Genomic DNA, 57,671 nt, shown 5'->3' on the forward strand with positions numbered 1-57,671 from the left:
CGATCGGCGTTTTGCCGTCGGCCTGATCCTGGGTCAAAGGCGGGCTGAACACGAAGACCCCGCCCCAGCTCAGGCGGATCACGTCACCCGGGGCGATGTTCGGGTAGGGTTCAATCCTGATGTCGACGCCCGCGGCCACGTTGTCCTGATCGATGCCGCCCTCGAGAATGTCGCGGGGAATGTGCATGATCAGTTTGGAGTGGCCTGGCGTGTCGTTGTCATCCTTGCCACCGGGGCGGGTGAGCTTGACGAACACCTTCATCACTTCGGAGGGCTCGGCCGTCTGGCCCAGACGGGTCACGGTGTAGGAGACATCGAAGTTGCCGGCAAGGATGTGCCGCGGCTCCACGAACATCCGCAACTCCTTGTCGACCTCTGAAGCGGCCACGGTCTTTTGCAGCACCTGATTGGCGGGGCCCCAAAAAATCACCAGGCGGTCGCCTCGCCCCATGACCCCCCAGGGGCCGGCCGTGCATTGCAGGCCATGGCGCGGGAAATTGTCCAGCACCGCCGCGATGTTCAGGCCCCAGACATCGGGACTGGTGGAGATCGGGTCCTTGGTGCGCCCGGGAATGCCCAGCTCGCGCAAAAGGTTGATGTGGTCGTCGGGGGAGCGGGACGAGGCCATGGAAGAGACTCCAGTCGAGGGATGGGGGACGGAGTGATTTAAAGCCTGACGGGGTGGGGCTGCCTACTGTCAGATCTGACAGGTCGGGAGGGGTTTCTGATGAGTGGTAGGTGTTTCGCCGGGGCTGATTTGCAGTGGTCAACTAATTCCGGACACCTCAATAGGTGGTTTCGATGCCATTGCCCGTTCGTAAACGGTCGGTGGCAGATATCCCGTTTTTTATGCTCTGAAGGCCCACCTATAGGCTTTCGTGATGGCCTACAACTTCGCTAGGCATCTGAAGGCCTTGCGATGGCGTACTCCCTTCAAGGTGATCTGCGAGGCCTGGACTCAAAATCCAGACCGTTTCACAATTAATCCGCACCATCTCATTCCGGGACCAAACAGCTAGCCACCGCTGCCGCTTCCTTGGTCATTGTCGACCTTGACCTGTGGCCCGACGCCATCTCCCGTACGGAATGTCGGCAACGCAACCGAGTTCACGAATTTAACGCCATCCCAGCTGGGCAAGGGTGTGGGCATCAACTGGATCTGGCCCGGGTGCTCGGAGTCCCAACGCAGCAGCATCGCCGTGTCCTCATGCTGGGTGTTGTGGCAGTGCTCCATGTAGGTACCGGCAAACTCACGGATGCGTAAGGCCATTTCGACATTGTCGAGGCTCTCGGGATGGCGGCCTACATTGTAGATATCCTTGCGCGCGCCTTTTTCCCATTCGGGTGGTGGTTTGCCACCTCGAGTGAGAATGATCCCTTCCTCGAAGTGCACATGCACCGGGTGACTCCAGCCATTGCCGCCGTTCTGGATCTTCCAGATTTCCAGCGTGCCTTCACCCTTGAACCCCGCCGGCGTAGGGCCGGTGGCCAGTTGTGGCGCGGCTGAAATCCGGCGCGGGTCCATGCCGAAGCCTTCGCCGCCATCGGTCTTGATCGTCCAGGGCTTGAAATCCGTGCCGTTGGAGCGGCCGAAGATAAAGGTGCGGTGCCGCGCCTGGGCAAGCCGGGCGATATCGGCAGGGTCATCACGGTTCAAGGGCAGGGGGATCATGAACTTGCCCTCGGGCTTGCCAGGCTTGGCAGGCTCGAAGTCGACCGGGTTCATGCTGACATCCTGGCCGGTGTAAGGCTGGACGTTCAATTGCAGGAACAGGCCCACGCCCGGGTCACCGTTGACCCACTGTGGCCCGTGGCTGGTTTGCCTGACAACGGGCAGGTATTTCCCGGAGAGTACATCGGCCAATGGAATGTCGCGATTAGGGCGCTTGCCGTCTTCATGCTCCTCGATATTGACGAAGAAAATCTTGTCGCCCGGGCTGATGCCGTTTTTCGCGAAGTCGACGACGATGTCATAGCGTTCGGAAATGCCCTGTATCGGCAGAATGGCATTGTGGTTCTGTGTGTCGCCGTCGCCATCGAGGTCCAGGCTGCCATCGAACGGCACCGCGTGCTCCATGATATTGCCGTCGTTGGCAATCATGTGGAACGGCACCCGGTTGTATGAAACTCCGGAGCCGTTCGGGCCGGGAAACTCACCACCATTGCCACTGACCTGACGCACCACCGCCAGCTTGAAGTAGCGAGAAACCGATCCGTTGAGAATGCGCAAACGGTAGCGGCGGGCACGTACGTCCAGGAAGGGCTTGTACTCCCAGTTGGTCAGCACCTGGTCACCGAGAAAACCGTCGGTGTTGAAGGGGTTGAACCACAACTGGCCGGCCTGGTCCCAGGCCTTGTCGGCGATCGTCAGGTTGACGTCATAGTCGCGATTACCCCAGCTCAGCGCCGAACCGCTGGGCAAGCGCAGGTTGACCCCGTCGTCGACCGACTCGTTGCCGCGGTCCACGGCGCTGTAGTAGTTCATCATCGTCGCATTGCCCTTGTAGACATTCTGCGCGGTGAAATCGAGCATGTGGTCGTGGAACCAGTGGCTGCTCATGGTTTCGCGCCAGTCGCCACGGATCTTGATGGTGCCTTGCTCGCAAGTCTTGAAGCCGGGGTTGGCGTCGTTGACGAACAGGGTTTCACCGGGGTCGCAGGGGAACGCCGCACGCGGATCCTGAGCGCTGGTATTGATGCTGTCGTAACCGGCCAACTGGATCGGCCAGCGATAGTCGTAGTACTGCCCCGGGAAGAAGAACGCGTTGGCAAAACCGTCGCTTTCGGCCGGGGAGTGGCCGTTATGTTCGTGGGTGGAGAGGGTGTGCAGGCCAAAGCCCCGGTTGGCGGACGGGTCAATGGGCAATGCATCGTAATGACGCATCAGCATCGCCTGGCCATAGCGTACCAGGAGCAGTTTGGGCGGAAAGGTGCCGTCGAAGGTCCACAACGAATTATGGTCCTGGACAGGGAAGTTGGCGTGAAACTGCACTTGAATGCCCTTGGTCGTGCCCTCGTTGTTCGGGTTGCCGTTGGTGTTGTGGTAGAGCCCGCCTGGCGCAAATTCCCCCACGGCGTAGTTATGCCGTTGCATACGATCACGCAAGCCGCTGTTGACGTGCGCGCCGGCTTGCACAGTCTTGAAAGCGTCGCGCGGGAAAAACTCATTGAAACGCTGGTGCGACCAGCCTTTGCCCGGTGGCCGGCCTTCTGCGGGGGAATCGACCCGGCGGTTGAGGAAAAGCTCGATCTGCGCCTTCCAGGGGTTGCGGTCCAGTACATTGGAGAACTCTGTCGGGAAGGGCGTCAATGCCGGCTCTCTGAGAAAGGCATCCAGCGCCGCCGGCGACGGGCCGCTACGCGCTACGTTCAATGGATCTTGCGCCGGCGCGGGGCCCAGCGTCGGAACCGGAAACGGAACGGGTGATGGCGGGTCGGTCGCATCCAGTTTGTTCGAGCCGAACTCCTCGAACAGTTCAAGCTTCTGGGTGAACGGTTGAACCCCGAACACCGGGCTGGCGTTGCCGTTGGTAGGGATATTGAAACCGGGTTGCAGATCGGGTGGCAGCACATTGTCGACCAAGGGGGTTCGGCGGTTACCGACTACTCCATTGGGCAAATCGAAAGCGCCGACGTTTGCGGGAGGCAACTTGAGCAAGTCCCTCAATGCGGCATTTGGGTCGGCGGGCTGATTGGTGAACGCCGATGGGTCGGTAGGAGGCGGTGGATCGGTGTTGTCGAGGGGGGCTGCCCGGGTCTGGGACAAGCCCAGCCCAAACACGATCACGGCAGCAGAGATACTCAACGCCAGTCTGGTTTTGGACAATGGACCAGGTTTCGGCCTTCCGGCATCCAGTTTCATCGCAAACACCTCTGGCGGGTTCCTCGAAGCGTGGCAATACATGGATAACGAGCCACAGCTTCCAGCCCGGCTGGCGAAATGCTTGATGTCGGGCCGGGATGGGAACGATGCATATTCCCCGCCGAAAGTGACAGGAGGTGAATGATGGCTCTACGCCGTGTCCCCTTATCCGTCGGCTTCAGGCTGGCGGATGAGCAGCCAGGATGAATACCCCGATGACGGGGAATATCCCCCAATACCGGGTGCAATTGTGCGGGGTGTTTGGGCCAGGAGACTTGGCCACTTTCTGAATGTTTCGATGACCGATTGCCGTCATTGAACCCGACTTCATCGGTGCTCTCTGCTGGCGGAAGTGACTGCGGGCCCAGGCTGTTCAGTCGTGCAGGCCTGTCGTTTCATCCAGGTGGTCAATGTGCCGGAAACGCTCCACCAGGAAATCGATCAGGCTGCGCACACGGGCTGACAGGTGTAACTGTTGCGGGTACACCGCATATACATCGGCGCGGGTCGGGGTCTGCTCTTCCAGCACTAATCGCAAGCGGCCGCTGCGCACGTATCGGGCAATGTCCCATTCGGCGCGCAACAGAATGCCGTAGCCTTCAAGCGCCCAATTCAGGGCCACTTCGCCGTCATTGCAGCCCAATGCGCCACGGACCTTGATGTTTTGCGTGCGCCCCCCGTTGGTGAAACTCCACACACCGTAGGGCGTTTCGTTTTGCCTGAGAAAAATGCAGTTGTGTTGCTGCAGGTCCGACAGGCGTTGCGGCACACCATGCTTTTCCAGGTACAGCGGCGAAGCGCATAGAAGACGGCGATTGGACGCGATCTTGCGGGCGTGGAAGGCGGCGTCCGGGAGGGTGCCGAAGCGTATGCCCAGGTCGAACCCATGGGTCGTCAGGTCCAGGGGGTGATCGCTGATTTCCAGCTGCACCTCCACCTCCGGGTACTGGGCGAAGAATGCACCCAGGGCCGGGCCGATGTATCGGCGACCGAAACCCAGCGACGCGTTGACCCGAATCAGGCCTTTGGGGGTGGCCCGACTGCTGTGGATCAACCGCTCGACCTCATCGATCTGCGTCAGGATGCGGGCGGCGTGGGAAAACAGCAGTTCACCTTCCGAAGTCAGGCTCATGGAGCGCGTGGTGCGATTGACCAGGCGGATGCCCAGTCGAGCCTCCAGCGCAGTGAGACGCTTGCTGACCGCCGGCGGCGTGATACCCAGTTCCCGTGCAGTCGCGGCAAGACTGCCTTTATTGGCCAAGAGGTAGAAAAACGACAAATCCAGGGTCTGGCTCATTCGTAACTCTAAGTTAATTATGTAGTGATTATGAGTAACTCACACCTATTTGTTCACTACATATACTCCGCTCACACCCTGATTGAACAGCCCGTTCGACAGGCACAACAAGAAACTTACGAGAGTGGAGTTGAACATGAGCACATACAAGATTGCAGCGGTTCCAGGTGATGGCATCGGTGTCGAAGTGATCGCCGCTGGCGTCGAGGTGCTGCAAGCCCTGTCGAAAAAGTCCGGCTTCCAGCTGGATTTCAAACATTTCGACTGGAACTCGGATAACTACCTGAAAAACGGCTACTACATTCCCGAAGGTGGCCTGGAAGAACTGAAAACCTTCGATGCCATCTTCTTCGGTGCAGTGGGCGCGCTCAACGTACCGGACCACATTTCACTCTGGGGGTTGCGCCTGCCGATTTGCCAGGGCTTCGACCAATACGCCAACGTACGTCCTGCCCGGGTACTGCCGGGGGTGAAGAGCCCGCTGCACAACGGCGATCAAATCGACTGGGTGGTGGTGCGGGAAAACTCCGAAGGTGAGTACTCCGGCAACGGTGGTCGGGTACACCGTGGCCTGCCGGAGGAGGTCGCCACCGAAGTCTCGGTATTCACCCGTGCCGGCGTCGAGCGCATTCACCGTTTCGCTTTCGAACTGGCGCGCAGTCGTCCGCGCAAGCACCTGACCATGGTCACCAAGTCCAACGCCCAGCGTCATGGCATGGTGCTGTGGGACGAGATTTTCTACGAAGTGGCCAAGGATTTCCCGGACGTCAGGATCGACAAGGAACTGGTCGATGCGGTGACCACGCGCATGGTGCTCAAACCGTCGACGCTGGATGTGATCGTCGCCACCAACCTGCACGCCGACATCCTGTCTGACCTGGCCGCGGCACTGTCCGGCAGCCTGGGCATCGCACCGACCGCCAACCTCAACCCGTCACGTCAATTCCCATCGATGTTCGAACCGATCCACGGCTCGGCGTTCGACATCACCGGCAAAGGTGTAGCCAACCCGATCGCGACGTTCTGGACGGCCGCGATGATGCTCGAGCATCTCGGTGAAAACGCCAGTGCCAAGCAGTTGATGTCCGCGATCGAAGCGGTGACCGAAAGTGGTTTGCATACCCCGGACCTTGGCGGCAACGCCACCACCCGCCAGATCACGGATGCGGTCATCGCATTGATCAACCGCTGATTTTTCCAGCGCTTGCAGGCAGTACTGCGGCACAACGCCGAGGAGCAGGTCAGTTGATCTGACTCCTTGGCATTTCCTGACAACAATAAAAAATCAGGGCCCTGTCATGAAAAGAATATTCGGCAAACTCTATGTGCAAGTGCTGATCGCCGTGATCCTCGGCGCCATCGTCGGCGTGTTCGTTCCCGAAACCGGCGCTGCGCTCAAACCTTTGGGCGATGCCTTCATCAAATTGATCAAGATGCTCCTCGCTCCGGTGATCTTCCTGACCGTGGTCACAGGGATTGCCCGCATGGAAAACATGAAAGAACTGGGGCGTGTGGGCTTTCGGGCCTTGCTCTATTTCGAAGTGGTCTCGACCCTGGCGCTGGTGGTCGGCCTGGTGGTGGTCGATGTGTTCAAGCCCGGTGCCGGCATGAATATCGATGTCGCCACCCTCGACACCTCCAGCCTGGCCACCTACACCTCGGCGGTGAAACATGCATCGTTCATGGACTTCGTCATGAACATCATCCCTGACACCATCGTGGATGCGTTCGCCAAGGGCAATGTGCTGCAGATCCTGCTGTTTTCCATTCTGCTGGGCATCGCCCTGGCGCATGTAGGGCCACGGGGCAAGGCATTCGTCGATACGCTCGATAGCCTGATGCAGGGTATGTTCCGCATCGTCAACATGGTCATGCGCCTGGCACCGATCGGCGCATTTGGTGCCATCGCCTTCACGATCGGCAAGTATGGCTTCGGCTCGCTGTTCTCTCTGGGCAAGTTGATGGCTTGCGTCTATCTCACCTGTGCCGTGTTCGTGATCTTCGTGCTCGGCCCGATATGCCGCTACAGCGGTTTCAGCCTGTGGAAGTTCTTGAAGTTCATCAAGGAAGAATTGTTCACCGTGCTGGGTACCAGCTCTTCGGAGTCGGTGCTGCCACAGATGATTTCGAAAATGGAGAAGGTCGGGGTGTCCAAACCCGTCGCCGGGATGATCATTCCCTCCGGCCTGACCTTCAACCCGGACGGGCAAGCGATCTACTACACCATTGCCGCGATATTCATTGCCCAGGCGACCAACACGCCGTTGACCCTGACCGATCAACTGATCGTGCTGGCGGTGCTGATGTTCACCTCAAAAGGCTCGGCAGGTGTCACCGGTTCCGGGTTCATCATTCTGGCCGCTACCTTGTCTTCCCTGGGCACCATACCGGTGGCGGGCATGGTGTTGTTGCTGGGTGTCGACCGGTTCATGTCGGAAGCGCGGGCAATCACCAACACTATCGGCAATGGTGTGGGCACCATGGCGATTGCCAAATGGGTCGGGGCGCTGGACACCGTCAAGATGCACAAGGCACTCAATGGTGAGATCGAGGAGCAAAAGCCCGAGGAGGTGCGGGCGGAGGCTGTTCATACCCATTCATCGATAGCGAGCAGTCCCTTGCTGCCCAGCCTTGACAAAGCCTCGCGAGCGTAAGTATCCGGGGACCCTTGGCAGGCGGACTGAACCTCGATACGAGATTCAGTCCGTTGCCCTGTAAACGTCTTAACCTTGAAGTGCTTCCATCAGCACTTGTACCAACTGCCCACCTTCTGGAGTCGCCCAGCTTCCAGCCAGTTCGGCAATCAACTGGTTGGTGGTGGTCAATGTCACGCCGCCCTTGTCCATTCGGCGCAGGGCGATGTCATCGGCCATGACGCTGGGTGAACCTCCGCCATCAGCGACTACCTGAACTTCAAAGCCGTCACGTACCAGGCTAAGGGCCGGGTAAACGGTGCAGACGTCATTGGTGACACCGGCAATGATCAGTTTTTTGCGGCCGGTAGCCTTGACGGCGGCGGCGAAGTTTTCATCGTCCATGGCATTGACGATACCCAGGCGTTTGACTCGCGAAGCGAACGCCACAGGCAGGATCTGCTCCAGTTCACTGAGCAGCGGGCCTTGTGCGTATTCCTCCATGCTGGAGGTCAGCACCACCGGCAGTTTCAGGATACTGGCCGCTTTGGCGAGCATCAGGGCATTGCGTTTCAACTCTTGGAACGCAATGGATTTGACCCAGCCCATGGTCCCCACCTGGTGATCGATCAACAGCAGGGCGGCGTTGTCTGCACTGAATTTTTCGTAGTTCATGATGACTCTCCTGACTGCAAGTTAGGTGATGTGGTTATGATTGATCAATTCGAAATCGGGATAAATCATCGAAAAGCGAAATGACTAATCCATTAACGGGATAATGCCTTGGAATATCTCAACGATATGGCGCTGTTTGTCGAGGTGGTAAAGGCGCGCAGTTTCAGTCGCGCGGCAGAAACCCTGGGGATCCCCAATTCGACCCTGTCCCGGCGCATAAGCGAGCTGGAGAAAGGCATCGGCTTGCGGCTGTTGCACCGCACCACACGCAAGATCGAACCGACCGAGGCTGGCCAGTTGTACTTTGAGCGCTGCAAACGGATCGTCGATGAAGCCCGTTTGGCGCACGAGCAGTTGGGGGAGATGCTGGCCCGGCCCAGCGGTTTGCTCCGGGCTTCGTTGCCGGTGGACTTCGCTACGGTCTACCTGGCGCCGTTGATCGCGGAGTTTGCCCGGCTCTATCCCGGTATCAGCTTTGAGTTCGATCTGAGCCCGCGCCAGGTGGACCTGATCAGTGATCCGGTGGATGTGGTGATCCGGATGGGAGAACCGCCAAATTCAAACCTGATTGCCCGCAAGCTCGCCAGTTTGCGGCGCGGCCTGTATGCCTCGCCCAAGTATCTGGAGATGTTCGGTGCCCCGGAGCAGCCTTCGGATTTGAGCCGCCACGAGTGCCTGCGCTTGCGCGGTCCGGGTGCGGACCGCTGGACGTTGTCCGGCGACACAGGGAGCGTGGAGGTCGATGTGGGCGGGCGTTTCGAACTCAACAGCGTCGGTATGCTCAGACGCCTGGCAGCACTGGACCTGGGTATCGTCTTATTGCCCGAGGGCATTGCTGAGCAAGACCTGATCAACGGCGTACTGCACAAGGTCTTGCCTGAGTGGCACGTCTCGCCCGTCTCAGTGTATGCGTTGACCGAAACGCGTCTGTTACCGGCGAAAACCCAGCGGTTCATCGAATTTTTACGCGATCAACTTGAAGGCGCATAACCAGTCTCCTGGCGGTTTACGGGTGCCCGGGATGAACCAGTTGCATCCGACCTGAGTCTGATATCCGAACGCCTGGAGCCCGGGACATACAACTGATGACCGGCGGCTTCCCGGGTTCCCTGCTATTAATCAATGTGTATTCGAATGCTTATTCTTGCGGGAGCGCCTCATGAGTCCATTCATTCGCATCGGCATTGTCGACGATCACCCGTTGCTGCGTGAGGGCGTTGCCAATACATTGAGAAAACGAACGGATCTTCAAGTCGTGGAGCAGGGCGCCAATGCGCAGGATGCCAGGGATATTGCCCAGAGGGAGCGCCCGGACGTGATGCTGATGGACGTCAATATGCCGGGGGATGTTTTCGCCGCGGTGCGATTCATTTCCACGGAACTGTCGGATGTGAAGGTGCTGATGCTGACGGTTTCGGAATCCGAAGATGACGCCCTTCTGGCACTGGATGCCGGCGCGCGCGGGTATGTGTTGAAAGGTGTCAGCGGACCGGACCTGATCCTGGCGATCAGGTCGGTTGCCAAGGGTGAGACCTTTATCACCCCCGAGCTTGCCAACAAACTGCTGAGTAACAGCCAGAAGCACGAAGCGCAAACGCCCAACTTTGATCTGACCCATCGCGAGGAGGAGGTCATTCGAGAGGTTTCAAAGGGTCTGACCAACAGGGAAGTCGCGACAAGACTGGCGATCAGCGAAAAAACCGTCAAGCACCACATGGGCTGCGTGATGCACAAACTGCACGCCCGAAATCGCGTCGAAGCGGTCACGGCTCTGCGGCGTTACTGGGAGCGTGAAGCTGTCGGGCGCCTTCACAACGACGAAGGGAAAACACCGATGGATGCCCGCAGCGGCCCTGACTAGAGTTTGAACCGTGCATTGACCGACGTACCCGAGGCACTGGAGTCGATGCTGAACAACCCGCCCAGGGATTCAACGCGATAACGCAAACCGGCGAGCCCCAATCGGGTTCTGCCGGATGTCTCGAGCAGCATGGCGTCCGCCGTCATGCCCGGACCACCGTCCCCGACGCTGATGTCCAATACCTCATCAATGTATTGCGCCCGGATGACCTGACTTTCGCCGTTGGCATGACGGTAAGCGTTGTTGAGGGTTTCTTGCACAAAACGGTACAAACAGAGTTTGAGCGGCAGTGGCGCGGCCTCCGGTAGCCGCCCCATGGTTAAAGTGACCCGGGTGCCAGTGCGTTGCTCGTGCCGTTGCGCCACCAGTTGCAACTCTTCCACCAGGCTCAATTCGTTGATTTCCGGAAGGGCCAGGCCTCGTGATAAATCGCGGACCTCATTCAATGCGTCGGTGGCCGCGCCACGAATGGTTTCCAGCGACTCCTGATCGACCGCGGAGCAGTTTTCGGCCAGGTCGTCGAGGCGGATCAGGATCAAGGTCAACAACTGCGCCGGCCCATCGTGCAGGTCTGCGCCAATGCGCCGCAAGGTGAGTTCGTTGACCCGGGAAAACTCCTGGGTAGCCGTCGCCATCTTGTGCTGGAGTTCGGCATTGCTGATGTGCAAGCGGGTTTGCTCCTGCAGCCGCAAGCGCAGCGCTACTTGCTGTTGCTGGATAATCTTGTCACTGCGTCGCACGATGAAGAAGAGCAGCGTCAGCATTGCCAGTGTCGCGGTGCCCACATCCGCCCATACCTGCTGCCGGACGCGACTGATCTCGCGCTTGAGGCTATCGGCCTTTTCATAGAATTCGCCCACCGCGATGATATCTCCGGTGTGTGAATCCCGCAGGGGCGCGTAGATCTCATAGAGCGGTACGTTGAGCTTGCGTTCGAACTCGTTCTCATCCTCGTCCAGGTCTTTAAGGTCGGTGACCACACTGCCCTTGAGTGCCTCGGTGATTTCATCGAGTGGGAATTTTCGGTCGGTGATAGCTCTGTTCGTGCCGTAGATCACCGTGCCATCCGGTCGCCAGATCTTGATCGAGACAATGTGCTGTTTGAGCGAATGACTTTGCGCGAGGCGGTCCAGGGACTGGACACTTGCAGCCGAGAGGGCGTTGTCCCGGCTCATTTCCTGCACATAGGGCTCAAGAAACGTATCCATGTACTGAGCGGCAGCTTCTGCTGCGCTATGCACAGCGGCATTTTCTATCCGCTCGCTCACCAGATTGCCGACGAAGACCATGGTCAGCCCCAGGATCACTGCGGCGACAATGACAAACTGGGTCGAGCGACTGAGTTCGCGCGCCTGGCCCCCGATGCGTGTGCGCCAGATGCCATTGCCAGTCACTTCGCAAACCGGGGCCGGTTCGCCCAAGGCCTCGGTTTGCGGTGCGGTAAACGTCTGGTTTTCTGATTCGACTCTGGCATCTTTTTCCATCGGCCTGGTTCCTTGATCATCTTGATATGTCAGTTGGAAACCCTGCAACTCAACGGATATCTGGAGACTCGCTGTGGACGCTACGCCCATGACTGACATTAGTTCACTGTATGGCGATCCGACAGTTTCACGGGCGTACCAGGCCCCACCGATGATCAGCCGGAGCATCGCCGGTTCAAGCCGGCCGCACCGCCAGGATTTGCTAGACCAACCACGCCAGCGCCGGCTCATGTTGGCGTTGCGCCAGATACACCGGTTCGAGGTGGAACGAACCGACGTCGAACGGCAATTTTTGATGGCGACACTGTGCGGCGGTAACCGAGAGGATTCGGTTACCGCCGCAATGCGTACACCCACCTATATTCAGGCTTGCGCGGCGCTGACCTTGCCAGTGATCGTGGCATTCTTGCGGACCGCTTGATACAGCAGGCTGGACACCATGAACCCGACAATGGCCAATACGCTCATCAACGAGAACACGTAGTTGTAGCCCTGTTGACCCGGGAAGTGGTCAAGGATTGCGCCATAGATGACGTAGGCGAACATGCCGGGCGCATAGCCGATCAGGCAACCGATCCCAAAGGCTGAACCGGTGATGTGCTGGGGAATGCCGACTTCACCCATGGGTGCCCAGAACACGCCGCGCATGGAAAAGACAATCAGCGCGAAGGAAAGGGTGGCCGCCATGCCGGCGTAGATGAAATCCGGGCTTTTCGGGATGAGCATGATGACGCCCATCAGCGGCAACAACGCCAGGAATGCCCACTTCAGATAGCGGCTGGAACTCTTGAACTGTTTGTCGGCAATGAAGCCGCCGGCAGGGCCGCCCAGGATCTTGAGGAAGTACTGGTTGATGATGCCGTAGGCGCCTACCAGGGCCACGGGCAGTTCGTACATTTCCTTGAGGTAGGGAATGAAATAGGTCAGGCCGCAGTACACGATGTAGACCATGAACACGTTGAGGCTGACCAGCCAGATGCCCGGCACCTTGATGGCCTCGAGCAGGTTGGACAACCCGTTCTTGGGCTTGACGGTCGACTGGGTTTTGCCGCTCTTGAGCAGCAGCCAGGTCAGGGTGCCGGCAAGAATGTCGATGACCGAGTAGAAGAGGATCGCCGATTTCAGACCGTTTTCACCGGAGCCCATGGCGACGAAGACACCCAGCGCAGAGAAGGCGACCAGGGTATCGATGACGCCACGCCCGCCTTCGAGCAGGCCGAACAGGCGACCCTGTTCTTTATCGTCGCCCAGGTTGCGGATGGCTTTGAGCAGCGAAGGCCAAAAGAGGCAGTCGGCACACACGGCCAGCAGGCAGAACACAACCAGCAGGTTGCTGAAGGGTGGAAAGGTCGCCAGGTAGAGCCCCAGGCCCCCGGTGCCGATCAGGCCGAGGGGGATCAGCTTGCGCGTATCGTACCGGTCGGCGAGCATGCCGCCGACCACGAACAGCGCGGTGGCGATGATGGCGTTGGCGCTCAGCAGCACGCCGATTTCAGTGTGGGACAGCCCCATGAATTCTTGCATGGGGATGTAAAAGGCGTCTTTGAGATTCGCCAGCTTGTAGATGGTGCCGCCACCGAGGATGAGAATCAGGAATCTGAGCCATTTGGCCTTGTCTTGGGATGTCATTATTGTTCTCCAGGCGTAATTGGGTAGGCAGTGCCGCTCGGCACGCCAGGTTCAGGCGTTAGCGCAATGGGCCAGGGTCAACTCGGCCAGGGTTCGGAACTCGGCCAGCAGACCTCGTACGTAGGCGACCTGGTTGTTTGCCCAACGGTGCTCATCGGCCAGCATTCGCTCCAGCGAGAAGCCTTCGGGCAGCGCGGTTTCACTCATTTCCCGGTACGCAATGAACGGGTCGGCGGCTTCGTCGAGCTGGCGGAACGCCGGGGCGACGTAGTGGTTTTCCTGCTCGAGAATGAAGGCGATCACCTGCGGGGTTGATTCGCCGAGCATCAGCAATTCGAACAACATGCGTGCGCTGGGCAGGTCGTCTTCGTCACTGCCTTGCAGCACGCCGTAATGCCCGAAGCCGTTTTGCTCAGGCACGATGCGCACACCCTTGAGGTGGGTCTGGCGTATGTGCGGGGCCAGGGCGCGCAGTGCCGCCAGGGGCTGTTCGCAGGCGTTGATCATGTTGCCGAAGTCGAACAGGGCGTGCAGGCGAGGGTGGTTCAGGCGGCCCAGCAGTTGAGCGATCTCGCCGCTCTTGAGTTCTTCATGCTGCTCGAAGTCGAAGAACAGGTCGTGCTCGTCTGCCTGTTGCGCGAGGTAGTGCAGGTCCGACTCGATCACGTCCATGACCCGGGACAGCGCCCCTTCGTAGCGTGAGTAGACACGGATGTTGCGGGTGCCCAGCGCCTTGGCGATGGCGATCACTTGATCGACATCCTTTTTCAGGGTGCTGCTGATTTCCAGATGCACATCGAGCCCGAGGGCATTGGCCTTGGCAGCGAACGCCTGAAGCTGCGCAGCGTTCATTTGGCTCAGGCTGTTTTCCTCACCGTCGAGCAGGTGCAGGCTCAGGCCCTGCAGTTCGTGGCGATAGGCGAAGTCCAGCAGGTCGCCAGGGGTGACACGGCCGTGGGTCAGGTTGGTCAGCAAGGGATAGGCATGGGCAAACAGGCGCAGTTGCGCCAGTCGGTCGAGCAACTGGCGGGCCAGTGCCTCGGTCAGTAGGGGGGGAGCCTCGGCCTCGACAGCCTTATGGCTGAGCAAGGCGTTGAATCGTTCCTGGATCTTATTGTTCATTCGAGTCGTTCCTGGTTCAGACACCGGGTCTACCGGCGCAGCCTTTATCGCGCCAGTCAGGAACTCTCGATAGATCCATTATCAGTTAAATCATAAGACCACTTGCCCTGGGTCAAGCGGCCGGCTGCAGGTAGCCCATTTTATCCAGGGCCTGGGCCAGCGCTTCGACGCGCGCTTCGGCCTGGTCCTCAGGGGTGCTGGCGAAGCCGATGAGCAGCGCCGGCGGCAAGACATGTTCGACGCAGTAGTCGCTCAGGGGATAGGTATGAATGCCATGCTCGCCAAGTTCCCTGGCCAGGGCGTCGTCGTCGAGATGCGCGGGTAACCAGGCGATCAGGTGCATGCCGGCTTCCACCGGCGTGATCCTGAAGAAAGTCCCCAGCCGTTTCTGCAGGTGTTCGACCAGTGCCTGCTGGCGAGCCTGATACAGGGCGCGCATTCGACGAATATGGCCGAGAAAGTGGCCTTCGCGCATGAAGTCCGCCGTGACGGCCTGGAGCAGGGTGGGCGGGCTGCGATCCATGACCGCCCGCAGGGTGCAGAAGGGTTCGATCAGGGCGTTCGGCAGTATCACGTAACCCAGTCGTAGCGAGGGGAAGAGCACTTTACTGAAGGTTCCGGCGTAGATAACCCGGGCCCATTGGTCCATGGCATAGAGTGCCGGCAGGGGACGGCCGTTGTAGCGGAATTCGCTGTCGCAGTCGTCCTCGATGATCCAGCTTTGATTCTGGGCGGCCCAGTCGATGAGTTCCTGGCGCCGCCCATAACTCATGGTGACGCCCAGGGGATGCTGGCGAGAGGGTGTGGTAAACACCAGGCGGGCGTCAGGACACAGGACCAGGCCTTGCCGGACATCGATCCCCTGTTCGTCGATACGCAACGGCACGACCTGACCACCCTGGGCCTGGAGCGCAATTCGTGCCGCGATATGCCCCGGATCCTCCATCCAGAAGCTGTCCTGCGGATTGAGCAACAGCATGCCCAGCAGGTTGAAGGCTTGCTGGGCGCCGGACACGATGACCACCTGATCGGCACTGCAATCAATGCCACGGGCATCGAAGACGTACTCGGCAATCGCCTCGCGCAGGGCCAGCAAACCTTGCAGTTCGCCATAGCCGAGCATGGCCTTGGTCGGCTTGTGCAGATGACGATTCAACAGCCGTTTCCAGACCGATTGCGGGAACGCATCGTAGGCGCTGTGGCTGGGCAGGAACGAGGTCGGGCTGCCGGTCGCCCAGTCGGCATAGGAAACACCGCGGAAATGATCGCTGCGCAACGACAGCATGGACTGGCTCAGGTCGGACAGGCGAGGAGGCTGGCGCTTGTGCTCATCATCCTCGATACCACGGCTTTCCCATTCATGGCCGACGTAAGTCCCGGCCCCGGTCCGCGACGTGAGAAAACCTTCGGCTATCAGTTGGTCGAACGCATTGAGAATGCTGATTCGCGATAGCTGCAGCTCCTTGCTCAGGGTTCGGGTGGATGGCAGGCGCACGCCACCCTGAATCCTGCCGCTGAGAATCTGTTTGCGAATCTGCAAGTAGAGTTGGCGGTACAAGGGGATGGAGCTGGTACGGTCCAGTTCGATACCTGACAACAGCAAACCTGCGGAGGATTTCATTTTTGGTTCGTCTGGATGAAGTGTGGTTTGGCCTGAATTGCCATCAGGCACCCGGGGGCGAAAGGGTATCGAGGGGTGCTGGATAAGTCATCCACCACAGCGTCACAATAATATGGCTGCTGAGTACGGCATTGCACTAACCGGTCTTGTCATGGTCCATACACCCCGCATGACCTTCGGCGGTCGAACCGACCGGCCCCGCATCGATAACTTGATCAAGGACAGCGAAAGCATGATCGCCGCCAAATAATCAGCAAGCCCTCCACCCGGTTCCGTGAATCGGGCCTCGCCGTACGTTTATCCCTCAATCCCGCTCGAAGATTTAACCCATGTACCTACGCAAAATTGCAGTTGGGCTGTCGGCCCTTGTTTTGCTCTCGCCTGGGGCGCAAGCCCGCAGTCTGCTGGATCTGCTCAAGCCGCCCACCGCGCAACATGAACAAACTTCCCGTTCGGGCTCGATCGGCCAGAACGCGGCCCTGGACCTCTATTCAAACAAACAGAAACAGGCATCGTTTGACGGCTGCGCAGAACTGTTCCCGGCAGCGAAACCGATCAACACGGCCACAGTGCCTGCTTCCATGAAACCCATGGCACTGTGTTCCGACAACTTCGCGGTGCTGTACTCGCAAACCAGCAAGACCCCGCTGGTGGTTGTCGAACGCCTGAATGCGGCCCAGTTGCAGGATGCCAAAGGGGAGGAGCGCACCAACCAGTTCTACCCGGACCCACGCATTCCCAAGAGTGGGCGCGCCGAGTTGAGCGACTACCGCAGCCAGCACCCGGCTGTGGACCGTGGCCATCAATCCCCGGCAGCCGATGCACCGAATCCCAATGCGATGGCCCAATCCTTTGCGCTGTCGAACATGGTCCCGCAGGACCCGACCAACAACCGCAAGATCTGGAGCAAGGTCGAGTCTGACGTCCGCAAGTTTGCCAAGCGCGCCGATGGCAACGTGTTTGTCTTTACCGGCCCGCTCTTTGACCCGGGGCACTCGACCATCGGCGACAACCAGGTCTGGGTACCGACCCGTCTGTTCAAGTTGGTGTACGACGCATCGTCTCAACGTGCCTGGGCCTACGTGCTGCCTAACGCGCAAACCCGTATCGAGAAGCCGATGGACTATGAGACGTTCGTGAAGAGTACCGGGCTCAAGCTGCTCGGGAATCTGCCTGTGACAGGTTCCGCCGGGCGCACCTGATGGCTTGATGAACGGCACCCCAAAGGTTGGAGGCAAGCGATGGGGTGTTGCATTCACCGATAAAATATCGGCAAGGGGTAACAGATTATAAAAATGGACTATACCCAATAGGGCAATCGCTCCGGACCCGGGACATGAAGCCCTTAAGGTGCTCGTCCCTGGAACTTCAACGTCAAGCAGACCGAGAGATTCTGGATATGAACGCTTTGAAAATCGCTGCCAGCGATGCGGTCCGGGAGTGTTTTGATAATCCCCGTGAAATCGTCCGGTTCGACCAGACGGACTTTACCGATGTCGCTGTCGCCGTGCTCTGCGTTGATGACTTGGCCGCTGGGGTGCTGGATGCCATCAAGCGCACCGGCTTCGACATTCCGATCTTCCTGGTGGCCTCTCAGGGCCGCAGCAATCGCTCCCTGGCGATCTACAAGCAACTGCAGGATGTCATCTTGCAGGTCAATGGAGTCTTCGACTTATCCAGCAATAATGCCGAATACCACGGCAACCAACTGGAGACCGCCGCCAAGGCTTACGAAGCAAGCCTGCTGCCGCCGTTCTTCGACTCGCTCAAACACTACACCGAGGCGGCCAACGCCACCTTTGCCTGCCCCGGCCACCAGGGCGGCCAGTTCTTTCGCAAGCACCCGGCGGGGCGGCAGTTCTTCGACTTCTTCGGCGAGACGCTGTTTCGCGCCGACATGTGCAACGCCGACGTCAAGCTCGGTGACCTGCTGATCCACGAAGGCCCGGCGCTGCTGGCGCAGAAGCACGCCGCGCAAGTGTTCAATGCGGACAAGACCTACTTCGTGCTCAACGGCACCTCGGCCTCGAACAAGGTGGTGACCAACGCCCTGTTGACCCCCGGTGACCTGGTGCTGTTCGACCGCAACAACCACAAGTCCAATCACCAGGGTGCGCTGCTGCAGGCCGGTGCCACGCCGGTGTACCTGGAAACCGCGCGCAACCCTTACGGCTTCATCGGCGGCATCGACGCCCACTGTTTCGAAGAGGACTACCTGCGCGAACTGATCGCCGAGGTCGCCCCGGACAAGGCGCAACTGCCGCGGCCGTTCCGCCTGGCGATCATTCAGCTGGGCACCTACGACGGCACCATCTACAACGCCCGGCAAGTGGTCGACCGCATCGGCAAGCTGTGTGACTACATCCTGTTCGACTCGGCGTGGGTCGGCTACGAGCAGTTCATCCCGATGATGAAGGACTGCTCGCCACTGTTGCTCGACCTCGACGAGAACGCCCCGGGCATCTTCGTCACCCAGTCGGTGCACAAGCAGCAGGCCGGTTTTTCCCAGGCCTCCCAGGTGCACAAGAAGGACCGCCACATCAAAGGCCAGGCGCGCTATTGCAACCATCACCGGCTCAACAACGCGTTCATGGCCCAGGCCTCCACCAGCCCGTTCTACCCGCTGTTCGCCTCGCTGGATGTCAACGCGCGCATCCATTCCGGGCGCAGCGGCCTGCGCCTGTGGGAAGACTGCGTGAAGTTCGGCATCGAGGCGCGCAAGCTGATCCTCGAAGCCTGCACCATGGTCCGCCCGTTCGTGCCGCACAGCATTGAAGGGCGCGCCTGGGAAGACTATCCGACGGAAGAAATCGCCAACGACATCCGCTTCTTCGAGTTCCATCCCAAGGACCGCTGGCATGCCTTTGCCGGCTACGCCGAGAAGCAGTACTTCATCGACCCGTGCAAGTTGCTGTTCACCACGCCGGGCATCGACCCGGTGGACGGCAGCTACACCGACTTCGGCATTCACGCCGGCATCCTGGCCAACTTCCTGCGCGAGAACGGCATCGTCCCGGAAAAATGCGACCTCAACTCGATCCTGTTCCTGCTCACCCCGGCCGAAGACTGGGCGAAGATGACCCACCTGGCGGCGCAGATCGCCCGCTTCGAACGCTTCATCAGCGATGACGCGCCGATGAGCCGGGTGCTGCCGGCCATCTACGCGCAGCATCAGGAACGCTATCGCAACTACACCATTCGCCAGCTCTGCCAGGAAATGCACGACCTGTATCGCCATCACAATGTGCAGCAGTTGCAGAAGGACATGTTCCGCAAGGAACACTTCCCGAAAAAGGCCATGAACCCGCAGCAAGCGCAGATCGAGTACATCCGCGGCAACGTCGAACTGGTGGCGCTGGCGGATGCCGACGGGCGCATTGCCGCCGAGGGCGCGCTGCCTTATCCGCCGGGCGTCTTGTGCGTGGTGCCGGGGGAAATCTGGGGCGGCGCGGTGCTCAAGTACTTCCTGGCCCTGGAAGAAGGCATCAACCGTTTGCCCGGTTTCACGCCGGAGTTGCAGGGGGTGTACCTCAAGCAGGAAGGCGGTCGTACCCGGGCGTACGGGTACGTGATCAAGGTCTGATGCTGCACGGGTCAGAAGCGTCCAACCTGCAAGGTTCATGTGGTCAAGCAGTAAGCGTTAGCCCCTGTCCGGCTGCGTGCTGTACGTCGCCAGACCCAGGTTCAAAACTCTGCAAAAGGCAAGGAGTTTGCGATGGCTGATTCAAGCAAGAAAATGGGCCTGATGGGGCTCACGACGCTGGTAACGGTCAACATGATGGGCTCTGGCATCATCATGTTGCCCACCAACATGGCTCAACTGGGTGCCGTCTCGCTGCTGTCATGGATCTTCACCGCGATCGGTTCGATGGCCATCGCCTACTGCTTTGCCCAGTGCGGGGTCTTCTGCTCTCGCTCCGGCGGCTTGTCCGCCTATACCGAAGAGGCCCATTCAAAGTCGGGCTTTTTCCTCTGCTCGTACCTGTACTTCCTGTCCCTGGCCATCGCCAACGTGGCCGTGGCCATTTCGGCGGTGGGCTACATGACCGCCTTCGTGCCCTGGCTGGGTACCGGTGCCATCCCATTGTGCGTCGGCACGATCGGGCTGATCTGGCTGACCACCTTCGCCAACTTCGGTGGCCCTGGCATCACCGGCAAGATCGGTGCGTTCACGGTGTGGGGCGTGATCATTCCGGTAGCGGGCCTGAGCATCATCGGCTGGTTCTGGTTCAAGCCCGATGTGCTGGCCGCAGCCTGGAACCCCAACAGCCTGCCAATTTCCGAAGCCATCAGCAAAGCCATACCCCTGACCCTGTGGGCCTTCCTGGGCATGGAGTCGGCGGCCCAGGCCACCGACGCCGTGGAGAACCCCAAACGCAACGTGCCGTTGGCCTGCCTGTTCGGTACTCTGGGTGCAGCTGTGGTCTATGTGCTGTCGACCACCGTCATCCAGGGCATCATTCCCAACGCTGAGTTGGCCAAGTCCTCGGCCCCCTTCGCGCTGGTCTACGCCACGATATTCAGCCCGATGGTCGGCAATATCGTCATGGCCCTGGCAGTCATGGCCTGTGTCGGCTCGCTGCTGGGCTGGCAATTTACCCTGGCACAAACGGCGAAGATGACGGCTGACCAGAACCTGTTCCTCAAGCTGTTCAGCAAGGTCAACTCCATGAATGCGCCCGTCGTCGGCATGATCGTCTGCGGCGTGCTGCAGACCCTCATGGCCCTGTCGACCATCTCGCCCGATGCCGCTGCCCAGTTCAGCAAGCTGGTCAGCCTCGCGGCGGTCACCAACCTCATCCCCTATATCACTGCGCTGACGGGCCTGCTGGTAATCATGCACAAGGCCGGGGTCTCGTCAGCGATCCACACGCGTAACGTGGTGGTCTTGCTGATTGCAGTCACGTACTCCTTGTACGCCCTGTATGCCTGCGGCAAGGATGCAGTGATGGGCGGCACCCTGGTGCTCGCTTTCGGCTACCTGCTCTATGGATTCCTCGCCAAGCGCTTCACCGAAGCGCCAGCGGCCAACCAGGCCAGGGCCGCAAACCCTTAGGCGTGGCCAACAGGACTGCACAGACATCTGCATACGGGGAAACCGGACATGAACGTACCATTTGCCACAACCACCAGACTGCTGCTTGCCTTCGCACTCTCGACGCTGCCGCTAGTGGCGGGCGCCAACACCCTTGAACGCGTGCGCAGCAGCCACACCTTTACCCTGGGCTACTTGCCAGACCTGGCGCCCTTCAGCAAGCAGGAAGGCGACAAGGCCAGCGGTTATGCCATCGACCTGTGCCTGAAAATCGCCGACAAGCTCAAGAGCGAACTGGGTCTGCCCGACCTGCAAGTGCACTACCTGCCGGTCACGGTTGCGGACCAGATCAGTGCCGTCAGCCAGGGCAAGGTGGATATCCTCTGCACGCCGACTGCGCCTACCCTGGAACGGCGCAAGATGATCAGCTACTCCATACCGGTCTACACCGCCGGGCTCTCGGTCGTGGTACGCAACGATGCTCGCGAATCACTGCTCAATGTGCTCAATGGCAAGGTCGCCAATACCGGCCCGACCTGGCGTGCCAGCATTAACAACGGTCTGGCCAACCAAACCTACGCGACCCTGGAGGGGGGTGTGACCGAAGACTGGATTCGCGAGCAGATGCGCCTGCTCAACGTGATCGCTACGCTGGTGACCGTGGCCAGCAACGACGAGGGCGTCAAACTGGTCGCCGAGGGCAAGGCCGATGCCTTCTTCTCCGAACGCATGCTGCTGCGCAACGAAGTCGCCAAGGAGGGCGCGGCCAAGAACCTGATGCTCCTGGACCGAATCTTCGAGTACTCGCCAGTGGCGATGATCGTCGATCGCAACGACGAAGACTTTCGCTTGCTGGTCGATATGGCCCTGAGTGAAGCCTATTACTCGGGCTTCATAGAAAAGGCCTACGACCAGTACCTGGGCGGAACCAACGCTACCGTGAAAAAACTGTTCAGGGTCTATGCATTGCCCTGATGCCATCGTGAATCAAAGGCCGCCTGCGGGCGGCCTTTTTCATATGCCTGTTCGGCCGAGCTGCAGCCGTCAACTCCGAGCGTCAGATATTGAACTGTAGCCGCCCGAGGCTTGGCATCCGGACGGAGCGCTTCTGTCGACCACCCATTCAATTGAGACGATCGTTCCGGGTTGTGTATCGGAATGATATGTATTTACTTACAAAAGATAATCGTTATTATTCGCGCGATAATTCATCCAAAGGTGTCCATGGTGGCTCGATCGCGCATTTACCCAGCCTCTCTGTCGTTGCTGGGCGTTCTGGTTGTACCTGATCTACAGGCAGAAACGGAGTCTGCTCTAACCCTACCGGCAACCGCTGTGAACAGTGAGTACAACGAGCTGAGCTACATGCCGACCGAGAGCAGGAGCGCACTGAAGATCGATGCGCCGCTGCGTGATATCCCGCAAACCGTCAACGTGGTTCCCCAGAGCGTCATCAAGGATCAGGGGGCGCGGTCGATGGAGGACGTACTCAAGAACGTCCCCGGTATCGGTCTGTCCAATGGTGACGGTCAGCGCGATCAGGTCACCATCCGTGGTTTCAGTGCCATTGGCGACATGTATGTCGATGGCATTCGCGACGATGCGCTGTACTTCCGGGATCTTTCCAATGTCGAGCGGGTGGAAGTGATCAAGGGGCCGGCTGCGGTGCTCTATGGCCGAGGTTCTTCGGGGGGGCTGATCAACAGCATCAGCAAGGCACCCAACTTCGCACCCAGGCAGGAGGTCGGCGTCAGTGTCGACAGCGAGGGCGAAAAACGCACTCAGTTCGATGCCGGTTGGGCCGATCAGCAGCACGGCGATAAAGCCTTTCGTGTGACTGGCGCGCTGGAGAACAGTGATACCTTCCGGGATGATGGCTACACCGACCGCAAGGCCATCGCACCTTCGGCCTACTTCAAGCTCTCGGATGATCTGGATCTGAACCTGGGCGCTACCTATCTGTATGACAAGCGTCTGATCGACTTCGGCATCCCGGCATTCGGCGACCGTCCGGTCGATGTGGACCGCGAAAAGCGCTTCGGTGCCGCCGACCCGGATGATGACTACACCCGCAGCGAGGTGTTCTCGTTCACGGCGGGTGTCGACTACCGGATCAACGACGCTTTCAGCCTGAGCAATACCAGTCGTTACTACCACTACGATCTGGATCGCAACAACACGCTTGCTGACTCCAGCCCGACACGTTTCGTCACTGCTCCCGATGGTGAACTGCTGGTGAAACTCAATCGCGGCAACGTACAGCGCAAGGAAGACGGCTGGTTCAACCAGACCGAACTCAAGCAGCGCGCCGTGCTCGCCGGGATGAACCATAACCTGCTTTATGGTGTTGAGCTGGGGCGTCAGGTGAAGGACCAGTCCGTTTTCAACCAATCCAACGTGGCCAGGGTGCCGGTGTACCGCGATGCCTTGGTCGATGTGCCGTTCCAGGCCAACCGGCAAACTGCCAAGGGCACCAATACCCAGGACACCGCCGGATTCTACGTGCAGGACCTGATCGAGCTGGCGCCGCAGTGGAAGGCTCTGCTGGGTGTGCGTTATGACGTGTTCGACCAGGAATACGCCGATGACCTGACGCACAGCGAGCTGTCCCGCACCGATACGACCTGGAGCCCGCGAGTCGGCCTGGTCTACCAGCCTGATCAAGTGCAGTCCTATTACGTGTCGGTGAGCCGTTCCTACCAACCCTCCGCCGAGATGTTCGCCCTGAGTACGACGAACCAGGATCTTGAGCCAGAGGAGACCACCAACTTCGAGATCGGTGGCAAGTGGGACCTGCTCGACAATCGCCTGGCGTTGACGGCGGCGCTGTTCCGCCTGGAACGCACCAATATGAAAACCAGCGATCCGGCGAACCCGACCAAACTGGTGCTTGCGGGGGAGCAGCGCACCGATGGCCTTGAGCTGACCGCCAGCGGGCAGTTGAGTGACAAATGGCAGGTCTATGCCGGTTACGCCTTTCTGGATGCCGAGATCACCAAGTCCAACAGCTTTACCAACGGTGTCGCCAACGAAGGCCAGGTACCCACCTTGACGCCGCGCCACAGCGCCAACCTGTGGCTGGTGCGTTCGCTGACGCAAACCTGGCGTGTGGGCATGGGGGCCAACTATGTCGATGACCGCTATACCGCGCTGGATAACAATGTGGTCATGCCGGCTTACACAACCGTGGATGCCGCGCTGCTGTACAACGAGCCGAAATGGGACATGGCCCTGCGGCTGCGTAACGTTTTCGACAAGGACTATTACGCTTCGGCGCATGGTTCAGTGGATCTGATCACACCCGGTGCTCCACGGACGCTGGAGCTGAGCACCAACTATCGCTTCTGAGTCCAGACCTTTAGAACAGACGCCCGGCATTGTCGGGCGTCTGTTTGGGGGGGATTGCCCCAGAAGGGATAGTCAGTTTCTCAGGAGGGGCGCTTTCAAAAAGCGCTGTTCATGATCAGGATCCGGCAACAGGCAGGTGTCGTATTTCCCGAAAAGCCGGTAACGATTAATCGCAATGCGGTCGTATGCCCAATCTCGAAGCTTGCGTGGGAAGATGCGCAACAGGTTCACAGGGCGCCAGGGTGCGGGCAACCGGGCGATGATTTCGAAAAAAGCTTGCGAACGCTCCCAGTAGTGTCGGTCGCGGATCACCGCCATGGTGTGGAATTGATCCAGGGGCAAACCTGCCCATGCGAGCAGAGCCTGCCCCTCGGGTGACTGAACCGCCGCCAACCGCAGGCGTCGCTGGCGGTCGTGGCGGATCAAGAACCTCACCCAGCCATTGCATAGCTTGCAGACACCGTCGAACAAGACCACCGTCTCTCCTGGTTGGAGCAGCGGCGCGGGTGAGGGGCGGGTTAGCGAGACTGGCATTGGGGAGCGCTACACCGATCAGCTGTTGGTGTGATCAGTCGCCTTGGCCTTGGCCTTGCTTTGAGCGACAGCGGCTTCAGCCTTCTGCTTCTGTGCAACCTGGAAGGCTTCCATCGAGACTTTCCGGGCCGACTCCATGCGTGCGAAGGTCTTGTCACCGCCACCTGTGGCCATCGCCAGGGAAGAGGCGGTCAGAGCGGCGATTACGAAGAGAGCTTTCATGGATTTCATTTGGGTATCCTCAAGTGACATTTTGTAAACAGCTAAAAGCGGGATTCATTTACTGAAGCTGAACGTCCTTGTTCACGCTGGCCTCACCAGCCAGCCAGGGCAGCGTTGCCCATTGTCCAGGTGCCTTGCTCCCTGCGCGCTTGGGTTTCTCTGCTTTTTGCCCAGGCAGTGAGCAGTACCATCGCCCCGAATCCACCGACGATCAGTACCGGATAGGCTGCCAGCAACTCCACCAGCGAATACTTCCAGGCCAGCGGACGACCCACACCCAGCATGGCGGCATAGAACCACGACACGGCAGAGAGGGCGCCGGAGAACAGCGCGAGCATGCGCAGGCTGAAGGAAAGGTTGAGTAATGAACCGGTTTTTTTCAGCGCCGGCAAGACAGCGCTATGCAACAGGAAGCCGTTGAAGGTCAACAGCACAACGATGCCGATTTTGGCCTGCAATTTTGGATTGAGGAAATATTCCATTCCCTTGCCGGCATAATCGATTCCGACAATACCAATGCCCGTAATCCAAAGCGCTACAAGTGCAAGCGATACGGTTTTTTGAAGGCTTTCCATGTGCGCGTCATCGTGGTGACCTGACGCATCCCCCTTCAGGAGTTGCTTGACCATTGCAATGTCACTGGTCAAGACCAGCCCGATTGCCACACAGCAGGCGATAAGATGAAAATATACAACGCCTAAACGCACATATTCCACGGTGGACGAAGAGAACATACTAAGTTCCATGGTTACCTCTTGGTTTCAATAGTGAATCAATAGTGCACTCGGCACGGCTTAATTAGAGTTTGCCGTTGCTGACTGCCACTTAGATCCAGCCATTGTTATCAATTAATCTTGCGACATTACGTCATCAAGATAATAGTGAATTTCGCGAATGAACTTTTAGTCATTCGAACATGTCCATTTTCAGGTAACAAAAAACCTCAATCGCACTGAGCGCAGAGAAGGTTTAACTTCCACTTCTGGGGGGGGAGCAAACGAGGCCCGGAACTCTGTCGGTGAGTTGATCAGGCAATGCTGGTTGGGTCGGCGGGGCTTCCACCCCATTCGAGGAAACGGATCTTGTGAACCTCACCCTCGCTGTCTTCGTAGACCAGGGTCACCGGTACCACGCCGGTCTTGTCGGATGTATCGGTGCGCTGCAGTACCCGTTTCACATCGATGTCCATTCCGTAGTGGTATTCGACGGCTGAGACATGCGCGCCGGGCTCTTGCAGGCTGTTCTGATCGAAGACACTGGGTGCGAGACTGGAAATCACTGCACTGACAATTGTGGCCATACTCATAAGGCTGTACCTCTGCTGAAGTTCGCTTGACGGGGACCTAATGTGACACGTTGAGAAGGTGAAGTTCACTTCACCGCGACGAACGCGCCCGCCTGAAAAGCCTGTAGTGGCTGCAAACTCCCGGCAATTCCCCGCGCTTGACGGCTCTCGACCATTCGTCCTTTAACCCTCGTATTTGTTGGGTAAAGTCCATTTTTTGCGAGAGGTCATGACATGTCATGACGGATTTTTACGCAAGGTGAACCCGTGTTTTCAATTCAATCGGCTGAGTCCTGGCGAACGCGAACGCCTGCATTACCCAAGTCCATCTGGTACTGGAAAAACAACAGCTGGCCGAACAGGTTCTGGCGCAACCCGCCCCCAATTGATCGGGGGAGAAATGTCGGGTATTGGTATTCGCCATTTGAGAATGTCCGTGGATTTATGCTGACCTTTTTAGACTTTCCTTACAGGCGGTGATGCCTGCATCGTGCTAGCCACGCAAGGTGTGTCGAGTACCCGCCGAAGAGGCGCGGGCTACTCGTTGCGCACGCTCTCATGTTCGTATGTACCAGGGACGCTGTATGCGCAGCACCAACCGGTCGATCTGCGGCACCAGCAGGTTGGCGGCTAGCACGGCGAAGCACAGACCATCGGCATAAAGCCCGAATTCGCGAATCAATTCAGTCAACGCGCCAATGGCCGCGCCGAAGAGGATGCGACCGGCGCGTGTATCGGGACTGGTGACCGGATCGGTGGCGATGAAGAAGGCAGTGAAGAGATAGCCGCCGAGACTGAGGCTGTACAGGCTTTCCTGTAGGCTATGGCCGGCTGCCATGCACAACAATGCTGTACTCGCGAGCATCGCCAGCGGAATCTCGATTCGGATCACCCGCAGGGCTGCCAGTAGCAAACCGCCGGCGATGTAGCCGTACCCTGACAGATTGGGGGTGATCAGTGTGAACTGGTTCTTGGCCAACTGAGTGGCGCCGGCGAACGCATCGAGGTCAAGGCGTGGCGCCAGCTGCAACTGTTGTAGAAGAACCGCCTTGGCGTCCAGGGTGAGAGTCCAGGGGGCATAGTTCGAAGGGGCAGGGTACAACTGCTGGTAGAAGCAGATAGCGATGATCCCCAGGCCAACCATGGCGGGGTTGAGGCGGTTGCGACCCAGGCCTCCACTGCCGTGTTTACACAGTGCGAGCGCGGCAAAGCTGGCCAGGGCGATCATCCACAGCGGCACCAGCAGCGGCAATGCCCGAGCCAGTATCAGGCCTAGCACCAGCCAGCTCAGGTCGCTCAAACCTTCGCGAACATTACGTCCGCGCAGGCGCAGCAGGCCGGCTTCGAAGCCCAGGGCGAGCAGTACGCACCAGAAGGTCTGCAGCCAGACCACGATGCCAAATTGCCAGGCGTACAGGGCGGTGCCCGGCAGGAGACACAGGCTGACCAGCAGCATTATTGTGCGCAGTTGTCGGTGCGCGGTAGAACGGAGTATGAGGCTCATGCACGTAGCTCCGTCTTGCTCTGGCGGAAACGTTCGCGCAGCGGCAGATTGCTCGGGCAGGTGCTGCTGCAGCTGCCGCATTCGATACAGGCATCCAATCGCAGTTCCTGCAGGCTGGCCTTGTCAAGGCGTTCGGCAGCAGCGTAGAGATCCAGCGGTCTGAGCGACATCGGGCAGACATCCACGCAGCGCGTACAGCGAATGCAACTGCCTGCGGGCTGAGGTGCCGGCAAGTAGCGCTCGGCGCCGAATATCAGGCAACTACTGGTCTTGCTGATGACGGCAGTGGGGTCCGGTAACGGCTGTCCCATCATCGGCCCGCCGACCTGGGTCAACTGGCCTTCGGGGGCCGCGCCAGCAACTGCGCGCAGTGCGCTGACCGGGTAACCCACCGGCACCAGGACATTCCCGGGGCGCTCGCAGTCCCCGGTCAGCGTCAGCACGCGCCTTACCAGTGGTTCGCCGTGGAAGACGGCCCGGCCCAGTGCGTAGAGCGTCGCGACATTCAGCGCCAGTACGCCGATATCGGCGGGCAGGGTCCCGGGCGCCAGATTGCGGCCACTAAGGGCCTTGATCATCAACGGCTGCCCTCCTGCCGGGTAACGCGCTGGAAGCGGACATATCTCGACCCGGGTGCGCGCCTGGCGAGCGGCGGCGCGTAACGCAGTAATCGCCTCAGGTTTGTTGGTTTCGATACCGAAGCGCGTCAGTGTTGTTCCCATCAGGGTGGCGACATAGTCGGCGTACTCGATCAGCGCCTCGGCACGTTCGCGCATGAGACGGTCATCGCAGGTAAGGAAGGGCTCGCATTCGGCACCGTTGATCAGCAGAAGATCGGGCTGCCGGGCGCCGGCCAGCTTGAGGGCCGTCGGGAAACCCGCCCCGCCAAGACCGACTATGCCCATCTGCAATGCTCGTTCGACCAGCGCCTCGGGCGTTTGCGGTAGCCCCGGCACTGGCCGTTCGATCCACTCATCCAGACCATCTGCGTTCAAAATGACGGCCATGATCGGCCCGGCCGAGTCGGCCGCGAAGGCGAGATCAATGCGTTCCACGATGCCGGAGGTGCTGGCATGCACCCAAGGGGTGTTGTCATCGCCAATACCGATCACCTCGCCCTTGCGAACATGCTGTCCCGGCTGCACGCAAGGCTGGACGGACCGGCGACCGCGCTCAAGCGGAATCGCCAGCTGTATGTTTGCAATCGGGACCGAGGCAACCGGTGTGGCGTTGGATAATTCTTTGTAGCCCCTGAGCTCGATCCCTCCGTGCCAACTACGCTGTGAGGGAGAGGCGAAGGCCAGCAGGTTGCGCCAGAAGGGTTTCTGTTGCGTCTGACGCTGAGCGCGAACGCGGCTCTGTATGCGCTCGACGCTCTGCAACGAATGGTTAGACATTTTCTGTCCTCCAATTTTTGGGCAAAAAACACCCCTGTGCGCTAATGCACATAATGGTTTTTTTGCTTCCAGGACGTTGAGCGAAAAGGGAGGGGGACAATTGATCACCCCGCAACTCAGAGTGTCGAGTGGAGGTTTTGTTCGCTTTTTGACCAGCCTTGCTGATGAGCGGTAGGTCATCCCACGCGGGAGCGTGGGAACGATGTCAGGCCGTGATCGGGGCGGGTAGCGCCTAAGTGCGGGGCGTGCCGGGCGCTATTTCCGGTAATGCAGCTTTAATCTCTTGTAAGCAGTGGTGCCCGCAGTTTGGGTAGAAAAGCGCGCCGCGGCCTGGATCTGAGAGGTGTTGATTGATGCGCGCAAGCCTGCTGGTGATGCTGTTGACGCTGCTGTATGGCTGTGGCGAACGGGTCGAGCGCGTTTCCGGACCGACCATGGGGAGCACTTATTCGATCCAGTACGTACCCGCCGCGCAGACGCCCGACTCGCAGCGAGTAAAGGCCGAAGTCGAGACGATACTCGGGGCGCTCGACCAGCAGTTTTCCAACTGGCGCGGCGACTCCGTGGTTTCTCGCTTCAACGATCTGCCGGCCGGCGCCTGTCTGGCGTTGCCGGAAGATATGCATCGTTTGCTGGCGTACGGTGAGTTTCTGTTCCGCGAGAGTGGCGGGGCTTTCGACCTGACGGTGCAGCCATTGATGAACCTCTGGGGCTTCGGTCCGCAGTCTCGGGGGGAGCACCTGCCGGATGCTGGCGCGCTGGCACGGGAGCGGGCACGGGTAGGGCATCAGCACCTGCGCCTGGATGGCGAAAAGCTTTGCAAGGATGTGGCAGCGCAACTGGATTTCGACAGCATGGTCGCCGGCTATGCGGTGGATCGGGTCGGCGATAGGCTTTCGGCCCTGGGTATCCAGGCCTATCTGGTCGAGATCACCGGCGAACTCAAGGCGGTCGGCCGCAAGCCGGATGGCTCGCCCTGGCGCATCGCCCTGGAGGTGCCGAGCGGCGCAAGCGAGCAGCAAGTGGAGCGCGCCATTGCACTGGATGGCTACAGCGTTTCCACCTCCGGCGATTATCGCAATTATTTCGAGGAGGGTGGCCAGCGCTATTCGCACACCTTCGATCCACGTGTCGGCAGGCCGGTCAAGCACGCACTGGCGGCAGTGACGGTGGTCGACCCTTCGGGGCTGCATGCCGATGGCTTGTCTACGCTGTTGATGGTGCTCGGCCCGGAGGAAGGCTATGCCTTCGCCGAGCGACATGACCTCGCGGCCTATTTCATCATGCGCCAGGGGCAGGGTTTCGTTGCCCGGGCGACGCCGCGATTCGAGTCATTGTTTCCCGGGCAGGGCAAGACGAAGCAGTAGTTGAATGCGACTGTCCGCTTCTGGCCGATTGTGTTGAAAAAGTCGATATTGATATCCTCATCCGTTCTATTGGACTGGTTCTGGATAGATGCTCATGTTGACTGGCTTGAACCATTTTACGTTGGCGGTTGTGAACCTCTCTCGCAGTATCGAGTTTTATGTGGCTCTACCCGGCTTTAGATTGGCTGCCCGCTGGGAGACGGGGGCTTATCTTTCCCTCGGTGATCTCTGGCTTTGTCTGTCTTACGATGAGAGTCGTGCGGCGGAAAAACAGCCTGATTACACCCACTATGCGTTTTCGGTGGGGCAGGATGATTTTGAAGAAGTCACCGCTTACTTGCGGCTTCGTAACGTTATTGAATGGAAATCCAATTCGAGCGAAGGTAACTCGTTTTATTTTTCGGATCCCGATGGGCATCGGCTGGAAGTGCATGTAGGCAGCCTGGCTTCAAGGCTCGAGCAATGCCGGCGCCAGCCGTATGCAGGTATGGAGTTCTTTGACTGACCGTTTTCGTCCTCTGCGCAGCATTGATCAATGGTTGCGATAGCGTTCGGTCAAGGACTGCACGAGGGTGACGTAGGATTGCGTCTCGGCGTAGGGAGGCACCCCGTTGTACTCGACCACGGACGCTTCGCCGGCGTTGTAACCTGCCAACGCCAACACCTGGTTGCCGTTGAAGCGCTTGAGCAGCCAGGCCAGGTAGCGCACGCCGCCACGAATGTTCTGTCGTGCGTCGAACGGATCGTCCACGGCGAAGCGCTCGGCGGTGGCGGGCATCAACTGCATCAGCCCCTGGGCGCCGGCTTCGGAAATGGCGTTGGGGCGAAACGCCGATTCGGCATGTATCACTGCGCGGACCAGCGCCCGGTCGACACCATAATGACCCGAAGCGGCTTCGATCTCCCGCCGATAGGATTGGGTGTCCAGGCGCAGTGAGGTGACCTTGAAATCCTTCGGCGCCATGCACAGATAGCAGCCCTTGATGTAATAGAGCTCAAGGACATCGACCCGTGCGGAAATCCCGACGGGGCGCCGGCTCACATATTGACGAACACCCCTGTGGATGAAAGTGAACACCCGAACTCGCACCGCCCCTGGGCTGTCGTCCTGCACAAGCCGGGGCAGGGCCATTGCCTTGGCGCCGACACCGGCGCCCGCCATGCCATTGAGGCGAGTGCAGCGGGCGCTGGCGATGGCTTGGCTGGTGTAGCTGATGGCACCGTCCCTGGCTTGGCACTTGTACATGGCGCTGGCGCACAGTGGCGCGACCAGCAAGGTCAGCTCGATGCAGCCAAGAAGGCTCTTGCGAGCCCATTGCCATGCTCTGGAACTCATCACATCGCTCCGCGCCGCAGGCGCCGATCAGGCCTGGGGCGCCTGGCCCGGGCGCTGCCTTTGGAGGGCCTGTTCCGGGTGACCCGCCTTTTGTTCTGATAGTTATACCCCTTGTAACCGGCCTTGGAACTTGCATTGACGTACGGGCTGCCGGCGTTCCCAGGCGAGGCGCAGACCTGATTGCTCGCACGACGCGTCGTCCCGGCTTGCCAGGGCCGGGCGCAGGTCCGAACCTCTGGGCCGATGGCGCCTGTTGCCCGGATGCAAAATGGTCAACAGGCGCCAATGGCTATCGGCTGAAACGCTCGGCCAGGCTGTGCAGGTAATCGGCCATGACTTCAAGATCCTGGCTGATCGCCGCGCCTTGCTTGGCCTGCCCGGCGCTGTGATCGCACAGTTGGGCAATTCGCGTGATCTGTTGATTGATATCTTCAGCCACGTGACTTTGCTCTTCAGACGCCGAGGCCATCTGCTGGCTCATGCCGGTAATCCGGGTGACGGCCTGGCTGATGCCGACCAAAGCCGACTGCACCGCCTCGACACTTTGCATGCTTTCGCGGGAAATCTGCTCGCCACGATTGGCCGTTGATACGGCACGATCGGCACCGACATACAGTGAAGCGATGATGCCGTGGATCTGTTCGGTGGAGGTGCGGGTGCGTTGGGCAAGGGAACGCACCTCGTCGGCAACCACGGCAAAACCGCGTCCTTGCTCGCCGGCCCGGGCCGCCTCGATGGCCGCGTTGAGCGCCAGCAGGTTGGTCTGTTCGGCAATGGAGGTGATGACATCCACGACACTGCCGATCGATTGCGTTTCGCTCGCCAGTGCATTGACCGCCTGGCCAATCTCGTTGACTGCCTCGTGCATGGTCTTCATGGCGCTCAGGCTTTGCCGGGCCAGCTCACTGCCGTCACGGGTCAACTGGTCAGCTTCCGAGGCGGCATGTGCGGTGCTGATGACGTTTTGCGTGACTTCCTGAATGGTGGCGGCCATCTGTGAAATGGCGGCGGCAGACTGATCGGTTTCACTGCGCTGACGATCCAGCGACTGCGCCTGGGAACCTGAAAGCTCGGATGACTGCGCGGCCTTGGCCTTGACATTGACCCCGGCATCGACGAGCCGGCTCAGGGCAGTCTGCAGGCGCGCTTCCTCACTGACCATGGCCATGTCCAGTTGCCCCTGGGGACCGTGGTTATCGCTATAGGTGAGCGCGACCAGCGGATCGGAAAAGGCTTTCGGGTGTTCGGCCAGAGTGCGCTCGATGGCCCTGCGATTTCGGGATTCGATCAGGTACCAGGCAACCCCAAGGCTCGCGACCAGGACCCCTTGTGCCGCCGTTGTCGGTAGCCATTGACTACCCAGCAGTGAAACCCCGCCAGCCATCAATAATGGCCAGCCCTGTTGCAGTGGCCGGAAAATCCGCGCGCTCAGCGAAACGATCGGCTTGCCGGCCCGCATCCTGGAGTAGAGCACTGACGCCCGACGGACCTGGTCACGGCTGGGCACCGAGCGGACCGACTCATAACCACTCATGCGTCCGTTTTCATAGATGGGCGTGACATAGGCACTGACCCAATAGAAGTCACCATTCTTCGAGCGGTTTTTCACAATACCCATCCAGGGTTTGCCTTGCTTGATGGTGTGCCACATATGCATGAATACCCCGGGTGGCATGTCGGGGTGTCGAACCAGGTTATGGGTCTGACCAACCAGTTCGTCGTAGGTGAAACCGCTGATGGCTACAAAGGCGTCATTGCAGTAGGTGATGCGGCTATCCAGATCGGTCGTGGATATCAATCGCTGTTCGGTGGGGAATACTCTTTCATGCTCGGTTACGGGTAAATTCACACGCATACAACGCGACCCCTCGGATTATTATTATGTTGAGCATATAAATCGGAAATACGCCCAGGCATTGCGCCGGCCGGGCCAGGCGTCAGATCGGGGGGATTCAACGCGCGGGCCTGAAGAGGAATTTATGGACGGGGGAGGCTATCGACCCTTCATTCGACGACAATTTCTTTTCATTTCATGACAGTCGACGATATCAATGTGAAATCACTCGCGCCGTCGACTTGAGTGGGCCATGAGTTGCGAATGAGCGTCACGGTCAAGGCCGCGGAGGGAAACCTCGTTGGCCTGACGCCTGCCGGTTCGTTTTGTGTTTTCAGGCGGATGCGCCCACGCTTTCGGCGTTCTCCTGCGCCGCTACGTCATGCAGGGAAATCCTCGAGGTCTCCGGTAATGCCAGACCGCCCGCCAATGCGAGCAATGCAATCGCAATCAGGTAGAACGCCGGCGACAGGTTGCTGCCTGTGGTGCTGATCAGCCACGTCGCCACCAGCGGCGCGGTGCCGCCGAACAGGGTGTACGCCATGTTGTAGGTGATAGCCGACGCGGTGTACCGAGTACGGGTCGGGAAGGTTTCCGAAAGCAAGGCCGCGGTGACTACGCCACACAACACCGCGCCAACCGCCAGGAGCATGACGCCGACGATGGACGCTGCGAACGACCCGGAACTGGCCATCAGGAACGATGGATACACGACCACCATCAACAGCGCGCAAGCGGTCATCACCGTGACTCGGCGCCCGACCCGATCCGAATACAACCCGGCCAGCGGGCAGATCGCCGCGGCAAACAGCAATGCAATCAGTGACACCAGCAAGGCTGCTGCGCGACTCAGGCCACCGGCCACTTGCAGGTAGGTCGCGAAGTAGGTGGTGAACATATAAAACGAAAGTGCGGTGAGTGACACAAAAGCGCCCAGGCAACAGATCGCCGCACCATGGTTGCGCAAGGTTTCCTTGAGTGGGGAGTGTGCGACAGCATGTTCCTGAGTCACTGCCTGGAATGCCGGTGTCTCATCGAGCTTCCAGCGCAAGTAAAGCCCCACCAGGCCCAGGGGCGCGGCAATCAGGAACGGCAGGCGCCAGCCCCAGCTCCCCATGGCTTCGGCGGACAATGACGCCTCGAGCGCGTAGGCCACCACGGCGGCTGCGGCGAAGGCGGAAAATGTCGACACCGGAATGAAGCTGCCGTACCAGGCGCGTTTATCACTCGGTGCATGCTCCATCAGGTAGGCACAGGCACCTGCGTATTCTCCGCCGGCGGAAAAGCCCTGGGCGCAACGGATCAGGGACAGAAGGATCGGCGCCATGACCCCGATCGCCGCATAAGTGGGCAGCAGACCGATCAAGGTCGTGGCACCGGCCATCAGCAGGATGGTTATCGCGAGGGTGCGCTTGCGGCCGATCCTGTCGCCCAGCATGCCGAAGAAAATCCCGCCAAGGGGCCGGAACGCAAAGGCCACGGCGAATACCGCAAAGGTCTTGAGCAGCGCGGCACTGGCATCGCCGCTGGGGAAGAATTGCTGGGCGATGGTCGTGGCCAGAAAACCGTACACGGCAAAGTCGAACCACTCGACGAAATTGCCGATCCCTGCGGCCACAATCACTCTTCTCAGCGTCTGTGGGCTGACTTGTTCCATAGTTGCGCTCGTCATGCTTGACCTCGACAGTTCGTCAGTAAGCTATCGATTATCGGGGCAGGCACTGAGGTGGCTCACTTCAAAAGTGTCATCCACATAGTCAGTACCGACTTCATGCCGTTGAGTCAGGCATGATTCGCGCCAGATTGGCCGAGGGAGAGAAAAGGGCAATTTTTTGCAAATTTGAAAAGCGTCGAGGGTATTGTCGGTCGCAGGGATCAGATCAATCAGAAGGGATGAAGATGACATTGACTGCCGAAAGCCTGGTCAGGATCGCAATGGCCAATCCGCTAAACGCGGAAATTTCCGCTCGCTTGCCTGAGCTCGGTGTGAACCAATGCCTGCTCACGGCCGGCTGCCTGTTCCAGGCCGTCTGGAATCATCAGGCACAGCGACCGCCAGGGTGGGGCGTGAAGGATTACGACGTCTTTTATTTCGATGATGACCTGTCGTGGGACGCGGAGAATGAGGTCATCCAGTCAGGTCTGCGTCTGTTCCGGGACCTCGACGTGAACATTGAGATCAAGAATCAGGCCCGCGTCCACTTGTGGTACGGCCAGCGCTTTGGCGGGGATTATCCAAGGCTTCAGTCGGCTAAAGACGGGATTGACCGCTACCTGGTTGCCGGCACCTGCATTGGCCTGGATATCGAAACTGGCGAGGTCTATGCGCCCAACGGCCTGGGCGACACAGAGCACGGGCTACTTCGAATCAATCCAAAAAATCCCAAGCCAGACCTGTTCGATCAGAAGGCGAAAAGTTATCAGGCTCGCTGGCCCTGGCTCAGGATCGTGGAGCCGCAAAGTTGAATCGGTTAAATGTCTCAAGCTGATATCATTCAAGAATTACAGGTTGAGTAGAACAACATGAACCGTCAAAAGAAACTAAAACAGCTGTTCAAGGCTAAGGCCAAAAAAGCCAGTGCCAAACTGGCACCGAAGAGCAAGCCTAAATACATTTGTAAAGCGGACCGATTGAAGCTGGCTGCACAAACCAGTGACGAGTCAACCATCGCCTCTGAGAGCTGATTCAGGTCGGACTGCGAAATCGGGTGTTGCTTCACCACGAACCTAGCGGATACCGGCACCCGCCATGGACTCTGGCACCCACTGCGCCGTCGATAGCGGCTCGATGTAGCGGATGCCGCCATGGGGGCCCACCACGCCGTTGATGTTGTAGGTGCCTTTCGACAGGTCGTAAGTCATGAAAGGGGTGGCGTCCGGGACCTGCTGGTCGTAGCTCTGGCTGAAGAACGCGAAGGAGCCACGGTACAGCTGGCCACGGGTGTCGTACTGATCGGAGGCCACCGCGGCCCAGGTGTCTTCATCCAGGTAAAAGCGACGCTTCTGGTAGATGTGCTTCGCCCCTGGCTTGAGGTTGCCTTCCACGACGTAGACCCGGTGCTTTTCCCAGCGTACGAAGTCCGGGGCAACGAAGTTGGGCGTGGTCAGCGACTTGGCAGCGCGGGCGTAGGTGAGTTTGTACGTGTTGTAGGGCACGATCATTTCCTGCTTGCCCACCAGTGTCCAGTCATACAGTTCCAGCGCACGGGCAGTACCGGGGTTGGGGGTGTCGTAGGCCAGGATCGAGATCTGTTTGACCCGGCGCTGAGCAGGCATGTACTGCCAGGCGCGGCCAGGGAACTGCGTCGGGTTGGTGGCGTTCTTGAGCATGATCGACTCGCCGGCTCGGCGCGCAGGTCCGGTATAGGACAGTTTCAACTGATAGTAGATGTCGGAACTGTTGAACGGCTTCGACAGGTTCTCGTAGATCGGGAAGGAGATGAATGCCTCGCCGGTGACCGCAAGGCTCGGTACACCTGCCGTATCGACGCTCCAGGAGTCGTACTTGGAATGGATGTTGACGCCCTGGTAGCGCAGCAGGAAATTCCACATCGCTTCGGCGCCGGATTGCGGGATCGGGAAAGGCACCCCGGGCATCACATTGTCGATGGCGATCCCGCCGTTGAGAGACCTGGCGTTGGTGGCATTCTTGCGGCTGTTGTCCAGTATCGCCTGTGGCAGCGATGCCGTGCGGTGGGTCGGGTAGACGTCGATGCGAAAGTCGGGGTAGCGCTTGGCCAACGCCACTGTGGTGGCGGTCAGCATGCTTTTGTACGCGTCGACGTTCCTGCCGTTGATCACCAGCAACGGTTTTTCGCCCGCAAAGGGGTCCGGGCGCATGCTGTCGCCGGTCTTGAAGCTGGATGGGGCCGTGGTCAGACCACCGTTGTAGGGCGGAATGGAGCCGTCGGCATTACCGGCCTTTTCAGCGCCCACCCACGTCAGGCTGGTGCCCAGCCGAGTAGCTTCCTGGCTCGATACATAGGCTTGGGCATCGATGGCCAGCGCCATGAGGGGTACGGCAGCCAGAAGACTTTTCACGAATTTCATATTGTTATTCTCCTGCCTGGCGTACCAGGCAACTCGTGACTCAGGCGCAGCAGTCGCTTACGTCGACTCATCGCCAGAGACCTTTTCAGTACTGCCATTAGAAAGCCCCCGTATCAGGGGCGCTTTTCATTCGACGACAGCCCCTTGGCTATTCATGACAGGCCCGGACAGCCTCGGCGCGCATTCGATGGGGGGAGTGACCATCACTTGTTTGTATTTCTCAAAGGAATCATCGGGTTACTCAATGGTCACAGCTATGACCCTTCCATACTTCCGACGTTTAGGACGTTTTTATGAATCGCGCAGTAATCTTGATCGTGGCCATTTCCAGCGCCGTCTTGTTGGGAGGCTGCGGCCCGCATTGGGATGACGGAGAACGGTACGGCCGATATCACGATCATGACCATCGACGTGGTTACGACCAGCGAGGGGACGATGACCAAGGTTATGACCGTGACTATGATCGTCGTGGCTATGATCGTAGTGACTATGATCGCGATCACCGTCGCTACCGTGATCGCGATGACAACGACGACTGATACGTTAGCTTCGAGTGATGGAAGCCAGGTCTGGACAACACAGCGAATAATTTGCACCCCGTCTCATACCTGGCACTAAATTGAACAAAATCATTGAAAAAAACCGCCATAAGCTTTAAACGGAAAGCCAAATGGCACATTGCAAGCAATCAGCCAGTGAGTTTCAGCAGTTTTGGCTCAGGGAGCGCTGATGAGTTTTCGTATACTGACCGGCTCCCCGCGGCAATCGAGCAATGACGCAGTTGCCGCATTTCACCCCCCAGGGAATCCGGATACCGTCGGCATGGCTTGCGCCGGCAACGACGACAGGATCGGACAACTGCTGGACTCGGCGCGCAACTGGGCCCATACCACCGCTTGGGCGTTTTACCGCGCCGGTGAACAGTTGCATCGGGTTGGCCAGGGTGACCCACGGGGACATTGGCCTTCAAGCGTTGCGAATGATGATTTTGAAGCCTTTTGCCTGGCTTCGAACCTGCACCGCTGGCCCACCGGCAGGGGCGAAAGTGAGCTGGGTTGGCTGCTCGCACCCGTCAACGATGCCGCGGAACCGGCGCTTGCCGAACTTGCCCAGCGCCTGGGCATCGAGCTACAGACCAATACCCTGGCTCGTGCGCAGATCACTCAGCGTGTGCTGTATGAAATTACCTATCTGGCCAGTTCGACCCGTGACCGCTCAGAGTTCCTGGTGGGGGCTCACCGGCTGCTGGCCAGCCTGATCGACGCCGAGAACTTCTATCTCGCGCTGTATGACCCGCACACTGGCAAGATCGACTACCCGTATTACGTCGACATCATCGACGTCGATGCTCTGGAATCCGAAAACTACGAATACCTGGACCCTTCGCGGCTGTCGCTGACGGGCCAGGTGTTGACCACCGGCCAGCCGTTGCTGATCGATGCCGCCGGTATTCTCGCGGCCCAGGCCGAGGACCGTTTCCACTGCGTGGGTGATCGTCCCGAGTACTGGATGGGCGCGCCGTTGAAAAATGCCTCGGACGAGGTGTTTGGCATGCTGGCGATGCAGGTCTACGACGTTTCTCGCATCTACAGCGCTGAAGACCGCGCGCTGTTCCTGGTGGTCGCCCGCCACGTAGCCATGGCGCTGGACCGGATTCTGCACCGCGAAGACCTCGAAGAAACGGTGTTGCGTCGCACCCTGGAGCTTTCGGCAGTCAACGACGCATTGCGCCAGGAAGTCACGGACCGGGAGCGCGCCGAGCATCTGCAAAGCGCGCTGTTCCAGATTGCAGAACTGTCGAGTCAGCCGGGTGACATGGCCGAGTTGTTCCGGACCCTGCATGGCATCGTCGGTGATCTGCTGTTCGCGCAGAACTTCTACATTGCACTGTTTGACGACGGGACCGGTGAAGTGACGTTTCCCTATTACGTGGATGAACGGCAGACGACCTGCCCGGCGGCACGCCGAGGGCGCCGGGGCTTGACCGAGTACATCATCCGTCAGCGCCGCCCCTGCCTGATTGACGTCGGCGAAGCCGAGCGATTGTCCGCGCAGGGCGAAATCGAAATTGCCCATGAGTCGGTGCGCTCCTTCTCCTGGCTGGGCATACCTCTGTTCGAAGACAACGTGGTACGCGGTGTGCTGGCGGTGCAAAGCTATACCTCGCAGGTGCGCTATACCCAGCGTGACCAGGAACTGTTGACCTTCGTGTCGCGGCACATAGATACCGCGTTATCGCGACGCACGGCCGCCGAAGCGATCCACGCCGCCAACCTCAAGCTCGAAGCCCGGGTGCAGAGCCGCACCCGCGAGCTCGATCACGCCAATGCCAAGTTGCAGCACGAAAACTCCCACGATGCGCTGACCGGGCTACCCAATCGCACCTACCTGCAGCAGCGCCTCAACCTGGCCTGGTCGCGGTTCGGCAGCGAAGGCGGGCCCCTGGCGGTGATGTTCATCGACCTCGACCGCTTCAAGATGGTCAACGACAGCCTCGGCCACCATTTTGGCGACCTGCTGTTGATGCAGGCTGCCCAGCGTTTACGCGGTTGCCTGCGCGACACCGACATGCTGGCGCGTCTGGGAGGCGACGAGTTTTCGGTGCTGGCTCCCGAGGCGTCGCTGGAGGTGGTGATTGAAATCGCCGAACGGATCCTGGTGGCATTCGACCTGCCGTTCTTCATCAATGGTCATGAAGTTTTTTCGTCCTGCAGTATCGGTATCGTCAGCGCCGACAGTCAGGTCCATCACGAGCCTGCCGACTTGCTGCGCGATGCCGATGCAGCGATGTACCGGGTCAAGAGTGCCGGGCGCGACAGCTACGCGGTGTTCAACCAGGAAGTGCGCCGTGAAGTCTCGGACCAGGTCGAACGAGAAGGGGCCTTGCGCAACGCGCTCAAACGCACCGACGAACTGCTGCCGTATTTCCAGCCGATCGTCAGCGTCGACACCGGCGAACTCTTGGCCCTTGAAGCACTGATCCGCTGGCACCAGCCGGGGGGCCGGGTGATCGCACCGGGCGAGTTCCTGCCGGATGTCGAGGGTTTGCGCCTGATCGGTCGACTGGACCTGTACATGCTCACCAGCATTGCCACGATCCTCGCACAACCCGAACACGCCAACTGGCCGCCGGTGCACGTCAATTGCTCCAGCTACAGCATGACGCGCCCGGATTTCGCCACTGAGGTGCTGGCACTTTTGGCGCAGCACCGGGTCTCGCCATCGCGAATCTGCCTGGAGTTGACCGAAGGGGCACTGGTAGCCGAACCGGCGATTGCCCGCCAGACCATGCAGCAACTGGCCGACAACGGCATGACGGTGGTGCTCGATGACTTCGGCGCAGGGTTTTCATCCTTGAGCTATGTGCATCAATACCGTTTCAGCGGCTTGAAAATCGACAAATCGTTTATCTTCGAACTGACCACCAGCGCCCGCAGTCGCGCGATCGTCCGGGCCATTGTGCGGATGGCCGAATCGCTGGACCTGAGTGTGGTGGCCGAAGGCGTCGAGGATCAGGCGACGCTGGAGTTGCTGCGTGAAATGGGGGCAGGGCAGGCCCAAGGTTATTATTTTGCCAAGCCGATGGCCTTGAAGGCACTGTTTGCCAGTTCACTGCTCGGTCCCCGGGGTTGCTGACAAAACCACAGCACGAGGGCCGCTGCACTGATCAAGGCACCCAACAGGCTGACGGCAATCCAGCCCCAGAGCGCATACACCTGGGTCGCGGCGGCGGCACCCAGTGCGCTGCCCACCGAGTAAAAGAACATGTAGGCACCGATCATGCGACTTTGGGCGTCGGGTCGTGCGGCAAAAATCAGGCTCTGGTTGGTGACATGTACGGCTTGCACCGCGAAGTCGAGCAAGACCACGCCGCAAACCAGCGCGATCAGTGACGACTGTGCAAAGGCGATGGGCAGCCAGGACAGCGTCAGGATCGCCAGCGAAATGCCGGTGACCCGTTGCCCCAGCCCCTGGTCGGCCCAGCGACCGGATCTTCTGGCAGCAAGGGCGCCGGCGACGCCCGCCAGGCCGAACAGGCCGATGAGCGTGTGTGAAAGCGACAGTGGAGGGGCGCTCAACGGCAGCACCATGGATGTCCACAGCACGGAAAAAGCGGCAAATATCAGCAAGGCCAACAGGCCTCTGGTTCGCAACACCGGTTCGGTCAGGAACAGCGTGAAGAGCGAGCGGATGAGTGCCGGGTAGGTGTATCGACTGCGTGGCGTCACTGCGGGGGGCAACACTTTCCAGAACACCGCCGCGAGGGTCAGCATCAGTCCCGAGGAAACAAAATACACGGTGCGCCAGCCCGCCAGATCGGCAATCAGCCCGGAGGTGAATCGCGCCAGCAGAATGCCAAGGACAATGCCGCTGGTGACGGTCCCCACGGCCTGGCCACGTTGTGCCGGCGTTGCCAGCGCGGCGGTGCAGGCCACCAGCACTTGAACCATTACTGCCAGCAAACCCACGGCGATCATGGCCCCCAACAGGGTCAGCCATTGCTGTGCGGCGCCGACGCCCGCCAGCGCAATCGCAGAAAGCAGCATTTGCGTCAGAATCAGCCCTTTGCGGTTCAACAAGTCGCCCAGCGGGACGATGAACAACAACCCCAGCGCATAACCGACCTGAGTCGCCGTCACCACAAACCCGATCATTGATGGGGCCACATTCAGGCTCCGGGCCATTGAATCGAGCAAAGGTTGTGCGAAGTAGACGTTGGCGACGGCAAGCGCGCAGGTGACCGAAAACAGAAACGTGAGCTGCGCAGAAAGCCCCGAAGCCTGCGCGGCGAAAGGATCGGTGGTTGAATCGGTATCTGCTTTCAAGTGAGCCTCCGTGGCGCTAAACTGGTTTCAATTAGCAACTGGATTCATTGTTATCGAATCAGGTTTCATATTGCAACCACATTGCTCAAGATCAGCCGACGGACCTGGCGGTCCTTATCCAAAAGGTAAACACGATGGTCGCAGCCCCTTCTTCGCAAAACAGCGAATGCCCGGTAGCACGAACACTGGAAGCCATTGGGGATCGTTGGTCGCTCATGATCATTCGCGACGCGTTCGACGGCATTCGCCGATTCAGCGAATTTCAGAAAAGCCTGGGGGTGGCCAAGAATATTCTGGCATCGCGCCTGAAGACGTTGGTTGAGGTCGGTGTGTTCGACGTTCAACCGGCATCGGATGGAAGTGCCTACAAGGAATACGTCCTGACGGAAAAAGGACGGGAGATCTTTCCCGTGGTGATCAGTATGAGGCAGTGGGGCGAACGGTTTCTGTTCACGCGGGACGAGACGCGTTCGGTGTTGCTGGACAATGAGTCCGGCCAGTCCCTGATGCCGATTGAAGTTCGCTCCGTGAGCGGCCAGAAACTTGGGCCTTCGGATTGTCACAGAGTGAGGGTGGTTGCCGACGAGTCGTGAATCGAACGGTTGAAGGCGAATCAGTCGAGCAGCGACACCAGCCGCGGTTCGATTGATTGCCCAACGACTTCAAGCAACGCCAGGGTGACAGGCAATTTGAAGCGTCGGCGCCCGGCGCTGCCTGGATTCAGGTACAGCCGTTCACCGCGCCAGTCGATGCGGGGTTTGTGCGAATGACCGGTGATCACCAACTTGATACCGTCATCAAGATTGACCGCCACATCGACGATGTCATGCACCAGCAGAACCATCCAGCCGTTGAACTCCAGACGCAGACAATCGGGCAACTCCCGCGCCCAGGGGGCGTCCAGGTCATTGTTGCCACGCACCGCATCCACCGGCGCGATTGCGGCCAATTGCTCGAGGATAGCCGCGCTGCCGATATCACCCGCGTGGAGGATGCGATCACAGCCTTGCAGGGCGGCAATGGCTTCGGGGCGCAGCAAACCGTGGGTGTCGGAGATGACGCCGATTTTCATTGCTGGCGGATCGAGCGGCATTCTGGTTCCAGGCTCAAGGGGATGTCTGCTGCGTGCAGCTTTGTTGAACGAAGCGGTCGATCAACCACCTCGCGGCCGGCCCCGGTGGCAGATCCGTGCGGTAGATGACGTCGAAGGCGTAAATCCCGCTTTTGTATTCCGGAATGTTCAGCTGTACGAGTCGGCCGCTCTCCAGGTCTTCCCGGACCATCGGGGCCGGCATGTTCCCCCAGCCGATGCCCTCACGCAGCAGCATGTGTTTGGCGCCAAGGTCCGCCAGGCGCCAGGTGCGGTTGCTGAGCACGGCGAAATCCTTGTCCTTGGTCAGGACCGAACGATCGGACAGCACCAGTTGCGTGTGCTCTCGCCCGGCGCCGGGAACATTCGAGTCGCTTGAAGCCAGCGGATGATTCGGGGCCGCCACGGGAATCAACTCGACACTGCCGACCCCCATTCTCTCGATACCGTCGATGCCCTCGTTCATGGGGCCGCTGACACCGATTATCGCACCGCGGTTGACCACCCGTTCAGTGACCGCGCCGAGGGCTTCCATGTGCAAGTGCAGGGCAACGGTCGGGAACTCTTCGCGAAAGGATTTGAGCGCGTCGACCACACGCTCGGGGGGCAGCATGACATCGAGCACCACGTGCACTTCGGCTTCGAGCCCCTGAAGCAGGCCCTTCACTTTGGCGCGTAGTCCATGAACACCGTTGGCGATGGTCCGGGCTTCGGCCAGTACGGTGCGACCGGCATCGGTGAGCTGGGGTTTGCGGGTTGTCTGGCGGTCGAACAGAGACACACCGAGCTGCATTTCCAGGTTGGCGATCGAGTAGCTGACCACCGAAGTGGCGCGATGAAGTTTTCGGGCGGCCGCCGCGAAACTGCCGACTTCCACGACCGTCAGGAACACTCGCAGTTGGTCCAGCGTCGGTGTTCCCGGGTCAGAGATCATGCCTGTTTCCTTGATCCGGACGTCGCTCGGAAAATTGCACGATTTATCTCTCCTTTACCGGTTGAGCGGGTGGCTTTTCTAATAAATCGAATTTAATGATCTAAATTAGTCAGCTATTCAGATTAGCTGATGCAGCGCAACATTTCCTCACCAAGGCGCTTCCCTTTGAATCGCACCTAACTGTAGGAAACATCCCATGACGAACTCTGCAAACATCGCTCAATCAACCACCTCTGAACAGAGCCGCTCGGATGTGACTCAAGCCTCGGCCTCGTTGATCGGCCGCGTACTGCTTAGCGCAATCTTCATCCTTTCCGGTTTTTCGAAACTCGCCGCTCCGGCAATGATGGTCGGTTACATCGGTTCGGTCGGCCTTCCGTTTCCACAATTGGCACTGGCGGTGGCGATCATTGTAGAGATCGGCGGCGGCCTGGCACTGATTGCCGGATACCGCACCCGCACCGTCGCCGCCGTACTGGCCGTGTTCAGCGTGTTCACCGCGCTGGCGTTCCATAACGCACTGGGCGATCAGAACCAGTTCATCCACTTCTTCAAGAACATCGCGATGGCCGGCGGCCTGTTGCAGGTCGTGGCCTTTGGTGCCGGTCGCTTCAGCCTCGACGCTCGCCGTCGTTGATACACCCTTTATCCCTTCTTTTCGATTACCGAGGCCACCATGAAAGCCCTACGCGTGTACGAATACGGCAGTCCTGACGTTTTACGCCTGGAAGAGATTGCAGACCCTGTCGCCGGTGTCGGTGAAGTGCTGATCGATGTCGCCGCAGCCGGGGTCAACCCGATAGACTGGAAAATCCTGTCCGGTGCCATGAAAGCGTTCATCCCGTTGCCGCTGCCTTATACGCCGGGCGTTGAAGTGGCCGGCACCGTCGTCGCGCTGGGGGAGGGCGTCACTGAATTCAACATCGGCGATGAAGTGTTCGGCTTCATCAACATCGTCGGCGGTTATGCGACCAAAGCCGTTGCCCAGGCTGGCAGGCTGGCGCTCAAACCAAAATCACTCAGTGCCTTGCAGGCTGGCGCTGTCCCGGCATCGGCCCTGACAGCCTGGCAGGCACTGACCGAACACGCTGGCGTGCAACGTCGCCAGAAAGTGTTGATCCACGCCGCGGCCGGTGGCGTGGGCAGCATGGCCGTGCAGATTGCCAAGTACCTGGGCGCTGAAGTCTACGCAACGGCCTCGGCACACCATCATGCCTACCTGAAGGAAATCGGAGCGGACTACACCATCGACTACACCACCCAGGCTTTCGAGGAACAGGTATCCGGCCTCGATGTGGTACTGGACCTGGTGGGTGGCGAAACGCAAACCCGTTCGTTTGCAGTACTTAAAAAGCACGGTGTGCTGGTATCGCCCGTGAGCGCCCCAAACATGTCGCTGGCCAACGACTACGGCGTGACCCCCGCGAACTTCGCCACCCGTTCGGATGGCCGGCAGCTCTCGCTCATCGCCGAACTGTTCGACAAGGGACACCTCACTGTCAACGTAGAGGCATACCCCTTGAGTGAATCAAAGGTGGCGATCGAAAAAAGCATGGGCCGTCACTTGCGCGGCCGGCTTGTCCTCGATACCAAGAGGTAAGTGATTGCCAGTGATTGTCCGTAGAGTTGGGCGTCGATACTGGAGACGCCCATCAGCGGCTGTGTTGTGTTGCGACCGTTACTCGTGTATCCGGTCAACAGCTCGCCTCACCTGGCTCAACAGGTGATCGACATCCTCGACGGTGGTGGCGAATGAGGTGACAAAACGAACGACATTCGGTCCCCAACGATCGTGATAGAACCCGAAGCCGGCTTTCAGCAGCGCTTCGATCATTGCCGAATCCAGTCGACAGAACAGGATGTTCGCCTCGGTGCCACCGAGCACCTCAACGCCGCTCAGGCCAGCAAGCCCTTGTGCCAGGCGCTGGGCGGCAGCGTTGGCCTTGCGTGCATTGCGCAACCAGAGATCGTCGGTCAGGTACGCATCGATCTGCGCCGACAGAAAACGCATCTTGGAAGAGAGATGGCCTGCGCGCTTGCGGCGATAACTCATCTCGGTGGCGAGGGCGGTGTTGAACAGGACGATGGCTTCCGCCGCCAGCACACCATTCTTCGTTGCACCAAACGACAGGGCATCCACGCCGGCCTTCCACGTCATCTCGGCCGGGGAACAGCCGAGCGACACCAGGGCGTTGGCAAAGCGCGATCCATCCATATGCAATCCCAGGGAAGAGGATTTGCAGACGTCACCAATGGCTGCGATTTCGTCCAGGGTGTAGATGCTACCGACTTCAGTGGCCTGGGTGATGCTGACGCAGGCGGGTTGAGTCGTGTGTACGTCGCCGACTTTGTCGCGAGTGCGCTCGCGCAGTCGAACGATATCCAGCTTGGCCGCCGGGCCGTCGACGGTCATAAGCTTCGCGCCGTTGGAAAAGAACTCCGGCGCGCCGCATTCATCGTTGTTGATATGGCTGGCCGGATGGCAGTAGATGTTGCCCCAGGGTGGCGTCATCGCGCTCAGGCACAGGGCGTTGGCGGCGGTGCCGGTGGGTACGAGAAAGACCTCGACGTCACGCTCGAAGATTTCGCAGAACTTGCGCCGGACCTGCGCCGTCAACTCGTCGGTGCCATAGGGGCTCGCCTGGCCCGTGCTGTGTTTGACCAGGGCTTGTGCCACCTCCGGCGATGCACCGGCGATGTTGTCACTTGAAAAACCCAGCGCGGGCGGTCTGTTTGTTTCACCGTTCATCATCCAGTTCTCGGCTGCGCAGGCGAAGGTGTTTCGCCCGGATTGGCGCATCCTATGGCGGGTGGGGGTAGCCGCGCTTGTAAAAAATTGACGGTCGGCTGATGACCGACGGACTAAGTCCTGTAGCGCGATGGCGCGACGCCGAATGCCTGCCGAAAGGCGCGATTGAAATGGCTTTGATCGTAAAAGCCGACGGCGTGGGCGACCTCGACGATGGGGTGCACGCTGCGAGCGAGCAGGCCACAGGCCCGTTCGAGGCGCAGGCGAAGCAGCCAGGCGTGGGGTGTCATGCCGATGGTGCGCTTGAACTGCTTGAGGAACGGGAAGCGGCCCAGCCCGCACAGGCCAGCGAGATCATCGAGGGTGATTCGCTGATCGATGTGGCTGAAACAATAGTCCCTGACGCGAGACCATTGCAGGGGCGATAGCGTGCCGGTAATCGTTTCGGGCCTGATCGCCCGTGACTGGCTCAACAGGTGTTCAAGCAGGATGAACCATTGCGTTTGCACCGCGAGGCTGCCGGGTCCGACGGCCTGCTGCATCGCTTCGTGCAACGCCCGCAGGTTAGCGACAAGCCCGGTGTCTTCGAGCAGCGCACCGGCCAATTCAAGCTCTTTGGGCTGACCGCTGATCTCCTCGGTCAGGCTCGCGACCAGCGCCTGGGACAGGCGGAATGTCTTGAGCGTATAAGCGCCGCCGCCCTCGGACACACCATCGTGGATTTCACCCGGCGGCATCAGGGCAACACTTCCCGGACCCAAAAGAAACGACTCGCCCTTCGACCGATGACGCTGGACGCCTTCGGTGACAAAACCAATGTGGAAATCGAGGTGGTAATGGCGATCGAAGCCGACATCCGCAAAACGTGCGGACCCCAGCACCAGGCCTGGTACTTCGGACACGTGATGGTACTTGGCTTGCTCAGTCATGAAACCCGTTCAGCAATCGGCGAGGAGGGCGAGAGATTCAGAGTTTAAGCGCGCAAGAGGTATAGATCCATGGGTTGCCAGCAACTGGTCCGAGGTCGTCCATGAGTCATTGAGTGTCAACCGAAGTCGCTCGCCATGAGGATGTTGCGCAGCAAGTGATTACGGCTGCGCAACATCCTGTAGCCGCCCTTAACTTTGTGGCACCACCCGCGCTTCGTTTCCGGCACCTTCGACGTACACGTTCATGCCTTTTCTCAGCGCCGGGTTGATCGGCTGGGTCACCTGAACCAGTACGCCGCTGTGGGTGCGAACGATGATCTGCTGTGCGTCCACGGGCTGATCATACTTTTTCTTTTCAACGTAGTTGCCGCCTGCCGCCCCCGCGAGGGCACCGGCGACCATCGCCACATCCCGGCCGGTTCCCTGGCCGATCAGGCTTCCCAGGGCCAGGCCGCCAATACCCCCCATTATGGCGCCGACACCGCTATCGTGATTGGTCTGCATCCGGGTCTGTGTAATCTGCTCGATTTTCCCTGAACGAATCTCCATCTCGCCAGCACCTCCGCCCCCGGCGCCCACCGCGGCACAGCCGCCAAGCACCAGTCCAAAAAGCGTAATCGTCAGCCAGGAAGCGATTGTTTTCATCGTCGAACTCCATTTTCCGGGGAAGTGGGTCATGCACACGCATCCAATGACGTTAGACGAAAATGTCCGGTTCATGCGCTTGTTTGCCTGCGCACTGTGCGTGAGGGTGGCCAGACTTTGGCTCTCTTAGTGGCTGATGTTGATCAGTGGGTACTTCTGAGCCGCAGGGTTGCAACCGGGTTCTAGATTGACGCCTATGTGGCGAGGATGTTTGCTCCCTCGCCACAGGTTCAGTATCACCCTTGACTGACCGGCATCAGGGCGAGCCGCTCCCGCAGGGTGTGGGCTTAACCCAAGGCCGTGAAATCGCCGGCGTGCAACTGCTGGACGCCCACCAGCCGGATTTCGAACTCGGGGGTGGCGTCGGCGTTGACACTGCCCTGGAGAACGCCATCGGCAAAGCGCAGTTGTCCGGTGGCGTTGGCAGGGTCGAAGGCGTTGCTGCCGATGAAGGTGAAGGCGTCGACAGCGGTGGTCAGCGGCTTGGCGTCCAGGCCGGTGAAATCCAGATGATCGCCCTCGATGCTCTTGAAACCGTTTATCACATCGCGCAAAGCCCCTACGCCCATGTCCGGCAGCGCACTGAACGCGAAGGTATCCGCGCCAGTGCCACCGGTGAGGTTGTCGGTGCCTGCGCCGCCGATCAGCCGGTCATTACCCGAACCACCCACCAACGTATCGTTGCCCGCACCACCGTTCAGAACGTTCGCGGCGCTGTTGCCCGACAGATTGTCGGCGTAGGCGCTTCCCGTCAGGTTTTCGCAGGACCTCAAGGTGTCGAGCCCAGAGCCCGTGGTGTTTTGTTGCCCCGAGGTCGAGAGGTTTACCGTAACGCCGGAGAGGGCGCGCTCAAAAGACACCGTGTCAATGCCATCGCGCCCGTCCAGCACATTGTTGCCGGGTCCGGCGAACAGCGTGTTGTCCAGCGCATTGCCCGTGCCATTGGCGGCGCCAGTGCTATCGACATACAGATGCTCGACGTTGTTGCCGAGAGTAAAGGCCGCGAGGCTGCTGTGTACGCTGTCGACCCCTCCAGACGCCGCATTGCCGTTGATCTCGATCACGGCGTCATCGGCGTTGTCGACATAGTAGGTGTCGTTGCCATCGCCGCCGCTCATGCTGTCGGCCCCGGCGGCACCATTGAGCAGGTTATTGGCGGCATTGCCGGTGATGAAGTTGTGCCGCTCGTTGCCGGTGCCGTTGATGTCCGACACGCCGGTGAGCACCAGGTTTTCGAGATTGGCGCCCAGGGTCCAGCTGACCGAGGCTTGCACCGTATCGATCTGCGAGGTCGAGGTGCTGGTTTCCACTACACGGTCCAACGTATCGTCGACCACATAGATGTCGTTGCCATTGCCACCGGTCATGGTGTCGGCGCCCAGGCCGCCATCCAGTGTGTCGTTGTCCGAACTGCCCACCAGGGTATCGGCCTGGGCGGTACCGGAAATCATGTTCCGGGCGTTGTCGAAAATGTCCTGCACACTGTTGTTGTCGTTGGTGTTGCCCTGCAAGCTAAGGTCACCGGCAATGTAGTCGGCCAAACGCTGGCCGACGATCTCCGCCGACTCCTCGTGCAGGTGCCAGACGTCGTCGGGATACGTCAGCGGATCGACTTCGTGGCGCAAGGGGAGGTCGGTGTAGTCCACTGCCAGCTTGACGTCGGCGCGCTCGGCGGCGATGGCTTCCTGGGCGGCGCGGACATAGCCAGCCCCCTCGACGATCGAGGCAATCTTCTCTTGCGAATAACCACGGGCACTCGCTGCGTCCTGGTCGTAGTGACCGGTTTCCAACATGTACACGCTGAAGTTGCCGAACTGGGCATGCAGGTAATCAAACACCTTCAGGGTCGCGGCCTTGTACGCCGCTGCTGCCGCTGCTTTGTCCGTGGCGCGGGCGATCTCCTGGGCGGCTTCCTCGCCCTGGCCCCAAATGATGCCCATGGTGACGTTACTGATCGATTGCAGTTCGCTGAGCTGGTCCCGCAGCAGCGTCACGGCGCGCAACAGCGCAGCCCCGGGTTGGTTGGTGTCGGTCAGCCACCAGCACAACTTGAGCTCCTCGGCGCTGAGCGTCGACAGGCCGGTGACCGTGCTGCCTCCCACTGCGATGTCGATGCCGTTGCCATTGGCATCGGTGAACTGGCTGCGCACGTCATAGGGGGTGTAGCGGTCCAGGTCGTTGACCAGCATCGAGGTGCCGGACTGAGCGTCGTCCTCGGTCATGCGCAGCAGGCGCGCATTGGATTGGCCGAGGGTGGGCAGGTAGAGGATGTCCTGCCGGGCTGGCTCGCCGAACACGAAGTCGCTGGCGGTCAGGGTGTCGAGGTAGTTGCCGTTGAGGGCGATTTCAAAACGATTGCCATCGGCATCCGCTTCGGCGGACTTGATGTAGGTCTTGTCGCCGGCTGCGTTGAGGGTCAGGTACAGCGTGCCATTGCTGCCATCGCCGAGGCCGAGAAAGCCCAGGCTCGAAACATCGATCTTGTCGACGCCCGCGGTGAAGTCATAAATCGTGTCGGTGGCCGTGACACCGCCGGTGTCGTAGTTGCGGTAGCTGTCGAGTACGTTGCTGTAGCCGAAGGTGTCGGCACCGTCGCCGCCGTACAGCGAGTCGCGTCCGGCACCGCCGTCTAGCTTGTCGTCGCCAGCGCCGCCACTGAGGCTGTCATTACCTGCCAGGCCGAGCAGGGTATCGCCCGAATCGCTACCCAGCAGCGAGTCGCCGGCACTGGTGCCGGTGATCACACGATTGAAGATGAAGTGGCTGGCGGTCAGGGTGCCGGCGAAGTTTCCCGAGAGAATCAGCTCGAAGCGATTGCCGCTGGCATCGGCATCGAAGTCCTTGATGTAGGTACGGTCGCTGCTGGCGCTGTAGCTGACCTGCAGGGTGCCGCCACGGCCATTGCCCAGGCCTGTGAAACCGAGATCGGCGAGATCGATCTTGTCCCGGGTGACGTCGAAGTCGGTGATGGTGTCATCGAAGCTTGTGGTTGCGTTGCGGTAACTCTCGGACTGAGCGGTGAAACGGAACGTATCGGCGCCGGTACCGCCAGTGAGTTTGTCGATGCCTGCACCACCTATCAGAATGTCGCCACCGGCCCCGCCATTGATAGTGTCGTTGCCGGCTCCGCCGTAGAAAATCTCGCTGGCGGCGCTGCCCGACAGGGTGTCGTTGCCGGCCGTACCTTGCACGATGGTCATCGGCACCGTGGCGCTGACGTAGCTGCCGTCGCCATAGATCAGCGTGGCGCCGTTGCTGGTGTGACTGATGGTATTTCCAATAATTGCATTGCGATCGGTGCCGTCTTCATTGCGCTCTGCAACGCCGTAGGTCGACAGGTTGCTGCCGCTGATGAGGTTGCCCTGGATGATGTTATCGCTGCCGTTGAAGTACTTGCCGGACACGCCCAGGGTGTCGTCGTAGGACTGGATGATGATTTCCGGTACGGGGCTGCCCAGGGAGTTGTTGTTGAGTGTGTTGTCGATGATATCGACGTGATTGCTGCCGTAAATGCGGACCCCGGTGCTGGAGTTGTCGTGGATGTCGACGCCGCTGACGGTCACCTCGCTGGACAGTTTGATCAGCACCCCTTCGGCGCCGTTGCCGTACACCTCGCCACCGGTGATGGTGATGTTGCTGGGGGAGTGGATGTCCTCGCTGCCGCGCTGCACCACGATGCCAGTGGCGCCGTTGTTGTAGGCAACGTTGTTGGTGAGCGTGAAGTCGTGGGTGCTGGTAACGATGTTGAAACCGTGCCGGTCGTTGTCGTAGGCGACGTTGTTTTCGAAAGTGCTGTCGCTGAGGAAGTCGGCAACGAATCCGTCCAGGCCATTGCCATGGGACACGCTGTTCTTGATGACCATGTTGACGGTCTGCTCGTGGGGATCGAAACCGTACCCGGAGCAGTCCTTGATCTCGACGCTGTCGAGGGTGACGTTGGAGTCGAAGCCCGCTTCGCCGGGAATGTAGCCGTTGAACCAGCCGTCGATCTTGCCCGTGGTGTTGTCACGGTTGCCGTCGATGGTGAGGTTGCTGACGCCGAAGTCGTGGGTTTGCTCGCCATAGGCGGAGCGGATGACGCCGGTGATCTTGGTGTCGGAGCCGTCAGCCACCTTGACGGTGGTTGCGCCCATGCCGTCGCCATACAGGTAGACATTACTCTTGAGCATCAGGCAGCCGTCGGAGGGTTCCTCACCTGCGGAAACGATATAAGTTCCGGTCGGCATGTAAACCTGCCCCCCGCCGGCAGCGGCCGCCGCATCAATTGCATTTTGTATCGCCGCCGTGTCGTCAGTGATGCCATCTCCTTTGGCGCCAAAATTTTGTACATTGAAAATCATGAGTTTATCTCCGTATCAGGCGAGAACCTCGGTAGTGCCAATATTCAATCGATAGCTACCGGTTTATGACCCAACGGAGCGCAAAAGTTGTGACCGCATATCGGAGGAGCGTCAAAAAAACCGATTCAGCTGATTAGCGGTTATGAGATGTTTCGAAGAGATAACGGTTTGTTGACGCTCGCTCAGGTAGCGAGGTCGAAGTGGACCAGCCAAAGATCTGCTGGAAAGCTGTGTGGAAGGTGTCTGGAGAGTCCGGGGCGTTTCAAGTGGGCTCTACGTTTACCCCGAGGTTTAGTGAGATACTGGCACCGTAATACTTCGGACTTCCCCTTTTACTGCATGGATTGCACCTCGCTTGAAAACCATAGCGCTTACCTTCGCCTTACTTATTCCTATCGGCACCACGCACGCTCTGCGCGTTGAGAAGCCCGAATGATGTTTACCAAGCGGCGCAGCTCCTTGGTGGGATTCATTCTTTTAGCGGTCGGTCTGGTTGGTTTTTCGACCTTGTTACTGCTGAAGTCTGAGACTGAACGCCGGGAAACGCGTTTTTCAGAATACGTACAGAACATTTCCGGCATCGTGCGCAACCAGCTGGATACCAATGAAGCGGTTTTGTCGGGTTTTTCAGCCTTTCTTCAGGCCGTCGACCAGAGCGATACGGAAGCAGCAGCCCGTTATGCGGCAGCGGTTTTATCCGCGTACCCTCATATTTACATGCTCGAGGCGGCGAGGGCGGTCCCCATCGACGAGCAGGCTGCATTTGAAGCACTGTTGAAACGCACCTGGCGTCCGGATTTTGCGCTCAAGGATTTCCCGAACCTCGCTCAGCAACCTGCCCAGCATCAGGTCTCTCTCAATGAGACTTGGCCCGTGTTGTTCATGTACCCGCCACTCCCGCAGTCCAGTTCGATCTATGGCGTCAGGCTGGAAACCGTTGGGCATCTTTCATATGCACTGGCTCGAACCCGCAGTAACCAGAAACCCGTCGTATCGCCGGTTTTCTCGATGTACGAAGGTGGTAATGCTTACATCCTGATGCAGTCTGTCCGTCGGACCGAGGATGCAAGAGAGAGCACACGCCCCAATTTTTTCGGCAGCACGATGTTGTCTTTGCTCTTGATCAGAACTGACTCGCTATTGGAAGCCGTGAACGATGCGAACGTCGATCCTTTTGTCCATGTCAGCGCTGTTCTGAAAACCGGCGCTGGTTCAGAAAACAACGTGTTTTCTACAGACACCGGGCAGGCTGGTTTCCTGGATCAGCTTTTCCTGCCGCGCCTGACGGATCGGGTCGACATTAGAAACGCTTCACAACCCATGACGTTGCTGTTTGAGCGTCAACTACGGTTTGGGGATGTTCTGACCGCCGAAACATTGGTGATCCTTGCTGTTTTGGCCTCGGCGCTTGTCCTCATGCCGCTTGTGTTGATTCGGCATTTCAAGGCCATAGAAAGGGCTGAAGTCGAGCACGAACGAGCAACGTATCTGGCAACCCATGACGTACTCACCGAACTGCCCAACCGCTACCTGTTTGCCGATCGTTTTGAGCAGGCCATCGGCAATTGGAAAGTAAATGGAACACAGTTTGCCGTGTTGTTGATCGACCTGGATCACTTCAAGGAAATCAACGACGAATGCGGCCATGAAGTAGGCGATCAAGTGCTTCGAACAGTTGCAAGTTGCATGCTTCAGGCGACTCGCTCGCGTGACACAGTCGCACGCTATGGAGGGGATGAATTCGTCATTCTGCTCACGGACATTACCAGCGCTCAGAGTGCTGAAAAAAAGGCGGAGAGGTTGTTTGAAGCCATCGCGCAGCCAGTCATGACAACCGCTGGAAAAAGATCGCTCTCGTGCAGTATCGGGGTTTCGCTATTTCCTGTTCACGGCCAGAGTCTCGACACTCTGCTCAAGGCGGCGGATCAGTCGATGTATGGCGTCAAACAATTAGGTCGCAAAGGCATTGCAATGACTGAAACGCTAGAGGCCTGATCTGACGAAGAGATGTTGAAATGCTTGCCGGCTGGTCTTGTGGCTCGGCAGGCGTTGATCACACAGGACATACGAGGGATTGTTCAGGGGGGCGCCTGGCAGCCTGAGGGACTGCCAGGTGAACGCTTTGTGGAGTTAAGCCCGAAGCCTTGCATCGGCTGTTACTGAAGGCTGCAGCAGCGAGAACAGGTTCTTGGGATCCTGCAGCTCTGGCACCAGCTGAATGTCGCTGCCAATGTTGAGCGTTCTTGCAACATCCAGCACATAGCGCAAGGCGGAATAGTCCTCGATGGCGAAGCCGACCGAGTCGAACAAGGTGACTTGCTCGGCATGCTGGCGACCTTGAGTCTGACCAGTGATGACTTTCCAGAATTCGATAACCGGAGAGTCGGCGGGCATCTGCTGAATTTCCCCTTCAATGCGGCTTTGCGGTTCGTACTCAACCATGACCCGCGCACGTTCCACGATATCCCGGTGCAGTTCGGTCTTGCCGGGACAGTCGCCGCCCACTGCGTTGAGGTGCATCCCGGGCTCGATCATCTCAGGCGTTAAAATGGTTGCGTAGGCCTTGTCGGCCGTGACCGTGGTCACGATATCGGCACCACGCACCGCTTGCGCAACGGTTTTGGCAACGGTCACCTGTATGGCAGGGTAGGCCCGCAGGTTGGCTGCCAGCTTCGCTGTCGCGGCCGGATCGATGTCGTAGAGACTGATTTCAGTAATGCCGAGCAATGTATGGAATGCCAGGGCCTGGAATTCGCTCTGTGAGCCGTTGCCGATGAGCGCCATTCGGCGACTGTCCGGTCGGGCGAGGTAGCGGGCCGCGAGCGCAGAGGTGGCAGCGGTGCGAATGGCGGTCGTCAGCGTCATTTCACTCAGTAAAACAGGCTTGCCGGTATCGACGTCTCCCAGTGCACCAAACGCCATGACCGTCAGCATTCCATTGTGGGTGTTCTTTGGATGTCCATTGACATACTTGAAGGCGTAGAGCGAGGCATCAGACACGGGCATCAGCTCGATGACACCCTCCGGCGAGTGGTTCGCCAGGCGTGCGCATTTTTCGAAATCCGGCCAGCGTACGTAGTCTTGACGGATGTACTCGGCCATTTCGATCAGGCAACTGGGTAAGCCTTTTTCCTGGACGAGACGGCTCAGATCATTGACGTCAATGTAACGGGTCATATTGGGTTCCTTTGGGCGTTTTTTTTGTGTGCCGGTCTGGACGACCTTTCGCTTTGGCGGCTGAGACTCAGGAGGCGGTCCATGTGTTTGCAACGGACCTATTGTCGAGGCAATGGCGAGAAGATTTCGGCCAATACTGACCCTGGGCGCAGCGAGAGAAGTCGAAAAACAGAGGGCGCACAGCGGAATCGGTCGAGTGACATTTATCAGTCGCACCTCGCTCGCATGGCTCAAGCGCGATGTGCTTCACGACGCATCGTTATGCAGATGAAGTCGAAGTCCAAAAGACAATCACACTTCCTTTGTCGCTCTCTTCAAGTGGAGAAACAGTGACTTACGGCAGACGACAGAATCGGCTGTGAAACCCCTTCGTTCAGCACAGGCACGCTGTTTGAACATGGGGTTACGACACCCGCAACCTCCCGGCAATTGGCATTCTGGCGGTCCGTTTCAAGCACTTGTCGTTCGCCGCTTGAGATGGAGTGCAACTGCGACGACTGGCTGCTTCCAGTCGATAACAACAACAAAAACGGCTGCGGTGAAGACCGCATCGACTCTCTGCCCCTGTCAAAAAGTGTGGTCCGACGCAGGCGCCGGATCGCGATAAATCCAAATAATCCGGGACTCAAGAACATGAACATCAAATGGCTGACTTTGCCGGCACTCGCGTTGCTGTGCTGCACCACGGGCGCCAGTGCCAAGGAATGGAAGGAGCTGCGATTTGGCGTTAACCCAAGCTACCCACCCTTTGAATCCACCACGGCCGATGGCGGGGTTCAGGGCTTCGGCGTGGATCTGGGCAATGCAATATGTGCCGAACTGAAGCTGACCTGCGTGTGGGTCAGCAATGACTTCGACGGGCTGATTCCGGGGCTCAAGGCCGGC

At 59.3% G+C, this 57,671-nt stretch carries 44 protein-coding genes and 4 pseudogenes (1 of these 48 running past the window's edge); 21 read left to right on the forward strand and 27 right to left on the reverse strand.

Features of this window, described 5'->3' with window-relative positions; translation table 11 throughout:
- Nucleotides 1–628, reverse strand: a pseudogene (locus tag AC07W4_RS22980) (hypothetical protein); the annotation flags it as partial.
- A 223-nt stretch (nt 629–851) separates the two neighbouring features.
- Between AC07W4_RS22980 and AC07W4_RS22985 the strand changes: the two are divergent.
- Nucleotides 852–1,019: pseudogene (locus tag AC07W4_RS22985) on the forward strand (IS481 family transposase); the annotation flags it as partial.
- On the opposite strand, the gene AC07W4_RS22990 reads toward AC07W4_RS22985, so the two are convergent.
- Entirely contained in the window at nt 1,016–3,862 is a 2,847-nt protein-coding gene (locus tag AC07W4_RS22990) for a multicopper oxidase domain-containing protein (protein ID WP_495034089.1), read from the reverse strand. The pseudogene AC07W4_RS22985 and the gene AC07W4_RS22990 overlap by 4 nt on opposite strands.
- Before the next feature lie 373 nt (nt 3,863–4,235).
- Nucleotides 4,236–5,159 carry a LysR family transcriptional regulator gene (locus AC07W4_RS22995; protein WP_495034090.1) on the reverse strand — a complete coding sequence of 308 codons (924 nt, stop codon included), beginning with the start codon at nt 5,157–5,159 and terminating at the stop codon, nt 4,236–4,238.
- 136 nt (nt 5,160–5,295) lie between these two features.
- Here AC07W4_RS22995 and AC07W4_RS23000 point away from each other — a divergent pair, with 136 nt between their 5' ends.
- Both AC07W4_RS23000 and AC07W4_RS23005 read left to right on the forward strand, forming a co-directional pair.
- Complete coding sequence (locus AC07W4_RS23000) at nt 5,296–6,351, forward strand: tartrate dehydrogenase (protein ID WP_495034091.1); 1,056 nt, start codon at nt 5,296–5,298, stop codon at nt 6,349–6,351.
- 106 nt (nt 6,352–6,457) lie between these two features.
- On the forward strand, nt 6,458–7,813 hold the full coding sequence (locus AC07W4_RS23005; protein WP_495034092.1) for a dicarboxylate/amino acid:cation symporter: 1,356 nt from the start codon (nt 6,458–6,460) through the stop codon (nt 7,811–7,813).
- 69 nt (nt 7,814–7,882) lie between these two features.
- Here the strand turns inward: AC07W4_RS23005 and AC07W4_RS23010 are convergent, their stop codons facing one another.
- Entirely contained in the window at nt 7,883–8,467 is a 585-nt protein-coding gene (locus tag AC07W4_RS23010) for an isochorismatase family protein (protein WP_495034093.1), read from the reverse strand.
- A gap of 108 nt (nt 8,468–8,575) precedes the next feature.
- Between AC07W4_RS23010 and AC07W4_RS23015 the strand changes: the two genes are divergently transcribed.
- A complete protein-coding gene (locus AC07W4_RS23015; protein WP_495034094.1) occupies nt 8,576–9,457 on the forward strand; it encodes a LysR family transcriptional regulator in 882 nt (293 codons plus the stop codon).
- A 169-nt stretch (nt 9,458–9,626) separates the two neighbouring features.
- Nucleotides 9,627–10,328 carry a response regulator gene (locus AC07W4_RS23020; RefSeq protein WP_495034095.1) on the forward strand — a complete coding sequence of 234 codons (702 nt, stop codon included), beginning with the start codon at nt 9,627–9,629 and terminating at the stop codon, nt 10,326–10,328.
- On the opposite strand, the gene AC07W4_RS23025 is transcribed toward AC07W4_RS23020, so the two are convergent.
- The 4 genes from AC07W4_RS23025 to pdxR all read right to left on the reverse strand — a co-directional run bounded on the left by AC07W4_RS23025 (nt 10,325) and on the right by pdxR (nt 16,184).
- Nucleotides 10,325–11,812, reverse strand: coding sequence for a sensor histidine kinase (locus AC07W4_RS23025; RefSeq protein ID WP_495034096.1), 1,488 nt, complete (start codon nt 11,810–11,812; stop codon nt 10,325–10,327). The two genes, AC07W4_RS23020 and AC07W4_RS23025, sit on opposite strands and share 4 nt — an antisense overlap.
- A gap of 363 nt (nt 11,813–12,175) precedes the next feature.
- Entirely contained in the window at nt 12,176–13,441 is a 1,266-nt protein-coding gene (locus AC07W4_RS23030) for an MFS transporter (RefSeq protein WP_495034097.1), read from the reverse strand.
- Nucleotides 13,442–13,492: 51 nt separating this feature from the next.
- Nucleotides 13,493–14,563, reverse strand: a complete 1,071-nt coding sequence (locus AC07W4_RS23035) for a sugar phosphate isomerase/epimerase family protein (protein WP_008051001.1) — start codon at nt 14,561–14,563, stop codon at nt 13,493–13,495.
- Between the two features lie 112 nt (nt 14,564–14,675).
- Nucleotides 14,676–16,184, reverse strand: coding sequence for a MocR-like pyridoxine biosynthesis transcription factor PdxR (gene pdxR, locus AC07W4_RS23040; protein ID WP_495034098.1), 1,509 nt, complete (start codon nt 16,182–16,184; stop codon nt 14,676–14,678).
- Nucleotides 16,185–16,513: 329 nt separating this feature from the next.
- Between pdxR and AC07W4_RS23045 the strand changes: the two genes are divergently transcribed.
- From AC07W4_RS23045 to AC07W4_RS23065, 5 genes are all read left to right on the forward strand, one after another.
- Nucleotides 16,514–17,386, forward strand: a complete 873-nt coding sequence (locus tag AC07W4_RS23045) for a DNA/RNA non-specific endonuclease (RefSeq protein ID WP_495034099.1) — start codon at nt 16,514–16,516, stop codon at nt 17,384–17,386.
- Nucleotides 17,387–17,583: 197 nt separating this feature from the next.
- Complete coding sequence (speF, locus tag AC07W4_RS23050) at nt 17,584–19,767, forward strand: ornithine decarboxylase SpeF (protein ID WP_495034100.1); 2,184 nt, start codon at nt 17,584–17,586, stop codon at nt 19,765–19,767.
- A 132-nt stretch (nt 19,768–19,899) separates the two neighbouring features.
- Complete coding sequence (potE, locus tag AC07W4_RS23055) at nt 19,900–21,240, forward strand: putrescine-ornithine antiporter (protein WP_495034101.1); 1,341 nt, start codon at nt 19,900–19,902, stop codon at nt 21,238–21,240.
- Between the two features lie 48 nt (nt 21,241–21,288).
- Nucleotides 21,289–22,194 (forward strand): amino acid ABC transporter substrate-binding protein, encoded by a 906-nt coding sequence (locus tag AC07W4_RS23060; RefSeq protein WP_495034102.1) that lies wholly within the window; start codon nt 21,289–21,291, stop codon nt 22,192–22,194.
- Nucleotides 22,195–22,443: 249 nt separating this feature from the next.
- On the forward strand, nt 22,444–24,567 hold the full coding sequence (locus tag AC07W4_RS23065) for a TonB-dependent receptor (RefSeq protein ID WP_008050988.1): 2,124 nt from the start codon (nt 22,444–22,446) through the stop codon (nt 24,565–24,567).
- Between the two features lie 72 nt (nt 24,568–24,639).
- Here AC07W4_RS23065 and AC07W4_RS23070 read toward each other — a convergent pair whose 3' ends face one another.
- The 6 genes from AC07W4_RS23070 to rsxC all read right to left on the reverse strand — a co-directional run bounded on the left by AC07W4_RS23070 (nt 24,640) and on the right by rsxC (nt 29,509).
- Nucleotides 24,640–25,101 (reverse strand): thiol-disulfide oxidoreductase DCC family protein, encoded by a 462-nt coding sequence (locus tag AC07W4_RS23070; protein WP_495034103.1) that lies wholly within the window; start codon nt 25,099–25,101, stop codon nt 24,640–24,642.
- An 18-nt stretch (nt 25,102–25,119) separates the two neighbouring features.
- Nucleotides 25,120–25,332 carry a co-regulatory protein PtrA N-terminal domain-containing protein gene (locus tag AC07W4_RS23075; protein ID WP_495034104.1) on the reverse strand — a complete coding sequence of 71 codons (213 nt, stop codon included), beginning with the start codon at nt 25,330–25,332 and terminating at the stop codon, nt 25,120–25,122.
- 83 nt (nt 25,333–25,415) lie between these two features.
- A complete protein-coding gene (locus AC07W4_RS23080) occupies nt 25,416–26,069 on the reverse strand; it encodes a hypothetical protein (protein ID WP_495034105.1) in 654 nt (217 codons plus the stop codon).
- A 281-nt stretch (nt 26,070–26,350) separates the two neighbouring features.
- The gene (locus AC07W4_RS23085) at nt 26,351–26,629 is read right to left on the reverse strand and encodes a DUF2790 domain-containing protein (RefSeq protein WP_008047217.1); all 279 of its coding nucleotides are present in this window, start codon (nt 26,627–26,629) and stop codon (nt 26,351–26,353) included.
- A gap of 535 nt (nt 26,630–27,164) precedes the next feature.
- Nucleotides 27,165–28,112 carry an RnfABCDGE type electron transport complex subunit D gene (locus AC07W4_RS23090; RefSeq protein ID WP_495034106.1) on the reverse strand — a complete coding sequence of 316 codons (948 nt, stop codon included), beginning with the start codon at nt 28,110–28,112 and terminating at the stop codon, nt 27,165–27,167.
- On the reverse strand, nt 28,109–29,509 hold the full coding sequence (rsxC, locus tag AC07W4_RS23095) for an electron transport complex subunit RsxC (RefSeq protein WP_495034107.1): 1,401 nt from the start codon (nt 29,507–29,509) through the stop codon (nt 28,109–28,111). The genes AC07W4_RS23090 and rsxC overlap by 4 nt, the downstream gene beginning before the upstream one ends.
- Before the next feature lie 353 nt (nt 29,510–29,862).
- Between rsxC and AC07W4_RS23100 the strand changes: the two genes are divergently transcribed.
- Both AC07W4_RS23100 and fos read left to right on the forward strand, forming a co-directional pair.
- The gene (locus AC07W4_RS23100) at nt 29,863–30,876 is read left to right on the forward strand and encodes an FAD:protein FMN transferase (RefSeq protein WP_495034108.1); all 1,014 of its coding nucleotides are present in this window, start codon (nt 29,863–29,865) and stop codon (nt 30,874–30,876) included.
- 94 nt (nt 30,877–30,970) lie between these two features.
- Complete coding sequence (fos, locus tag AC07W4_RS23105; RefSeq protein ID WP_495034109.1) at nt 30,971–31,381, forward strand: fosfomycin resistance glutathione transferase; 411 nt, start codon at nt 30,971–30,973, stop codon at nt 31,379–31,381.
- 27 nt (nt 31,382–31,408) lie between these two features.
- On the opposite strand, the gene AC07W4_RS23110 is transcribed toward fos, so the two are convergent.
- The 4 genes and pseudogenes from AC07W4_RS23110 to AC07W4_RS23125 form a co-directional block, all read right to left on the reverse strand.
- On the reverse strand, nt 31,409–32,212 hold the full coding sequence (locus tag AC07W4_RS23110) for a lytic transglycosylase domain-containing protein (RefSeq protein WP_495034110.1): 804 nt from the start codon (nt 32,210–32,212) through the stop codon (nt 31,409–31,411).
- A gap of 289 nt (nt 32,213–32,501) precedes the next feature.
- Nucleotides 32,502–33,476 (reverse strand): annotated as a pseudogene (locus AC07W4_RS23115) (methyl-accepting chemotaxis protein); the annotation flags it as partial.
- A 282-nt stretch (nt 33,477–33,758) separates the two neighbouring features.
- Nucleotides 33,759–34,067, reverse strand: a pseudogene (locus AC07W4_RS23120) (PAS domain-containing protein); the annotation flags it as partial.
- A gap of 313 nt (nt 34,068–34,380) precedes the next feature.
- A complete protein-coding gene (locus tag AC07W4_RS23125) occupies nt 34,381–35,718 on the reverse strand; it encodes an MFS transporter (protein WP_495034111.1) in 1,338 nt (445 codons plus the stop codon).
- 227 nt (nt 35,719–35,945) lie between these two features.
- Between AC07W4_RS23125 and AC07W4_RS23130 the strand changes: the two genes are divergently transcribed.
- Nucleotides 35,946–36,512, forward strand: a complete 567-nt coding sequence (locus tag AC07W4_RS23130; RefSeq protein ID WP_495034112.1) for a nucleotidyltransferase family protein — start codon at nt 35,946–35,948, stop codon at nt 36,510–36,512.
- A gap of 57 nt (nt 36,513–36,569) precedes the next feature.
- Nucleotides 36,570–36,731 (forward strand): DUF2986 domain-containing protein, encoded by a 162-nt coding sequence (locus tag AC07W4_RS23135; protein WP_008053384.1) that lies wholly within the window; start codon nt 36,570–36,572, stop codon nt 36,729–36,731.
- Between the two features lie 42 nt (nt 36,732–36,773).
- Here AC07W4_RS23135 and AC07W4_RS23140 read toward each other — a convergent pair whose 3' ends face one another.
- On the reverse strand, nt 36,774–38,096 hold the full coding sequence (locus AC07W4_RS23140; RefSeq protein ID WP_008053400.1) for a DUF1329 domain-containing protein: 1,323 nt from the start codon (nt 38,094–38,096) through the stop codon (nt 36,774–36,776).
- A gap of 293 nt (nt 38,097–38,389) precedes the next feature.
- Between AC07W4_RS23140 and AC07W4_RS23145 the strand changes: the two genes are divergently transcribed.
- Nucleotides 38,390–38,635 (forward strand): hypothetical protein, encoded by a 246-nt coding sequence (locus AC07W4_RS23145; protein WP_150813170.1) that lies wholly within the window; start codon nt 38,390–38,392, stop codon nt 38,633–38,635.
- Nucleotides 38,636–38,825: 190 nt separating this feature from the next.
- Complete coding sequence (locus AC07W4_RS23150) at nt 38,826–41,732, forward strand: EAL domain-containing protein (RefSeq protein ID WP_495034113.1); 2,907 nt, start codon at nt 38,826–38,828, stop codon at nt 41,730–41,732.
- On the opposite strand, the gene AC07W4_RS23155 is transcribed toward AC07W4_RS23150, so the two are convergent.
- Nucleotides 41,663–42,922, reverse strand: a complete 1,260-nt coding sequence (locus AC07W4_RS23155) for an MFS transporter (RefSeq protein WP_495034114.1) — start codon at nt 42,920–42,922, stop codon at nt 41,663–41,665. The genes AC07W4_RS23150 and AC07W4_RS23155 overlap by 70 nt on opposite strands.
- A 134-nt stretch (nt 42,923–43,056) precedes the next feature.
- Between AC07W4_RS23155 and AC07W4_RS23160 the strand changes: the two genes are divergently transcribed.
- On the forward strand, nt 43,057–43,515 hold the full coding sequence (locus AC07W4_RS23160) for a winged helix-turn-helix transcriptional regulator (protein WP_495034115.1): 459 nt from the start codon (nt 43,057–43,059) through the stop codon (nt 43,513–43,515).
- Between the two features lie 20 nt (nt 43,516–43,535).
- On the opposite strand, the gene AC07W4_RS23165 is transcribed toward AC07W4_RS23160, so the two are convergent.
- Both AC07W4_RS23165 and AC07W4_RS23170 read right to left on the reverse strand, forming a co-directional pair.
- On the reverse strand, nt 43,536–43,994 hold the full coding sequence (locus AC07W4_RS23165) for a metallophosphoesterase family protein (RefSeq protein ID WP_495034125.1): 459 nt from the start codon (nt 43,992–43,994) through the stop codon (nt 43,536–43,538).
- A 34-nt stretch (nt 43,995–44,028) separates the two neighbouring features.
- Nucleotides 44,029–44,946 carry a LysR family transcriptional regulator gene (locus tag AC07W4_RS23170; protein ID WP_495034116.1) on the reverse strand — a complete coding sequence of 306 codons (918 nt, stop codon included), beginning with the start codon at nt 44,944–44,946 and terminating at the stop codon, nt 44,029–44,031.
- A 196-nt stretch (nt 44,947–45,142) separates the two neighbouring features.
- Between AC07W4_RS23170 and AC07W4_RS23175 the strand changes: the two genes are divergently transcribed.
- Both AC07W4_RS23175 and AC07W4_RS23180 read left to right on the forward strand, forming a co-directional pair.
- Nucleotides 45,143–45,583, forward strand: coding sequence for a DoxX family protein (locus tag AC07W4_RS23175; protein WP_008053408.1), 441 nt, complete (start codon nt 45,143–45,145; stop codon nt 45,581–45,583).
- 39 nt (nt 45,584–45,622) lie between these two features.
- The gene (locus AC07W4_RS23180) at nt 45,623–46,546 is read left to right on the forward strand and encodes an NADP-dependent oxidoreductase (protein ID WP_495034117.1); all 924 of its coding nucleotides are present in this window, start codon (nt 45,623–45,625) and stop codon (nt 46,544–46,546) included.
- A gap of 78 nt (nt 46,547–46,624) precedes the next feature.
- Here the strand turns inward: AC07W4_RS23180 and AC07W4_RS23185 are convergent, their stop codons facing one another.
- From AC07W4_RS23185 to AC07W4_RS23200, 4 genes are all read right to left on the reverse strand, one after another.
- The gene (locus AC07W4_RS23185) at nt 46,625–47,695 is read right to left on the reverse strand and encodes a threonine aldolase family protein (RefSeq protein ID WP_495034118.1); all 1,071 of its coding nucleotides are present in this window, start codon (nt 47,693–47,695) and stop codon (nt 46,625–46,627) included.
- Nucleotides 47,696–47,808: 113 nt separating this feature from the next.
- Nucleotides 47,809–48,624 (reverse strand): helix-turn-helix transcriptional regulator, encoded by an 816-nt coding sequence (locus AC07W4_RS23190; protein WP_495034119.1) that lies wholly within the window; start codon nt 48,622–48,624, stop codon nt 47,809–47,811.
- Between the two features lie 189 nt (nt 48,625–48,813).
- On the reverse strand, nt 48,814–49,269 hold the full coding sequence (locus AC07W4_RS23195; RefSeq protein WP_495034120.1) for a glycine zipper 2TM domain-containing protein: 456 nt from the start codon (nt 49,267–49,269) through the stop codon (nt 48,814–48,816).
- A 287-nt stretch (nt 49,270–49,556) separates the two neighbouring features.
- Complete coding sequence (locus AC07W4_RS23200) at nt 49,557–53,609, reverse strand: glycosyl hydrolase family 28-related protein (protein ID WP_495034121.1); 4,053 nt, start codon at nt 53,607–53,609, stop codon at nt 49,557–49,559.
- A 435-nt stretch (nt 53,610–54,044) separates the two neighbouring features.
- On the opposite strand from AC07W4_RS23200, the gene AC07W4_RS23205 reads away from it, so the two are divergent.
- On the forward strand, nt 54,045–55,604 hold the full coding sequence (locus AC07W4_RS23205) for a diguanylate cyclase domain-containing protein (protein ID WP_495034126.1): 1,560 nt from the start codon (nt 54,045–54,047) through the stop codon (nt 55,602–55,604).
- A 135-nt stretch (nt 55,605–55,739) separates the two neighbouring features.
- On the opposite strand, the gene ocd is transcribed toward AC07W4_RS23205, so the two are convergent.
- Nucleotides 55,740–56,786, reverse strand: a complete 1,047-nt coding sequence (gene ocd, locus AC07W4_RS23210) for an ornithine cyclodeaminase (protein WP_495034122.1) — start codon at nt 56,784–56,786, stop codon at nt 55,740–55,742.
- A gap of 633 nt (nt 56,787–57,419) precedes the next feature.
- Here ocd and AC07W4_RS23215 point away from each other — a divergent pair.
- On the forward strand, nt 57,420–57,671 hold the 5' end (the start) of the coding sequence (locus AC07W4_RS23215) for a transporter substrate-binding domain-containing protein (protein ID WP_495034123.1). 528 nt of this gene lie beyond the right edge of the window; only the first 252 of its 780 coding nucleotides appear in the window; it begins with the start codon at nt 57,420–57,422; its stop codon lies off the right edge, out of view.

The organism is Pseudomonas sp. GW821-FHT02A08 (genome assembly GCF_059422045.1).

Bases quoted from the DNA above. Each gene is read 5' to 3' on its own strand.
- AC07W4_RS22990 (WP_495034089.1), bottom strand. From the start codon at position 3,862: ATGAAACTGGATGCCGGAAGGCCGAAACCTGGTCCATTGTCCAAAACC.
- AC07W4_RS22995 (WP_495034090.1), bottom strand. From the start codon at position 5,159: ATGAGCCAGACCCTGGATTTGTCGTTTTTCTACCTCTTGGCCAATAAA.
- AC07W4_RS23000 (WP_495034091.1), top strand. From the start codon at position 5,296: ATGAGCACATACAAGATTGCAGCGGTTCCAGGTGATGGCATCGGTGTC.
- AC07W4_RS23005 (WP_495034092.1), top strand. From the start codon at position 6,458: ATGAAAAGAATATTCGGCAAACTCTATGTGCAAGTGCTGATCGCCGTG.
- AC07W4_RS23010 (WP_495034093.1), bottom strand. From the start codon at position 8,467: ATGAACTACGAAAAATTCAGTGCAGACAACGCCGCCCTGCTGTTGATC.
- AC07W4_RS23020 (WP_495034095.1), top strand. From the start codon at position 9,627: ATGAGTCCATTCATTCGCATCGGCATTGTCGACGATCACCCGTTGCTG.
- AC07W4_RS23025 (WP_495034096.1), bottom strand. From the start codon at position 11,812: ATGGAAAAAGATGCCAGAGTCGAATCAGAAAACCAGACGTTTACCGCA.
- AC07W4_RS23030 (WP_495034097.1), bottom strand. From the start codon at position 13,441: ATGACATCCCAAGACAAGGCCAAATGGCTCAGATTCCTGATTCTCATC.
- AC07W4_RS23035 (WP_008051001.1), bottom strand. From the start codon at position 14,563: ATGAACAATAAGATCCAGGAACGATTCAACGCCTTGCTCAGCCATAAG.
- pdxR (WP_495034098.1), bottom strand. From the start codon at position 16,184: ATGAAATCCTCCGCAGGTTTGCTGTTGTCAGGTATCGAACTGGACCGT.
- AC07W4_RS23045 (WP_495034099.1), top strand. From the start codon at position 16,514: ATGTACCTACGCAAAATTGCAGTTGGGCTGTCGGCCCTTGTTTTGCTC.
- speF (WP_495034100.1), top strand. From the start codon at position 17,584: ATGAACGCTTTGAAAATCGCTGCCAGCGATGCGGTCCGGGAGTGTTTT.
- potE (WP_495034101.1), top strand. From the start codon at position 19,900: ATGGCTGATTCAAGCAAGAAAATGGGCCTGATGGGGCTCACGACGCTG.
- AC07W4_RS23060 (WP_495034102.1), top strand. From the start codon at position 21,289: ATGAACGTACCATTTGCCACAACCACCAGACTGCTGCTTGCCTTCGCA.
- AC07W4_RS23065 (WP_008050988.1), top strand. From the start codon at position 22,444: ATGGTGGCTCGATCGCGCATTTACCCAGCCTCTCTGTCGTTGCTGGGC.
- AC07W4_RS23070 (WP_495034103.1), bottom strand. From the start codon at position 25,101: ATGCCAGTCTCGCTAACCCGCCCCTCACCCGCGCCGCTGCTCCAACCA.
- AC07W4_RS23075 (WP_495034104.1), bottom strand. From the start codon at position 25,332: ATGAAATCCATGAAAGCTCTCTTCGTAATCGCCGCTCTGACCGCCTCT.
- AC07W4_RS23080 (WP_495034105.1), bottom strand. From the start codon at position 26,069: ATGGAACTTAGTATGTTCTCTTCGTCCACCGTGGAATATGTGCGTTTA.
- AC07W4_RS23085 (WP_008047217.1), bottom strand. From the start codon at position 26,629: ATGAGTATGGCCACAATTGTCAGTGCAGTGATTTCCAGTCTCGCACCC.
- AC07W4_RS23090 (WP_495034106.1), bottom strand. From the start codon at position 28,112: ATGAGCCTCATACTCCGTTCTACCGCGCACCGACAACTGCGCACAATA.
- rsxC (WP_495034107.1), bottom strand. From the start codon at position 29,509: ATGTCTAACCATTCGTTGCAGAGCGTCGAGCGCATACAGAGCCGCGTT.
- AC07W4_RS23100 (WP_495034108.1), top strand. From the start codon at position 29,863: ATGCGCGCAAGCCTGCTGGTGATGCTGTTGACGCTGCTGTATGGCTGT.
- fos (WP_495034109.1), top strand. From the start codon at position 30,971: ATGTTGACTGGCTTGAACCATTTTACGTTGGCGGTTGTGAACCTCTCT.
- AC07W4_RS23110 (WP_495034110.1), bottom strand. From the start codon at position 32,212: ATGAGTTCCAGAGCATGGCAATGGGCTCGCAAGAGCCTTCTTGGCTGC.
- AC07W4_RS23125 (WP_495034111.1), bottom strand. From the start codon at position 35,718: ATGACGAGCGCAACTATGGAACAAGTCAGCCCACAGACGCTGAGAAGA.
- AC07W4_RS23130 (WP_495034112.1), top strand. From the start codon at position 35,946: ATGACATTGACTGCCGAAAGCCTGGTCAGGATCGCAATGGCCAATCCG.
- AC07W4_RS23135 (WP_008053384.1), top strand. From the start codon at position 36,570: ATGAACCGTCAAAAGAAACTAAAACAGCTGTTCAAGGCTAAGGCCAAA.
- AC07W4_RS23140 (WP_008053400.1), bottom strand. From the start codon at position 38,096: ATGAAATTCGTGAAAAGTCTTCTGGCTGCCGTACCCCTCATGGCGCTG.
- AC07W4_RS23145 (WP_150813170.1), top strand. From the start codon at position 38,390: ATGAATCGCGCAGTAATCTTGATCGTGGCCATTTCCAGCGCCGTCTTG.
- AC07W4_RS23150 (WP_495034113.1), top strand. From the start codon at position 38,826: ATGAGTTTTCGTATACTGACCGGCTCCCCGCGGCAATCGAGCAATGAC.
- AC07W4_RS23160 (WP_495034115.1), top strand. From the start codon at position 43,057: ATGGTCGCAGCCCCTTCTTCGCAAAACAGCGAATGCCCGGTAGCACGA.
- AC07W4_RS23165 (WP_495034125.1), bottom strand. From the start codon at position 43,994: ATGAAAATCGGCGTCATCTCCGACACCCACGGTTTGCTGCGCCCCGAA.
- AC07W4_RS23170 (WP_495034116.1), bottom strand. From the start codon at position 44,946: ATGATCTCTGACCCGGGAACACCGACGCTGGACCAACTGCGAGTGTTC.
- AC07W4_RS23175 (WP_008053408.1), top strand. From the start codon at position 45,143: ATGACGAACTCTGCAAACATCGCTCAATCAACCACCTCTGAACAGAGC.
- AC07W4_RS23180 (WP_495034117.1), top strand. From the start codon at position 45,623: ATGAAAGCCCTACGCGTGTACGAATACGGCAGTCCTGACGTTTTACGC.
- AC07W4_RS23185 (WP_495034118.1), bottom strand. From the start codon at position 47,695: ATGAACGGTGAAACAAACAGACCGCCCGCGCTGGGTTTTTCAAGTGAC.
- AC07W4_RS23190 (WP_495034119.1), bottom strand. From the start codon at position 48,624: ATGACTGAGCAAGCCAAGTACCATCACGTGTCCGAAGTACCAGGCCTG.
- AC07W4_RS23195 (WP_495034120.1), bottom strand. From the start codon at position 49,269: ATGAAAACAATCGCTTCCTGGCTGACGATTACGCTTTTTGGACTGGTG.
- AC07W4_RS23200 (WP_495034121.1), bottom strand. From the start codon at position 53,609: ATGATTTTCAATGTACAAAATTTTGGCGCCAAAGGAGATGGCATCACT.
- AC07W4_RS23205 (WP_495034126.1), top strand. From the start codon at position 54,045: ATGTTTACCAAGCGGCGCAGCTCCTTGGTGGGATTCATTCTTTTAGCG.
- ocd (WP_495034122.1), bottom strand. From the start codon at position 56,786: ATGACCCGTTACATTGACGTCAATGATCTGAGCCGTCTCGTCCAGGAA.